Raw genomic sequence first — 57035 nt, forward strand, 5'->3', positions numbered from 1 at the left:
GAGCGCACCGGTAACGTCGACCTGGTCGCCCTGGGCATCAACATGTTCACCCAGGGCATCGACCCGCAGATCGACTTCTCCGACATCGACCGCGTCAAGCGCACGGCCGAGCACTGCAACCAGCTGCCGGTGCCCGAGCGCAGCCCGTGGGCCGGAGACCTGGTCTTCACCGCGTTCAGCGGCTCCCACCAGGACGCCATCAAGAAGGGCTTCGAGGCCATGGCCGCGGATGCCACGGCACAGGGCAAGGGCGTGGACGACATCGTCTGGGCCGTTCCCTACCTGCCGGTGGACCCCAAGGACCTGGGTCGCTCCTATGAGGCCGTGATCCGGGTCAACTCGCAGTCCGGTAAGGGCGGCGTGGCCTACCTGCTGAAGGCCGACCACAGCCTGGACCTGCCGCGTAAGCTGCAGATCGAGTTCTCCGGCGTGGTGCAGGGTGTGACCGACTCGGAGGGTGGCGAGCTCACCAGCGAGAACATCTGGAACATCTTCCAGGATGAGTACCTGCCCGCCGCCGACGCCGCCGCCAAGTGGGGCCGCTTCGAGCTGCGCGACACCCACACGTCCAGCCGCGACGGCGCCACCGAGCTGACCGCAACCCTGCGTGATGGCGACGTGGTCACCGACCAGACCGCGACCGGCAACGGCCCGATCGCCGCGTTTGTCAACGTCCTGGCCGCCCAGGGCATCGACGTCGAGGTGTATGACTACGTCGAGCACGCCCTGAGTGCCGGTGGTGACGCGGCCGCCGCGTCGTACCTGGAGCTGCGCGTGGGTGACCAGCGCCTGTGGGGCATCGGCATCGATTCCAACTCCTCGACCGCCTCGCTCAAGGCCATCGTCTCGGGCGTGAACCGCGCACTGCGCTCGCGCGTGGACGCCGAGCCGGAACTGGTCAACGCCTAACATCCTCCCTCACGCCACGGGCCCGCACACTTCGTGCGGGCCCGTGGCGTTTTGGCGTTTTGTCCGCCGTGTCCGTTCTCTTGTGCGCGGGCCGGGGACGGCGTAGATTCGGTCCTCTTTATTGGGCTCAAATCGAGGAGAAACAGTGGCCGAATTAGTGCGCCCCGTCGTCTTTGACGGGAGAAGCTTCCTGATCACAATGTGTGTGCGTGGTGATCGAGTCACCGTTCCTGCACGCGAGTTTTTTCGTGCGTTGCGTGAGCGAAGGCTCATGCCAAACACGGGTACCCCGCCACTGGCGGAGCAGCCGCGCTATCTTGTCAGACTGGTTGGCGTCATTCGCAATCTTTCGGAGGGACGCGCAATCTCGCACTCGAAGACCAACTATCTCGGTGGTGGCCTCTGGGAGTTTCGAGAGCGGGGGTTGCGGCTCAGTTTTTTCGACACTGATGGCTCGGGAGTTCAGCACCCACAATCACCCGCCGGGTGGGACCACTGGAGTGGAACGCACGTGCTTCCGGTCCGGTCGTTAAATGACGAGCTTCGATTGGGTTTTGGATTTTCCAAGCAGTCACAGCACACGGACCCAAAGCACCTCGCCGAAGCATGGACGGTCATGCAGGAGGACCTCTCTCATGACGCACGCTGAACACACGGGAGCGATCTCCTTGGCGGACCTGCTCGCCAACGTCGAGGCAAAAGAGTTAGAGGCGGCAAGCCTGATGGACAAAACGGTGGTGGCGCTCCAGCAGGCCATTCATGAACGGGGTGCATTACCGGAAGATCTCGCCCACAGGGTGGGAGTCTCCGTCCCTGACATTCTCGCGGTGGTCAACGGTGATGGGAATGTGAATATCGCGGCCTTTGCCCGTGTGCTGAGCGCCCTGGGTTACCGTGCCGAGTGGTCGCTGACCGATATGGAAACCGGGCGGCCGCTGGTGCCGGCCGAGCGGGAAAGCCGGCATTTGGAGGCCAACCGATCTGCAGAGTAGAAATCGTTGGCTGGGGGAGGATCGAAAAGGCTAGCGGCGGATGCGAGGGAGCCAGCGACGCCAGCCCGAGTCGCGCGGGCCGGTGCCCAGGGCCGAGCCGGCACCCGAGGCGTCCGAGTCGCGGCGACGCCAGGTGGCCCAGGAGCTGAGCGCGCGCTGTTCGGGCAGGCTCCAGCCGAAGCGGACCGAGAGCAGGCGCACCATCGTGGTGATCAGTACGCAGCCCACAGCGGCCCAGACGATCGGCATCTCGAGGTGCATGGCCGCGAGCATGAAGATCGTGCCCGCGCCGGCAGCCACCGCGTAGAGTGAGCCTACGTGCATCAGTGCTATCGGCAGGTTGAGCATCATGTCTCGGACCACCGATCCGCCCACCGCCGAGATGACCCCGACAAACACCGCGGGCACTTCGGGGAGCCCTGCGGCCACCGCCTTGGCGCACCCGATCGCCGCGAACATGCCGATGGTGAGCGCATCGAGGGTGATGATGATCGCGTTCATCCGGGTGAACACGCGCAGCAGCAGCATGCCCACAAACGCCGCACCCGTGGCGGTCAGCAGATACCAGTTGGTTGAGAGTGCGGCGGGAACCTGGTTGATCAGGATGTCGCGGGCAAGACCGCCGCCGAGGCCGATCACCAGACCGATGATCGCGACTCCGAGCAGATCCAGGCGATTCTCCCGGAAGCGTGCCGCGAACATCGCGCCCTGCACCGCGCCGATGGCGACGGCGGTCAGGTCCAGCCACAGGGGGATCACAAACAGAGGGGTCACATCCCCATCTAACACGCAGTTTCCCCCGGATTCCAGTGGACACGACGCGCATGACGCCGCCCGGATCATCCTGGGAGGATCAACCGAACACGGCCGCCCGGTTCGCCCGGTGTCACCGGCGTAGCGGATAATAGGGATGTGGCAATTTACCGTGATGAGGCAGTGGTTCTGCGCACCCATAAGCTGGGCGAGGCAGACCGCATCTGTACGCTGCTGACCCGCAATAACGGGAAGGTCCGCGCGGTCGCCAAGGGGGTGCGCAAGGTGGGCTCGAAGTTTGGCGCCCGGCTCGAACCGTTTATGGTGGCCGACATCCAGTTTTATGAGGGTCGCACCCTCGACACCATCAGCCAGGCCGAAACCCTCGGCTCCTATGGTGCCCCGATCGTGGCCGACTATGCGCTCTACACCACCGCGACCGCGATGGTGGAGGCGGCCGACCGGCTGACCGAAACCGATCCGGCTCAGCGCCAGTATCTGCTGCTGGTGGGTGCCCTCCGCTCCCTTTCTCGCGGCGAACACAGCCCCACGCTGACCCTGGATTCCTACCTGCTGCGCGCCCTCTCGATTGCCGGCTGGGCGCCGAGCTTCCAGGACTGTGCCCGCTGTGGTCGTCCCGGCCCGCACGCCCGTGTGATGGTGCAGGTGGGTGGTGCCGTGTGCTCCGACTGCGCCCCGCAGGGTGCCGCCATCCTTGATGATGCCACCCGGGAACTCCTGATCGCGCTGCTCGCCGGGGCCTGGGACCTCACCGAGGATGTCCCCGAGCAGGTGCAAAAGCGCGCGAGTGGCATCGTCGCGGCCTACGCCCAATGGCACCTGGATCGCAGCCTCCGCTCCCTCGACCACCTGGACGGATCCCAGGCTCACACCGTCGCGGCCGTGCCGCAGTCTTCGCCCCCGTCCGCCTCCGAACCAAAGGCCACCGCATGACCCCGAAGCCCTTCACCCACCGCGACGCGGTCGCGTATCGTCCGATCGACTGGACCGGCATCTATCCGCCCGAGTTCCCGCGGGCCGGGGTGCCCGAGCACGTGGCCATCGTGATGGACGGCAACGGTCGCTGGGCGAATGCCCGCGGTCTGCCGCGAGTCCAGGGCCACCAGGCGGGGGAGGCCGCGCTGCTCGATGTTGTGGCCGGCGCGATCCAGGCCGGCGTGAAGCACCTCTCGGTGTACGCCTTCTCGACCGAGAACTGGCGACGCTCCCCGGATGAGGTGCGCTTCCTGATGGGCTTCAACCGTGATGTGCTGCACCGTCGCCGCGACCAGCTCAACGAGTGGGGTGTGCGGGTGCGCTGGGCCGGACGCACCCCCAAGCTCTGGGGGTCGGTGATCAAGGAACTGAAGTACGCCGAGGAGCTGACCAAATCTAACTCCGTGCTGACCCTCACCATGTGTGTGAACTATGGGGGTCGCAACGAGATCGCCGACGCCGTGCGGGAGATCGCCGAGGGTGTGAAGGCGGGCAAGATTAAGCCCGGCTCCATCTCCGAGAAGACCATCGCCAAGCACCTCTACCTCCCGGATATGCCGGATGTGGACCTGTTTGTGCGCAGCTCGGGGGAGCAGCGCACCTCGAACTTCATGCTGTGGCAGTCGGCTTATGCGGAGATGGTGTTCCTGGACACCCTGTGGCCCGACTTCTCCCGCGAGCAGCTGTGGGAGGCGATCGGGATCTACATCGGCCGCGATCGTCGCTTCGGCGGCGCGATCGACGCCCCCAAGGCGTAGCGGGTAAGAAAAAGCCCCGCCCGGTTTACGCCGGGCGGGGCTTTGTGCTGCGAAAAGCTAGGGGATGATCGGGCCGATCGAGAGCATCAGGCACAGGGCCAGGATCATGATCAGTGAGAAGCGGAACATGCGGTGAGCCCAGGCGTCGTCATCTTTGGCGCGGAAGCCGAGGAATCCGATCCACAGCCAGTAGAGGCCCAGCACACCCATGACCACGGTGTAGATGATCCCCACGTGTCCAAACACCGGCAGCAGCAGGGTCGAGACCACAAAGGCCAGGGTGTACCAGAAGATCTGGGTCTTGGTGTTTTTGATGCCGTTGACCACCGAGATCACCGGGATGCCTGCCTCGGCATATTCGTCGCGGCGGTAGACGGCGATCGAGTAGAACTCGGGCATCTGCCAGAAGAACAGCATCGCAAAGACCAGGATCGCCGAGGCGTCGATCGATCCGGTCACGCCCACATAGCCGGCGAGGATCGGTGCGGCACCGGAGACGCTGCCCACCAGGGTGCCGTGGATCGAGAGGCGCTTGGAGAGCATGCCGTAAAAGACCACGTAGACCACAAAGCCGGCCAGGCCCACGGCGACCACGAGCCAGTTGGTCCAGGCGATCAGCATCGCATTGCCCACCACAAACAGGGCGATGGTGAAGATCACCGCATTACGGACCCCCACGCCGCCGCTCACGGTGGCGCGCTTGCGGGTGCGTTCCATCTTGGTGTCGATGTCGCGGTCCAGCACGTTGTTGAGCACGCAGGCCGAGGCGATCACCAGGGTCGTGCCGATGATCAGTGCGGCGAAGAGCCACAGATCCACCTGCCCGCGGGCGGCGAGCAGGAAACCGGCGGCGGCGGTGAGTACGTTGCCGTACAGCACTCCCGGCTTGGTCAGCGTGTAGTAGAGGGTGATCCGGTCACGGAACGATCCCCCCTGGGCACGAGATGCGAGTGCCGCGTCGGTTCCGTCGGAACCGGCGTGAAAAGCAGGGGTGGGGCCGTGCAGGGTCATACGAGAAAAAGCTCCGATCAGCGCGTATAGCAAACTCCAGTATATCCGCGCTGTGAACGGTAAATGTCCGCCTCCCGGGCCTCGAGTTCGCCGCGCGCGCGATCATCTGGGAGAATTGATGCGATGTCCACTTCAGTTGTTGCTCCCGCCCCCGCGCTGCGTATCGGCAGCCTGACCCTCGACGTGCCCGTGGTTCTCGCGCCGATGGCCGGAATTACCAACACCGCGTTCCGTCGGCTGTGTCGCGAATACGGTGCCGGCCTGTATGTCAGCGAGATGATTACCGCGCGCGCCCTGGTGGAGCGCACCCCCGAGACGATGCGGCTGATCGCCCACCATCCGTCCGAGAAGACCCGCAGCATTCAGCTGTACGGCGTGGATGCCCCGACCGTGTACAAGGCCGTGCGGATCCTCAACGATGAGGGCCTCGCCGACCACGTCGACCTCAACTTTGGCTGCCCCGTTCCCAAGGTCACCCGCAAGGGTGGCGGCTCGGCGCTGCCGTGGAAGCTCGATCTGTTCCAGGACATCGTCGAGTCGGCCGTGCGCGGTGCCGGAGACCTGCCGGTCACCGTAAAGATGCGTAAGGGCATCGACCCCGATCACCTCACCTATCTTGATGCCGGTCGGATCGCCGAGGCCGCCGGTGCCTCGGCCGTCGCGCTGCACGGCCGGACCGCGAGCGAGTTCTACTCCGGTCAGGCCGACTGGTCGGCGATCGCCCGACTCAAGGAGACCGTGACCAGCATCCCGGTGCTCGGCAACGGAGACATCTGGAGCGGCGAGGATGGTCCGAGGATGATGCGCGAGACCGGTGCCGACGGTGTCGTGGTGGGTCGCGGATGCCTCGGTCGTCCGTGGCTGTTTGGCGACCTGGCCGCCGCCTTCACCGGTTCCGAGGAGCGTCACCGCCCCAACCTGGCGCTGGTGGCACAGGCCTTCCGTCGTCACGCCGAACTGCTCTCCGAGTTCTTCGAGAGTGAGGAGCGTGGCTGCCGCGACATCCGAAAGCACGTGGCCTGGTACTTCAAGGGCTACCCGGTGGGCAGTGAGATTCGCAGCGCCCTGGCGCTGGTATCGAGCCTCGCCGAGGTGGATGAGCTGGTTGAGCGACTCGGCGACGCCCCCTATCCGACCGAGGGTGCCGAGGGTCAGCGAGGCCGTGCCGGAAGTCCCAAGCGTGTGGTGCTGCCGGAAAACTGGCTGAACTCGCGCGAGCTTGAGGGCGACCAGCGTGAGCGCCTGACCGAGGGTGCCGGAGACACCAGCGGTGGATAGCGGCTACTCGACCGCCGATACCGAGCGGTGGTTCCCCGAGACCCATAAGTCGCACCGATCCAACTTTGCCCGCGACCGCGCGCGCCTGCTGCACTCCAGCGCGTTGCGCCGCCTGGCCGCAAAGACCCAGGTGCTGAGCCCCACCGCGGGGCTGGACTTTGCCCGCAATCGGTTGACCCACTCACTCGAGGTTGCCCAGGTCGGTCGCGAGCTGGGGCTTGCCCTGGGCCTCGACCCGGACGTGGTGGACACCGCCTGCCTCGCCCACGACCTCGGTCACCCGCCCTTTGGGCACAACGGGGAGCGTGCGCTCAACGACTGGTCCGAGCAGATTGGCGGCTTCGAGGGCAATGCGCAGACCCTGCGCATCCTCACCCGGCTTGAGCCCAAGGTCTTCGGAGAGGACGGGCGTGCCTACGGTCTGAACCTCACCCGGGCCAGCCTCGACGCGAGCTGCAAGTATCCCTGGCCCGCCTCGCACGCGGTCGCCGATCCCGGTGGACGTGCCAAGTACGGGTTCTTCAACGAGGACTCGGCGGCGTTTGAGTGGCTGCGCGCCGGCGCGCCGGATCGCCGCCGCTGCATCGAGGCGCAGGTCATGGACCTCTCCGATGACATCGCCTACTCGGTGCACGACTTCGAGGACGCGGTGGTGGGCGAGTACATCGATCCGGCCATGCTGGCCTCGCGTGCCGGACACGAGGTCCTGCTGGTCAAGGTTCGCGAGTGGGCGGGCGACGAGTTCAGCATCGACGACCTCGGTGCCGCCTTCGAGCGCATCCGCGAGGTTCCCAGCTGGCTCACCGCGTGGGATGGCTCCCGGCCCGCCCAGGCGCGCCTGAAAACCTTCACCAGCGACATGATCGGTCGCTTCGCCGGCGCGGCGACCCTGGCCACCCGTGAGGCGTTCCCGGCCGCAAGTCTGATCCGGTTCAACGCCGACGTGGTGGTTCCGCACGAGATCGCCGCCGAGATTGCCGTGCTCAAGGGCATCGTGGCGGCATTTGTGATGAGCCGCGGAAGTCGCCAGCCGATCTACCGTCAGCAGCGTGACATTCTCACCACCCTCGCCGAGACCATCTACGAGCGCGGACCCGAGCTGCTGGACATCGGCTTCGCCGCCGACTGGGCCGCCGCCGAGGACGATGCGCAGCGTCGTCGGGTTGTGGTGGATCAGGTTGCAAGCCTGACCGATCAGGCCGCGATCAGCCGCTTCGAGCGCCTGGGCTAGCCCACGCCGCGTTTCCTGGTCCCACCCCTGATTACGGGGGTGGGACCGCGCGCGTCCGGGCCCCGGATGTCGGCCCGCGGGACTAGACTGGAGCAATGGCAGGACTGATCCGACAGAGCGATATCGACGAGGTAAAGTCGCGCACCAACATCGCAGACATTGTGGGAGATCACGTCACGCTGAAATCCGCCGGTGTGGGCTCGATGAAGGGCCTGTGCCCGTTCCACGATGAGCGCAGCCCGAGCTTCCACGTGCGTCCGCAGCTGGGCTACTACCACTGCTTCGGCTGTGGCGAGAGTGGCGATGCCATCTCGTTCCTGCAGAAGATCGATCACGTGTCCTTCACAGAGGCCGTCGAGCGTCTGGCCTCCCGTGCGGGCATCCAGCTGCAGTATGAGGAGGGCGGCAGTGGCCGCTCCGATCACGGACAGCGCGCCCGCCTGCTGGCAGCCAACGCCGCCGCCGGAGTGTTCTTCCGCGAGCAGCTCGGTGCCCCCGATGCCGAACCCGGACGGAGGTTCCTGGGGGAGCGCGGCTTTGACCCGGTAGCCGCCGAACACTTCGGAGTGGGTTTTGCCCCCAAGAGCTGGGACCGGATGACCAATGCGCTCAAGGCGCAGGGCTTCACGGTCGAGGAGCTGCTGGCCGCGGGCCTGGTGAGCCAGGGTGATCGCGGCGTCTACGACCGTTTCCGGGGCCGCCTGGTCTGGCCCATCCGCGACGTGACCGGGCAGACCATCGGTTTTGGTGCCCGCCGCCTACTGGAGGACGATAAGGGTCCCAAATACCTCAATACCCCGGAAACCGCGGTCTACCACAAGAACCAGGTGCTCTACGGGCTCGATCTGGCCAAGCGCGACATCTCCCGCGGCGGCCAGGTCGTGGTGGTCGAGGGCTACACCGACGTGATGGCCGCACACCTGGCCGGGATCACCACCGCGGTGGCCACCTGTGGCACCGCGTTTGGGGTCGAGCACATTCGCCTGATCCGCCGGATCATGGGGGACGACTCCGGTACCGGCGAGGTGGTCTTCACCTTCGACCCCGACGCCGCCGGCCAGAAGGCCGCGATGCGCGCCTTCGCCGAGGAGAAGCGCTTCTCCGCCCAGACCTATGTCGCCGTCGCCCCCGACGGCCTGGACCCGTGTGACCTGCGCCTGGCGCGTGGTGACGCGGCCGTGCGCGCGCTCCTGGACAACAAGGAGCCGATGTTTGAGTTTGTCATCCGGCAGTTACTCTCCGAATACGACCTGGAGAGTGTCGAGGGCCGGGTGGGCGCGCTGCGCGTGGCCGCCCCGGTGATCGCCGAGATCCGCGATCCGGCGATTCGCCCCGGCTACACCCGGGTGCTCGCGCGCCAGCTGGGGATGGACCTGCCCGAGGTGCAGTCGGCCGTGGCGCGCGCCAAGCCTGGCCGTGGTGAGCAATCGGCTCCCGTGCGCGGCCGCGAGCTGCCCGCCCCGGCGGCACCGTCCGCGGGAATGGAGCCTTCAGGGCAGGGTTCGGCCGAGGTGATCATCCTGGATGAGCCCCCGGTGTCGCTGCGCGACCTGCCCTCGGATCCGGTGACGCGCCTGGAGCGTGACGCGATCATGGCCGTGCTTCAACATCCCGAAACCGTGCCCGTGGAACTGGTGGCGCGGGCGATGCATACGGGGTTTGTAAACCCCGCGCTGGCCATCGTTCGTGACGGCATCGCCGCAACCCTCGACCGGTTTGGCCAGCCCGACTGGTTCCAGACCGTGGCCGCCACCGTGCCGGTGCCGATCCGTACCCTGGTAGAGCAGCTGGCCATCGCGCCGATTCCGCAGCGCGGCGCCGACGAGCTCGGCGGCTACGTTAATGGGATCACCGTGGCGCTGATCGATCGCGATCTGCTGCGACAGTCCCATGAACTGCGTGGACGCTTGCAGCGCACCGACCCCACCGACCGCGAGGCGTACCGCGCGGTCCAAACCGAACTGATGGCGCTCGAAGCCGAGCGTCGCACCCTGCGATCGGAGTAATTCATGACCGCCGTGCTGTCCCTCGATGACCTGTCCGTCGGCTATCCGATGCGCCCCGGCCACGCGGGACACGTGGCGCTCTCGGGCGTCTCGGCGAGCCTGGATGCGGGGGAGGGGCTGATTCTCTCCGGTGGTGCGGGCTCGGGCAAATCCACCCTCGCTCGCATCCTCAGCCTGCGTCCGGGTGCCCCCGCACGTGTGGTTGGCGGTACCGGGAGTGTGCTCGGCGCACCCCTGCGAGGCTTCGGGCACGGTGCCCGCAAGCGCGCCCGTGCTCGGATCGGATATCTGCCGCAGCGCGAACAGGGCGCGATCCTCGGCATGCAAACCGTTGCGGCGGGGCTTGCCCAGCGGGTACGTCAGCACAACCCGAGCCTGGATGATCCGGCGGTGGGACAGCGCGTGGCACACCTGCTCGATGATGCCCGGCTCCCGCTTTCGGTCCTGGACCGTTTTGCCAATGAACTCTCCAGCGGTCAGCGCCAGCGCGTGGGCCTGGCTCTGCAGCTGGCCGGAGACCCGAAGTTTCTGATTCTGGATGAGCCCACAGCGGGCCTGGACCCCAACGTGCGTCCGGCCATCGCCGAGGCGATCACCCGGGTTCAAACCTCTGGCGGCACCGTACTCCTGGTCAGTAATGAACCCGACCTGTGTGGCTCCCTGGCGCTGCCGATCCTCACCCTGGATCGCGGAACCCCGGTAGCCTACAGCGCGGGCGCTCCGCAGCCGGCCAAGCCCGTCTCGGCATAGCATTTTTGCGTACCTCGAGGCGCGCAGACGACACGAATCGCCCGGGGCGCACGCGATTTCGTTCCGGCCCAATCCCGCTGCTACAGTAGTAACACGCCAGCAGGCATCTTCCTCGATAGCTCAGCGGCAGAGCAGCCGGCTGTTAACCGGCAGGTCCTTGGTTCGAATCCAAGTCGGGGAGCTAAGCCCCGGGAAGCTCCACCTTCCCGGGGCTTTTTAGTACCCAAAAACAAGGGTGAAAGCTCGCCCGCGAAGGCCCCGTGCTGTCTGGCCCCCAAATTCTTCCTCGAAGTCTCCTTGGCGCGGGCATGTGTGAATGAACGCGGTCGAGCATGAGATGGAGCTGGTCACTCACCCTAGACTCTCCGAAAATAGGTGGTAGCTTCGAGTCAACGGCCGCTCTCCCAATAGGCAGAAATTGAGGGAGAGCTTTGCAAATACGCAGTGTGGGTCTGTCGCTGCTGGGTGCAGCAATTCTGGTTGTGGTCGGGACTTCGGGCGCGGCTAGCGCCTCATCTCCACCCTCCGACGCACCCTCGACCGTCGCCATTGAGTCGAGGTGCCCTCATGAGTGCTGACGAAAACATAGTTCGGTGGAGCGCGTTGCGCATCACCGTTGCCGATGGCCGCTCCTGGGTTACCAGTGTGTGCTGCGTTTCAGCTGCTGCGCAGACATTTCTATTTGAAGAGGTGTTTCGTGAAACCGCCCAGGGACTAGTCTTCGCTGGGCTTAGTTCGCCGGGCATTGAGCGTCCGCGAGGCCCCTATCCCTGGAATCCCGAGGATGTGGTGAAGTCGTACTCGCTGCGCGAGATTCCCGCGAGCTTGCCCGCCCCCATTTGGCCCAATGGCGTGGCGGAGCAACTACGATCCTCGGGGCGCACTTTCCTTGCTTCCGCCGGGACGCGGACCGGATGGCGGGGCATCCTGGCGCATCGCAAGCGCGCAAAGCGCGAGCAACTTTAACAGGCGACGCGAATTCCGGGTGGGTGCCTGGCATGGGCGAGTGATGCGTCGGCGGTCGGTTCGGTTCCCCGGAAACATGCGGGACACGCCCAGATTTCGACTCGAATTGAAGCGCGCCGCGCGCCTGTAGTAAAGTAACTCATGTAGCAACAAACGCCGTAATCCTCGATAGCTCAGCGGCAGAGCAGCCGGCTGTTAACCGGCAGGTCCTTGGTTCGAATCCAAGTCGGGGAGCCACAGATACGCGCCGGGTCACCCCGGCGCGTATTGTTTTATGCGGGAAGGAACGGGCATGAGCGATTACGAAAAAGAACGCACCCGCCGGGCCGCACGTGTCGCACGCGGTGCCGTGCGCTACACCCTGATCGGACTGATTGTCCTGGTTGGTGTGGTGTGGGTGATCGGCGCACTCGCGCGCTGACCCCGGAGACACAAAACGGGCTCGTCCACGAATGTGGGCGAGCCCATTTTTGTTGGGATGTCGGAAAACCTACGCGTCGATGTCGTCTACGCCGGGAGTCCAGCTCAGGCCGGGAACACCCCAGCGGTACTTGCGGGTCAGGCGGTCTTGGGTCTTCCAGTCACCGGAGCCCAGACGATCCAGATACAGGTAGCCATCCAGGTGGTCATACTCGTGCTGGAGAATACGCGCACGCCACCCGGTCACGTCCAGGGTGAAGGGTTTCTGGTCCAGGTCCACGGCGGTCAGTACCGCGCGCTCGGAGCGGCGCAGCGGGAAGCGCTCACCCGGGAAGGAGAGGCAGCCCTCGGACTCGATGTCCTCGTCCGGTTCTCCCGGCTCGGCCGGGCTGATCAGCAGCGTGGGGTTGATTGCCACGCCCCGCCAGGGCTCGCCCTCGGGGGTCTCGTAGCTGTAGACAAACAGACGCAAGCCGACGCCCACCTGGGGGGCCGCCAGGCCCACGCCGGGGGCCGCGTCCATGGTCTCGTACATGTTCTCGACGAGGGTACGCAGGTCCGCGTCAAATTCGGTCACCGGGGCGGCCGGCGTGTGCAGTACCGGTTCGCCCTTGATGCAAATGGGAAGAATAGCCATGCCACTACCCTATCTTTCGCGCGGCTCACGGTAGGCTCAATGGGTGAGCCCCGTACTAGATTTCCTGACCGAGGTCAGTCTGGAGACCTTCCAGAACCCCACCCAGATGATCGGTGTCCCCATCGCCATCGTGGGTGCCGTCTTCCTCTCGCTTGGAGCGCAGTTCCAGCACCGCGGAGTCAACAAGGTGGATAACGCCACCGAGGGTACCGGAAAAAACGGGCTGAACTTCGGCCAGCTGACCCTGCTGCTCAAGCGTCCGTCCTGGGTGATCGGCACGCTGATGCTTGGTCTGGCCATCGTGTTCCAGCTGGTGTCGCTGGCGTTCTCGCCGCTGATTCTGGTGCAGCCGCTGGGCGCGATCGCGCTCGTGGTGACCGCGATTGTCAACTCGCGAGTGTCCAAGGTCAAGATGACCCGCGCCGGAATTATCTCGATCGCCGCCTGTGTGCTGGGTATCGGATTGTTTGTGGGGATCGCGGCGACCGTCAGTGGTGAAAAGCCGGTAACTGACGAGAAGCTCATCACGATCCTGATCATCCTGGGTGTTGTGCTGCTGATCCTCGGCACCATGTTTGCCATCTTCCGCACCCGCGCTCGCGCCCTGTTCTACATCATCTCCGCGGGAATGGTCTACGGGTTCGTGGCGACCCTCGCCAAGGTTGTGATCAGCCGTGTGCAGGCCTCCGACTTCAACTGGCTCACCCTGATCTGCATCGTGGGTCTGCTCGCCGGCACCGGACTGGGCGCCTACTTTGTACAAAATGCCTATGCCTCCGGCCCGCCGGACCTGGTGATCGCCGGACTGACCGTCGTCGACCCGATGGTGGCCGTGGCCATCGCCGTGATCGTGCTGGGCGAGGCCGACGGCGCGCCGCTGTGGGCCATCATCGGTTTCGTCATCGCGGGGGCCATCGCCGTCTGGGGAGTGTTCCAACTCGCCCGGCATCACCCGCAGGTAGCAAACTAAAACTCATCCTCACGACTGATCTTCGCGCCACACACGCATGGATAACAAGCGTTGGGATGCACGCAGACGTTAGAATAGGGTGACCCCGAGGCCGTAGTTTGGCCTCAGCAGACCGGTCTGAAACCGGCAACCACGGAGGATCTCCACATCTTGACCGACTCAACCGAAAACCGTCCCGAGCTCACCGCCGAGACGACTCCGGCAAAGCGGCCGCTGCGCATCGTGATCGGAACCGACACGTTCGCCCCCGACGTGAACGGTGCCGCCCGGTTCACCGAGCGCCTCGCCGCCGGCCTGGTCGCCCGCGGACACGACGTCCACGTTGTTGCTCCCGCCGCGTCCTACCGTCACGGCACCTGGACCGAGCCGCACGAGGGCCAGCGGATGACCCTGCACCGCCTGTTCAGCGTGCGCTGGTACCCGCACGACTGGCTGCGTTTTGCCCTGCCGTGGACCATCAACCGCAACGCGGCCAAGGTTCTGGATGAGCTCAAGCCCGACGTGGTCCACTCGCAGTCGTTCTTCGTGATCGGCCGAGGGCTCTCGGTGCAGGCGCAGAAGCGCGGCATTCGTATCGTGGCAACCAACCACGTGATGCCCGAGAACATGCTCGAGTTTACGATGGTCCCGCAGGCCTTCCAGAAGCAGCTGATCGCCTGGGCATGGCGCCTGGCCGAGCGTGCGCTGGGCCGTGCCGAGTCGGTGACGACCCCGACCCGTCGCGCCGCCGACTTCCTCGAGCGCTACACCAACATTCGCGACGTCCACGCGATCTCCTGCGGCATCGACTCCTCGCGCTACACGCCGAGCTTCGAGCCGCGCACCGAGAACCGCATCCTGTTTGTGGGCCGGATCACCGGTGAGAAGCAGATCGACGTGCTGATCCGCGCCGTCGCGAGCCTCGATCCCGAACTCGATGCGAAGCTCACCATCATCGGTGGCGGCGATCAGAAAAAGGCCCTCCAGGAGCTCGTGAGCGAGCTGGGGCTGGGGGAGCGGGTGCACTTTGCCGGCTATGTGACCGATGAGGAACTGCGCCAGGCCTACACTGACGCCACCGTGTTCGCGATGCCCTCGATTGCCGAGCTGCAGTCGATCGCCACGATGGAGGCCATGTCCACCGCGCTGCCGGTGGTTGCCGCCGATGCGATGGCGCTGCCGCACCTGGTCCACGATGGCGAAAACGGTCACCTGTTCGAGCCCGGTAACGTGGCCGACCTGGCCGCGAAGCTGACCGATGTGCTCACGGCCGACACCGACAAGCTCAACGCGTTCAAGAACGCCTCGCTGCGCCTGATCGCGCCGCACGATATCGAGCGCACCCTCAACACCTTCGAGGCGCTGTACCGCGGCGAAGAGGTTGTGGATCCGGTCACCGAAATCGGCGCCGAGCAGTCGGCCGAATAGCCGGGTTCCTCGTCGTGTCGTCGGCTCCGCTGGCGATAAGATAGGACCGTTGTGTTCCCTCGGGGGCACAACCTGGGGCGGTAGCCAAGCTGGTTAAGGCATTCGGCTCATAACCGAACGATCGCGGGTTCAAGTCCCGCCCGCCCTACAAGAGTGTTATGCGGAGACGCCGCGCGTGGGTTTGCGTCCGCGGCGTGGGCGCAGCGGACGGGCTGCGCGTTCTACCGCGCGACCGGAAGCCAGTTCTGCACCCACCCGGTCGATCCAGGCGAGGGCCGCCTCGGCCTGCGCCGCGCGGGCCGCGGTCACGAAGGGCTGGGCTGCGTGGGGGGCTTCGGGGATCTCGGCTGATTCTGCCCAGGAGGACCAGGCCTCACGGTAGCCCACCAGGAGCGCTCGCACGTCATCGGCGCTGCCGGGCAGCGAGGCGGTGATCAGCAGCTGATCCTGCATGTCGATCCAGTCCGGAGCCTGCGCCTGCTCGGGGCCGGTGGTCCAGGACGCGGCGAATTCAACCCCGTCGGCGGAGAGCTCATACAGGGGGAGCGAGTCCTCGGTGAGGCCGGCCGAGCGGACGAGACCGGCGGTCAGCAGGCGATCCAGCGTTCCATAGATCTGACCGACGTTGATGCCCGCGCGATGGGGTGCGCGCACGGTGAGTTCATCGCGAATCTGCAGACCGTAGGCGGGGCCGAGGGTCAGGATCGCCAGCAGGGAGCCCTTGACGGACACGTGATGCCTTTCGCTCATGCGGTTATCTTCTACCGAGTATAGGGAACCCGGCGGCAAAACGCTTGCGTCCGTCCGAATGATCTGCACATAATGACAGAGACGGGCTGGACTGCCGGGAAACATCGTTTGGGTGCGTAGGGGAAGACGCATCACCACAAACGAAGGGAATCCCGTGTCCATCCAGAACAACGAAAGACAGAGTCGAGGGATGGTGTTCATCCATTCGGCCCCACGCGCATTCCGCGCCCATATCGAATGGGCGGTCGGAGGCGTTATCGGTCATGCGCTGGGACTCGACTGGAGTGAGCAGCCCGTGCAGCGCGGCGCTCTTCGGGCCGAGTTTTCCTGGACCGCGCCGCCGGGCACCGGTGCCCGACTGGCGACGGCCCTGCACGCCTGGGATCAGATGCGCTTCGAGGTAACCGAGGACGCCTCGGCGGGTCTGGACGGTCACCGCTGGATGTACACACCCGACCAGGGCATGCACTCGGCGCAGACCGATACCGGGGGCAACGTGGTGGTGAGCGAGAATCGCGTGCGGCTTGCCCTGGCCGAGGCGATCGATCAGCCGCATCAACTTCATGAGCGGATGGAGCAGCTGCTCGGTACCAGCTGGGACCTTGAGCTCGACGTGTTTCGCGGTGCGAGCGAGGCCGGCCCGGTCACCTGGCTGCACCGCGTCGGCTAGTCGAGTCGCCGCGGGCACGGATCCTCGGCCCCGGAACTGAGTGGCGCGCATACAAAACAGCGGCCCGCCTCCCGAGGGAGCCGAGCCGCTGTGTGATTTCGGAGCCGAAGACTAGGCCACGTAGGTGCGCAGGGCCACCACGGCGTTGTGTCCACCGAAACCGAACGAGTTGGAGATCGCCAGCACGGGCTCATCGCCCAGCGGACGCGGCTCGGTGACGACATCCAGCTCGATGGCCGGATCCTGGTTGTCCAGGTTGATGGTCGGCGGGATGACCTTCTCGGCCAGCGCCTTCGCGGTGAATGCGGCCTCGATCGCACCGGCACCACCGAGCAGGTGCCCGGTCGATGCCTTGGTTGCGGTCACGGCAATCTCGCCGAGGCGGTCGCCGAAGACCGCGCGCAGGGCGTTGTACTCGGCGATGTCGCCCACCGGGGTCGAGGTGGCGTGGGCGTTAATGTGGCCCACCTCATCCAGCGAGTATCCGGCGTTCTCCACGGCCGCGCGCATCGCGCGGGCGGCGGCGGTACCCTCGGGGTCCGGGGCGGTGATGTGGTACGCATCGGAGGTGACGGCCCCACCCAGCAGTTCGGCGTAGATCTTGGCACCACGCGCCAGGGCGTGTTCCAGGGTCTCCACCACGAGAGCGGCGGCACCCTCACCAAGAACGAAGCCGTCGCGGTCCACGTCGTAGGGACGCGAGGCCACGGTCGGGTCATCGTTGCGCTTGGAGAGCGCCTGCATCGCGGCAAACGAGGCCAGGGGCAGCGGGTGGATGGCGGCTTCCGAGCCGCCGGCGATCACGACGTCGGCGAGGCCCTGCTGCAGGTGGTCATAGGCGTTGGCCAGGGACTCGGTGCTCGACGCACACGCCGACACCACGGTCCGCTCGCCGCCGCGAGCACCGAGGTCCATGCCGATTGCGGCGGCGGGGCCGTTGGGCATGAGCATCGGAACGGTCATCGGGAGCACGCGTCGCGGGCCCTTTTCACGCAGGGTGTCCCAGGCATCCAGCAGGGTCCACACGCCACCGATTCCGGTAGCCCAGTCGACCAGCAGGCGCTCGGGGTCAACCTCGGGGATGCCGGCGTCGGCCCAGGCCTCGCGGGCGGCGGTCAGGGCAAACTGGCTCGACGGGTCGAGGCGCTTGACTTCCTGGCGGGCCAGCACATCCACGGACTTGGTGGCTGCCTGGGCGGCAAAGGTGACCGGCAGACCCAGCTCTTCAACCCAGGGCTGCTCGAGCGGGGAGGCACCGGACTTGCCGGCAAGAAGGTTGGTCCAGGTTTCGTCGGTGGTACCGCCCAGGGGGCTGGTGATGCCGATACCGGTGACGACGATTCGCTTGGTCATTCGATGAACTCTTTCGTCAGAATAAAACGGAGGGGAGTGGGGCAGATCAGGCCCGACCAGTGGCCGGGCCTGAGCAATTCCCGAGGGACTACGCCTGAGCGGAAACGATGAAGCTGACGGCGTCGCCGACGGTCTTCAGGTTCTTGACCTCGTCGTCCGGAATCTTCACGTCGAACTTCTCCTCGGCGTTGACCACGATGGTCATCATCGAGATCGAGTCGATGTCGAGGTCGTCGGTGAACGACTTCTCCAGGGCCACCTGATCGGCGGCGATACCGGTCTCGTCGTTAACCAGTTCAGCCAGGCCGGCGAGTACTTCTTCGGTGGACAGTGCCATTATTTTTTCTCCTTGAATATCGAGTGACCGTCGTACAGTGTATGCGAATCACGGGTGTTTGCGGCAATAACGTGCCGAGATCTACGGAAGTACAACCACCTGCGCGCCAAAGGCGAGGCCGGCGCCGAAGCCGATCTGCAGGGCGTAACCGCCGGAAAGCTGCGGGTTTTCCTGCAGCAGACGGTGGGCTGCGAGCGGAATCGAGGCGGCCGAGGTGTTGCCGGTGGTCGCGATATCGCGGGCGATGATCACCGATTCCGGAAGCTTGAGCTGCTTGGCGAACTCATCCACGATGCGCATGTTCGCCTGGTGCGGGATAAAGGCGGCGAGGTCGTCGGCGGTGATGCCGGCTACCTCGAGTGCCTCGCGGGCAACCTTGGCCATCTCCCAGACGGCCCAGCGGAAGACCGAGGGGCCCTCCTGACGCAGGGTCGGCCAGGGTGCCTTACCGTCACGGTACTCAATCAGGGTGGCGTTCATGCCCACCTTGTCCGCGTTGGCACCGTCGGAGCCCCAGACGGTCGCGGCGATGCCGGGGTAGTCCGAGGGGCCAATCACGGCCGCGCCGGCACCGTCGCCCAGCAGGAACGAGATGCTGCGGTCGGTGGGGTCGATGATGTCGGAGAGCTTCTCGGCACCGACCACCACGGCGTAGTGGGCGGCACCCGCACGGATCAGGGCGTCGGCCTGGGCCACCGCGTAGGCATAGCCCGCGCAGGCGGCGTTGAAGTCATAGGCGGCCGCAGGGTTGGCACCGATGCGGTCGGCAACCACGGTGGCCATCGACGGGGTCTGCTGCACGTTGCTGATGGTGGCGATGATCACCAGGTCAACCTGGCCGGGCTCGATCCCGGCGTTGGCGACGGCCTCCATGGCGGCCTCGGTGGCGAGGTCAATCGCCAGGACATCGGCGGAGGCGCGGTGACGGGTGATCACGCCGGTGCGCTGCTGAATCCACTCATCCGAGGAGTTGATCGGCTCGATGATCTCCGAGTTGGGGACCACCAGGTCACCGCGGGCGGCACCCATACCCAGAATGCGGGTGAAGGGGACACCGGTGGACTGGCGAAGCTGGGGACGGGTCATGATGCGTTTCCTTCCGCGTGTGCGGTGAGCAGCTCGACTGCTGCGGCAATATCGCTCGGGGACTTGATGGCGACGGTGGGGACACCCTTGAGCCCGCGGCGGGCGAGGCCCACCAGCGCGCCGGCGGGTGCCAGTTCGATCAGGCCGGTGATTCCGGCGGCGGCGAAGGACTCCATGCAGAGATCCCAGCGCACCGGGGAGGCAACCTGGGTGACCAGCAGATCCAGGAACTCCTGGCCGGAGGTGACCTGGCGGCCGTCGTTGTTGGTCCACAGCGGCAGGGCCGGGTCGGCCGGGGTTACGTTTGCGGCGACGTCCTTGAGGGCCTCGCGGGCGGATTCCATGTAGCGGGTGTGGAAGGCTCCGGCCACCTGCAGCGGGATCACGCGGGCACCGGCGGGCGGGGTTGCGGCGAGGGCTTCGAGGCCATCAAACTCGCCGGCCACGACGATCTGTCCGCCACCGTTGTAGTTGGCGGGGGAGAGCCCCACGGCCGCGGCGGCGGCCTCAACCACCTCGTCGCCGCCACCCAGGACGGCGCTCATGCCGGTGGGCACTGCGGCCGCGGCGGTGGCCATCGCGCGGGCACGGGCGGCCACGAAGCTCAGGGCGTCGGTCTCGCTCAGTACGCCGGTTGCGGCGGCTGCGGCGATCTCGCCCACCGAGTGTCCGGCGACTCCGCCAATGACGGCGTCGGGGGCGGCCTCGCGCAGGGCATTCAGTGCCAGCAGGCTCGCGGCGACGATCAGCGGCTGGGCGATCGCGGTGTCGCGGATCGTGTCGGCATCGGACTCGGTGCCGTGGGCGATCAGGTCGACCCCGGCGGCCTCGGAGTAGGACGCGAGCAGCTCGCGTGCGCCGGGCAGTTCAAGCCAGGGGGTCAGGAAACCGGGGGTCTGGGATCCCTGTCCGGGACATACAAGTACAATCACCCCTCTATCTTGCCAAGGGTTCGGGCGCTTTCGGTGTTGACTCTCTTATAAAAAATGGAAATTTGTTTGGTGGGGTCCTACAGACGCGCCGGGGGTTCGTCCTCGCGGGTGAGGCGATCGACGATTTCGCGGACGGTTTCCCGCGTGATTTCGGGCTGGAACGAGCGGTGAATGGTCAGTCCCTCCACCGCGGCGTCCAGTGCATAGGTGGTCATCGGGTCAAAGTGGCGACCGATTGCGACGCGACTCTGCGACATCCAGTGCCGGATCACCTCGCGTACCCGCTCGTTTTTGATGCTGAACGCGTAGAGCTCATAACTCAGGGTCAGCGTGCGCGGGGTTTCCCAGATGTCGCCGGTGATGACTTCAACCACGGCCTCGCGAGCCTCCTCGCGGGTGGTGGCCGCATCCATGATCTCCATGTATCGGCGCGAAACGGTGGTGGCCATCAGCATGAACGCCTCGGTGAGGAGTTCCTCCATGCCGGAGAAGTAGTAGGTCATCGAGCCCAGGGGCACCTCTGCGGCCGCGGCGATGCGACGGTGGGTGGTGCCGGCGATGCCGTGCTCGGCAATTACGTCGAGGGTTGCCGCGATGATCTTCTCGCGACGCTGCGGATCTTTCGGGCGGTGGGTGGTGGCCATCCAGGGTCCTTTGATCGGGGTGTTCCTTTTCACTTTACCGCACGTGTCCCGGAGGTGTACGCTTGTACACTTACCGGTGTCCGGTGTGCCCCCGCCGCCGTCACCCCGCCATCTCGCCCCACAAGGATTCCCCGATGACCTCCGCCATGACCACCCTCGCGCCCATTTCGCGCGAGCTGGCCCGCCGCCGCCTCGCGCTGCTCTCCTTCTTCTTTATCCCCGGCATCTCGTTGGCCTCCTGGGTGACCCGGACGCCCGCCGTCCGCGACCAGCTCGAAGCCTCGACCGCGCAGATGGGACTCATCCTGTTTGGGCTGTCGATCGGATCGATGGCGGGAATCCTCGGTTCGGCGCCCCTGGTGCGCCGCCTGGGCACCAAGCCGGTGACCCTGCTGGGTCTGCTGTGCATCGTGGGTGGTGTCGCGCTGATCGGTGGTGGCGTGCTGCTGAGTAGCGGCATCGGTGCGTTTATCGGGCTGGCCGTGTTCGGTGCGGGCCAGGGGCTCGCCGAGATCGCGATGAACGTCGAGGGGGCCGAGATCGAACGCCTCTCCGGACGATCCTTCCTGCCCTACCTGCACGGCGCGTTCTCGCTGGGGACCGTGGTGGGGGCGAGCCTGGGCATCCTGTTCACGGCGATGGATTTCCCGGTGGCACTGCACCTGGTGGTCATCGCGGCGGTCTGCCTGCTCCCCATCATCTGGGGCATTCGCTACGTGCCCAGCGGGTTTGGGCGTCAGCGTGACACGACCGACACCGGCAGCATTGCGACGATCTATCCGGTGCGTCGCCCGCTGTGGAAGGACCACCGTCTGCTGCTGATCGGCGCAATCGTGCTGGCGATGGCCCTGGCCGAGGGTGCCGCCAACGACTGGCTGCCGCTGCTCATGGTTGACGGCCACGGCTACGACCCCGCCTGGGGCTCGCTGGTGTTCACCGGTTTCGCCCTGGCGATGACCATCGGGCGCTTCACCGGTGGCGCGGTCATCAACCGCTTCGGCCGGGTCACCGTGGTGCGTGGGAGCGCCCTGGCCGGCGCGATCGGAATCGCCCTGGTGGTCTTCGTGGACAACCCGGTGCTCGCCGGAATCGCCGTGTTCTTCTGGGGTCTGGGCGCCTCGCTCGGGTTCCCGCTGACCATCTCCGCCGCCGGCGACACCGGCGAGCCGGGGGAGGACCCGGCCCGTCGCGTGAGCGCGGTCGCGACCACCGGATACATCGCCTTCCTGGTGGGACCGCCGCTGCTCGGCTTCCTCGGTGAGCACTTTGGCCTGCGCTCGGCGATGATCGTGGTGCTCGCGATGGTGGCCGTGGCAATCTTCCTGGCCCCGGCGGTGCGTCCGCGGGCCGATGCCGAGCCGGTATCCACGCACTAGCGTTTGAAGACGGGAGGTCCCGGATCCGGTTTCGGATCCGGGACCTCCCGCGTTTCACCCGCCGACCGGAGAAGGAACTACTCGCTCCACAGCGCCCGAACCCGTGGGGCCTGCGCGAGGCCGGTCGCGAAGCCCGCCCGGGCGGCGTCCGGACGGAGACTCGGGTTCATGGCGTGGGGGCCAAACAGGTGTTCGGTCTCGGCATCTGGGACGATCACCTCAACCCGGCTGCCGCCCGCACGGAGGGCGTGGACCTGCGCGGCGAGGTGGGTGCCCCATCCCTCGGGGTGCAGCGAGCGGCCGCCGAAGGGCGAGAGCACCAGCACCCGCTCGGCCCCGGCGGCGAGGTCGGCGTTCTCGGCGTTGGCTCGGAAGCCGCCGTCGAGATACGCGTGATCGCCGATCCGATAGGGCAGACCGCTCGCACAGCTCGCCGCGACCGCATCGATCAGGTCCACGCGATCGCCCCGGGAGAACTCTCGGGGGACGCCGGTGTGGGCGTCGAGGGCGGTGAGCAGGATCTCGCGGTCCCGGGGCCAGTGCGCCCGGGGGAGCCGGGCAGTCACGGTGTCGCGCCAGCCGCTCGACCAGCTGCCGTCTGAACCCGCCTCGCGTTCCAGGGCTTTGGCAGCGATGCGACGACGGAAGTCCGCCAGGTCGGCTGAGGCGGCAATGGTGCGGGTGAGTGCCTCCAGATGCGAGGTGACCGGACGTGAGCCGTGGGATTGTGAGGCGACCGGGCGCGAGGCGTCCGGTTGTGAGGTGACCGGATGTGAGTCGTGGGATTGTGAGTTGGCCGTCCGCGAAGCGTCCGATTGTGAGGTGCCCGAGCCCGGGCTCGGGCGCATTGGGGGAGCAGCGAGCGCCGCCTCGAAGAGGGCCGCGGGGGAGTCGCCGGTCAACTGGGCGGCGGCCGTGGCACCGGCCGAGGTCCCGATCGTGAGGTTGGCCGAGGCGACGTCCAGACCGGTGGACGCAAGCCCGGCGATGACGCCGATCAGCCAGGCATTACCGGTGGAACCGCCCCCGCCGAGGACGAGCGCGCGATCGATCCGGCGCGGTGAAGATAAGTGTGAGGTGTGCATGGTGAGCCTTTCCCGAAGGATTGCGGGTGCTCTCCCGGGCGACCTCAGTCGCCTAGAACCTCGCGCGTGACGGGCGGGAGGCACCCGGTGTGGATACTGCGGACACGGGTATCACCTCCTAGTCAATCGTCGCGATCTCAGAAAAATAACATGAAGACTTCTCGACGCGCCATCACGGCCGGAACTCTGATCGAGCGCCGCGCCGGTGGGTTGTCTCGCACCGCCGGTTAGCGCTTGCGCCGCTGCTCGGGCTCGCCGATCGAGCCGAGGATCAGTGCCGACTGGAGAATCAGCGCTTCGCGGGCGCCGGTGGCATCCCAGCCGATGACCTCGGAGACGCGCTTCAGGCGGTAGCGCACGGTGTTGGGGTGCACAAAGAGTTCGCGGGCGGTGGCCTCAAGCGAGCGTCCGTTATCCAGGTAGCACCAGAGGGTCAGGACCAGCTCGTTGGAGTGGGCCTGGAGCGGACGGTAGACCTTTTCGATCAGGGTCTGCCGGGCGATCGGATCGCCGGCTAGCGCGCGCTCGGGCAGCAGGTCATCGGCGGCCACGGGTCGCGGGGCGTTGCGCCACGAGCGGGCCACGGCGAAGCCGGCGAGGGCCGCGCGGGCGCTGCGGGACGCCTCCACCAGCGTGCCCACCTCGGGGCCGAGTACCAGGTGTCCGGCACCAAACATGGGGGCCAGCTGGCTGGCGATTTCAAAGAAGGTTTTGGCCGGAGAGGTGCCGATGGTTTCCTCTTCGGGAATCTGATCGCGCGGCGTGGATCGGCCGATCACCAGGACCAGGCGCCCGCCCTGCACACCGATCAGCACGTCGGCGGCCATGTGGCGGGCCGCGCGTCTCAGCTGGTCAACATCCAGCTGGGAGGGGGTGGTGCCCACGAGGACCGCAACCTCGCCGTGACCGTGCCAGCCGAGGGCTGCAATGCGGCTGGGGAGTTCATCGTCGGCCTCGCCCGCGAGGATCGAATCCACCACGAGCGCCTCCAGCCGGGCATCCCAGAGACCGCGGGCCTCGGCGGCGCGGGCGTACACATCGGCCGCGGCGAACGCGATTTCCCGCGAGTACAGCAGGATCGCCTCACGCAGACCCTGTCCACCACTCTTCACCCGATCCTCAACCACCTCGACGGTGATGCGGATCAGCTGAAGGGTTTGTTGCAGGCTGACCGATCGCAGCAGCTCACGCGGAGCCGCCCCGAACACGTCGGCCGCGATCCACGGAGTGGAGCGTGGATCGTCGTACCAGGAGATGAAGGAGGTGATGCCCGCCTGGGCGACGAGGCCAACGGCCGATCGTCGCCCAGGCGGCATCTCCGCATACCAGGGCAGGTCCTCTTCAAGCTTGCCCAGGGTGACCGTGGCCAGCTCGCCGGAAATCCGGCGCAGCCAGGCCAGGGTTTCTGCCTTGGTACGCTCCTTCATCTGTGTCCGAACCGCCTAGGCGTCGCCGCCGGCGTTACCGGTGGTACCGGCGTTGACATCCAGCAGACGGTAGCGCTCGATCGCCTGGCCGACAACGGCCCGGTCGATCTTGCCCTGCTTCGCCAGCTGCTCCAGGGTGCGCACAACCAGCGAGTGGCTGTCGATCTTGAAGTAGCGACGGGCAGCCGCACGGGTGTCCGAGAAGCCGAAGTCGTCGGCGCCCAGGGTGGCGTAGTCACCCGGGACAAACTGACGGATCTGGTCGGCGACGGCGTGCATGTAGTCGCTGGTGGCCACGAACGGACCCTCGGCTCCGGAGAGCTTGGTGGTCAGGTAGGGAACCTGAGGCTCCTCGTTCGGGTAGAGGAAGTTGTGCTCCTCGACCGCGAGACCCTCGCGACGCAGCTCCGACCACGAGGTGACCGACCAGACATCGGCGGACACACCCCAGTCGGTGGCGAGCAGTTCCTGAGCCTCGAGAGCCCAGGGGACCGCCACGCCGGAGGCGAGCAGCTGAGCCTTGACTCCGCCTTCGCCGCCATCGCGCAGCTTGTAGATACCCTTCAGCAGGCCATCCACGTCCAGGTTCTCCGGCTCGGCCGGCTGCACATAGGGCTCGTTGTACACGGTGACGTAGTACATGACGTTGGGGTCTTCGTGGTTTCCGCCGTACATACGGTCCAGGCCATCGCGAACGATGTGGCCGATCTCGTATCCGTAGGCGGGGTCGTAGGACACCACGGCCGGGTTGGTCGACGCGAGCAGCGGCGAGTGACCATCGGCGTGCTGCAGGCCCTCACCGGTCAGGGTGGTACGACCGGCGGTGGCACCCACGATGAATCCGCGAGCCATCGAGTCGCCGGCGGCCCAGATGGCGTCGGCGGTGCGCTGGAATCCGAACATCGAGTAGAACACGTAGAACGGGATCAGTGCCTCACCCTGAACCGAGTAGGTGGTACCCAGTCCGGTGAAGGCGGCCAGTGCTCCGGCCTCGTTGATACCCACGTGCACGATCTGACCCTGCGGGGACTCCTTGTAGGCGAGCAGCAGCTCGCGGTCCACGGAGGTGTAGTGCTGGCCGTTGGGGTTGTAGATCTTTGCCGACGGGAAGAAGGCATCCATACCGAAGGTACGGGCCTCGTCCGGGATGATCGGGACGATGCGGTTGCCGAAGTCCTTGGAGCGCAGCAGGTCCTTGAGCAGTCGAACAAATGCCATGGTGGTGGCGATCTCCTGCTTGCCCGAACCCTTCTTGGCAATGCGGTAGGCATCGTCCTGGGGCAGGTTCAGCTGGGTGTACTTGCTGCGACGCTCGGGCAGGTATCCGCCCAGCGCGCGACGACGCTCGTGCAGGTACTCGATCGCCTCGTTGTCGTTACCGGGGTGGTAGTACGGCGGCTGGTAGGGGTTTTCCTCGAGCACCGCGTCGGTGATCGGGATCTGCATGGCGTCACGGAAGAGCTTGAGGTCTTCCAGCGTCAGCTTCTTCATCTGGTGGGTCGCGTTGCGGCCCTCGAAGGTCGGGCCGAGGCCGTAACCCTTGACGGTCTTGGTGAGGATCACGGTGGGCTGGCCCTTGTGCTCGCTCGCCGCCTTGAATGCCGCGTAGACCTTGCGGTAGTCGTGGCCACCGCGCTTGAGGCCCCAGATCTGGTCGTCGGAGTAGTTCTCCACCAGTGCCGCGGTCCGCGGGTCGCGGCCGAAGAAGTGCTCACGCACAAACGCACCGGACTCGGCCTTATAGGTCTGGTAGTCACCGTCGGGAGTCTCGTTCATGAGGTTGACGAGTGCGCCCTCGGTGTCCCGGGCCAGCAGGTCATCCCACTCGCGTCCCCAGACCACCTTGATCACATTCCAGCCGGCGCCACGGAAGTAGCTCTCCAGCTCCTGCATGATCTTGCCGTTACCGCGTACCGGGCCATCCAGGCGCTGCAGGTTGCAGTTGATCACGAAGTTGAGGTTGTCGAGGCCCTCGTTTGCCGCAACCTGCAGCTGACCGCGGCTCTCGACCTCATCCATCTCACCGTCGCCGAGGAAGGCCCAGACCTGCTGGTCGGAGGCGTCCTTGATACCGCGGTTGGTCAGGTACTTGTTGGCCTGTGCCTGGTAGATCGCGTTGATCGGTCCCAGACCCATCGACACGGTCGGGAACTGCCAGAAGTCCGGCATCAGACGCGGGTGCGGGTAGGAGCTCAGGCCCCCACCGGCGTGCGACTTTTCCTGACGGAAGCCATCCAGCTGATCGGTGGTCAGGCGACCCTCGAGGAACGCACGTGCGTACGCGCCGGGGGAGGCGTGGCCCTGGTAGAAGATCTGGTCTCCGCCGCCGGCGTGGTCCTGGCCGCGGAAGAAGTGGTTGAAGCCCACCTCGTACAGGGTTGCGGCACCCGCGTAGGTGGAGATGTGTCCGCCGACACCGATGCCGGGGCGCTGGGCCCGGTGCACGGTCATCGCGGCGTTCCAGCGGTTCCACGCTCGGTAGCGGCGCTCGATGGCCTCATCACCCGGGTATTCGGGTTCGTTGGCCGGAGCAATCGTGTTGATGTAGTCCGTGGTCGGAACCATCGGGACACCCAGCTGGAGGTCGCGGGAGCGCTTCAACAAGCTCATCATCATGTCACGTCCGCGGGCGGGGCCCTGGGTGTGAACGAGCTGGTCGAGGGACTCCTGCCACTCGGCGGTTTCTTCCGGATCGACGTCAAAGTTGTTGACGGAGTACGGGTCCTGGTCGTTTACAGTCACCGTCGACCTTTCTTTTCATGGCAGATCGTGCCGAACATTTGGTGGGTTTTAGCGCGCGCAGCATTTGGGATACAAAGGTTGTGCACGTTTCCTCCAAGCCTACCGACCCGGAGGGCATTAACGTGATTCGCCCGGCAGGTTTTTTCTGCTCCGGTAGTGTGAACGTAGAGTTTCCGCGGCGAACAGAGGGAAAAAGATGCGCAAAATTGGGTCTCCGGCACCGGACTTTGATCTGCGGAACCAGTTTGGCGAAGAGATCAGATTGAGTGCATTCCGCGACACCCGTCCCGTGGTGCTGGTTTTTGTCCCGCTGGCCTTCTCCGGTGTGTGCACCGGGGAGCTGGATGCGCTGCGCGATAACGTCGCCGATTTTGCCGCCGTGAACGCCGAACTCCTGGTGATCACCGTGGATTCCAAGTGGGCGCTGCGCACCTGGGCAGACGGTGCCGGCTACACCTTCTCCCTGCTCTCGGATTTCTGGCCCCACGGCGAAATCGCCTCGGCCTACGGGGTGTTTGACCAGTCCCGCGGTGTGGCCGAACGCGCGACCTTTGTGATCGGCACGGACGGTGTTATCCGCGACGCGTTCATCACCGGACCGGGGGAGCCGCGGGCGATCGAGCGCTATCGCGAGGCGTTGGCCCAGCTGGGATAGGTTGTGGTGTGTATCCGCGGTCGCCTTGCGCCTTGGGTTCCGCTTGGAGTTTGCCCGGGGGATGCTCGGACGGCGCGCCCGGGGTGGGGGACGAATTGCCACCGGGCTCGGAGATCCTGCTATTGTAAATCTTGTTGCTACGGCAACGGAGGGCCTTTAGCTCAGCTGGTAGAGCGCCACGTTTACACCGTGGATGTCATCGGTTCGATCCCGGTAGGGCCCACAAACAAGACCGCCACCCAAGAATTTGGGTGGCGGTCTTTTTGTTGGAGTTGGGCAATCGTTTGGGTCGCCCCTCGTCACCTCGCGAGCCATTGCAGGGTCTCGGCGACGGTCAGGGATGAAGAGATGACGGCCGCCGCCGGGCCGAATTGGCGGCGGCCGTCTGTTCCCTCCCCAGGGGCCGCACGCGCCCGGGCCAATGATGGGGGACCCGGACGCGTGCGGGGTCTAGTGCGCCGGCCGGATGATCAGTCGGATGGTGCGGGCCTCGGCTCGGAGGGCGAACTCGGGCCAGATGTCCGGGCCGCAGATGCGCGAGCCGATGCCGGTGTGGGCGGCGTCGAGCGTGAGGAAGACCCGCTCGGACGGGGGCAGCTGGTGCCAGTGCGCCACCTGAGCCAGCTCCTCGGCACGCCAGCGCGAGAGCCCGAAGCCGGGGAGTCGCCCCGCAGCGTCCGGGAGGGCCGTCAGCGTGATCCACGGGGATCCGCCGCGGGAGAGGGTGAGTGTGCGCAGATCCGATCGGTGGCCACTCTCCTGGGGGCGGGCGTAGCGCACGATCATGTCATCCAGCGGGGCATCGAATCGGCCCACCCGAGCGGCCGTGCGGGTGTCCGGGTAGGACTCGCGGGGACCGGTTCCGAACCAGTGGGCGTGGTCCACGTCCCCCGGAAGGTCAAAGCGCACGCCGATGCGCGGCAGGGTCAGATCCCAGGTTGAGTCCGGGGTGATGTCCACCGTCAGGAGCACCGCATCGGGCTCGCCGGGGACGCCGGGGACGCTTTCCCAGCGGGTGTCCATGCGCATCGACTCGGGGGAGGCCGGTGCCGCATAACGCTCACTCAGGTGCGCGGCCCCCGGCGCGCTGGCTGAGGACAGGTGCCGGGCCCGCAGCAGGTACAGTCGGTGCGCAAACCAGGTGTTTGCATGTGGCGGCGCCTCCGTCCCCAGGCCGCGGTTGAGGGTGGGGTCCGCGATATCGAGGCTGCCCTGCGCTTCACCGCGGTCGTTATCCGTGGGGGCGCGGAAGATCGAGAGGCCCGGACCGTTCACCGGCGCTCCGGCGAGCGCGCTCAGGCGTCCCTCGGTCAGGCTCACCGGTCCCAACTCAACCGACGGGGCGCTTCCCTCCTGCCAGTTCGGGATGCGTGCGCTCGGGATCACGGCTGGCCGCGCGCTCACCCGCCGCTGGGTGTGCGAGATGATGTGGCCCGCATCGGCCCACGCGGTATCCGCGCTCAGCTCCGCGTACACGCTCAGCCAGTGCTCGGTATCGGGTTCGCCTGTGCTGAGCGCCGTGAGTGCGGTGAGCAGCTCGGACGGCGCGGTGGCCGACGCGGTCTCACCGGCGCGGACCGCGGAGATCGGCCAGGTGCCGCCGGCGTACTCGGTGCCATCCGAGCTGAGTTCCCAGCGCAGTCGGATATCCGCGGTGTCCAGGGTGTGGCGGAGATTGGTGAGGGTGAGCGTGGTGCCCTCCGGGGCGATGCTCACGCGCACCGGGGCAACCACCGCCGCGTACTCGTACAGTCCCGGGGAGGGGACGTCATCGGATGAGACCATCCCATCCATGACGAAGTTGCCGTCGTGGACCTCCTCGCCGAAGTCGCCGCCGTAGCCGAAGTACTCGGTTCCGTCGGGGGTGTGGGTGCGCAGGCCGTGATCCCGCCACTCCCAGACGAACCCACCGTGCAGGCGTGGGAACTCCCGAACCAGGTCCTCGTACTGATCAATCGCGCCGGGGCCATTGCCCATCGCGTGCACGTACTCACAGTGTAGGAACGGCTTGGCGCGCTGCCGCGCCGCCTCGATCGGGGTGCAGCTCAGAAGGGCACTCGTGCTGCCGTCACCGATCGATCGGGTCTCCGGGACCGATGCGTACATCCGGGAGTACACGTCGGTGTAGCGGCCGGTGTAGTCGCCCTCGTAGTGCACCGGACGAGAGGGGTCGCGATGGTGCAGCCAGGTGGACATTTCGGCCAGGTTGATGCCGGTACCCGACTCATTCCCCAGGGACCACATGATGATGCTGGCATGATTCTTGTCGCGTTCGAACATTCGTTCGATACGGTCGAGGTAGGCGTCGCGCCAGGTGGGATCATCGCTCGGGTTGCCGCGCCAATCGGAGACCTGGAACCCGTGGGTTTCCAAATCGTTTTCCAGCATCACCCAGAGGCCCAGCTCATCGGCGAGGTCCAATAGGCGCGGATGCGGGGGATAGTGGCTGGTGCGGATCGCGTTCACGTTGAACCGCTTCATTCGAATCAGGTCCTCCCGGGCGTGCGCCTCATCGAATACCCGTCCGCGGTCGGGGTGCGCCTCGTGTCGATTCATCCCGTGGAACACCAGGCGCGTTCCGTTTGCCAGTAGCTGATCGCCGTGGATTTCCACCGTGCGGAATCCGATGCGCTGGGTGATGGTCTCCCCGCGGGCCGACAGGATCGCCGTATACAGGGTCGGAGACTCGGCCGACCAGGCCTCCGCGGTCACCGTGAGCGGCGCGATCTCCGACGCCGAATTCCAGGTGAGCGCGATATCCAGCTCGGGAATGCTCAGGTTGATGGGGAACGCCGCCTCGGATGCCACCAGCTCGGGGTCGAGCATCCCGGTGCCTTGCACCCAGGAGGTACGCAGCCACAGGTCCTCGATCCCGCCGACGGGGCGGGCGATCAGGGTTACGTCCCGGAAGATTCCCGGGAGCCACCATTGGTCCTGGTCCTCGAGGTAGGTTGCGGCCGACCACTGGTGCACCCGCACGGCCAGGATGTTCTCGCCCGCGGTGATCAGTTCGGTCACATCGAGCTCATGGGCGAGCCGCGATCCCGAGAAGTGTCCCACCTCCACACCGTTCCACCACACCCGGGCCAGGGACTCCACCCCGTCAAAGCGCAGGACAACGGCCTCGGTTTCGGTTCGGTCCAGGAAGGACTCCGGCACGTCGATGCTCAACCGGTAGTCGCCGGTGGGGTTGTGGTCCGGGACAAACGGAGCATCCAGTGGGAACGGGTACTGCGCGTTTGTGTAGATCGGTGCCCCGTGCGGGCGCTCGCCGAGGACCCAGTGCGAGGGGACGGCGATGCTGTCCCAGGCGGAGACATCGGTTGAGCGCTGGGCAAAGGCGTCCACCGCCTCGCCGCGCGGATCCGCCTCGCTCAGCAGCCGGAAGGACCACAGCCCGTTGAGGTTGATATGTGGCGCGTCACCGTGCAGCCAGGCGCGGGCCGGGCGTACGCGGCCGCCGAAGGGTGAGGTATCGGACACGAGGGTGCGTCCCGAGATTGTGGGTGTCATGGGTGCTCCTTTATTGGGGGGCGGATGGAGGTGTGTGGGGCCGGGCGCGGCGGCTACTTGATGGAGCCTTCGGTCAGGCCCCCGCGCCAGAATCGCTGCAGCACGATCATGGCGATAGCCAGCGGAATGATCGAGAGCAAAACCCCGGCGGTTGTCAGTTCATAGAATTCGGGCAGTCGGGTGATCTGGGTGTTCCAGTTCTGCAGCCCCAGCGTGACCGGGTAGAGCTTCTCGTCGGAGAGCATCACGAGCGGAAGAAAGTAGTTGTTCCAGATGCCCACCAGCTGAAACAGGAACACAGTGACCAGGGCCGGGGTGAGGATGCGCAGGCCCACCGTGTGGAAGATTCGCAGCTCGCCGGCACCGTCAAGACGTGCGGCTTCGATCAGGCCATCGTCAATCGTGGTGCGTGCATACACCTGGCAGAGGAAGAGCCCAAAGGGTGACACCAGTGAGGGCAGGAGAACCGCCCAGTAGGTGTTGGCGAGCCCGATCGAGCTGAACAGCAAAAACAGCGGCAGCGCGGTCGCCGTGCCCGGAACCAGGACGCCGCCGAGGATCGACGCGTAGATGGTGTCCCGACCTCGGAAGGAGTACTTGGCCAGCGCGTATCCACCGGCCGCGGCAAAGTAGGTCGCGAGAATCGCGCCGACCCCGGCGTACAGGACCGAGTTCAGAAGCCACCGCCCGAAGATGCCCTCACCGTAGGCAAAGACCTGGGTGATGTTCTCCCAGAGAACCACGTGTCCCGAAAACAGCAGTCCCGGGGTCGCAAACAGGTCGCTACTGGTTTTGCTTGCGGCCACGATCACCCAGTACACCGGCACCAGGAAGTAGAGCGCGACCACCACCAGGAATCCGGTGACCAGGATCGTGCGGCCCGGATGCGTGCCGGGGGTGCGGGGACGGGTGCGTCGAGGCGTTGCGCTGCGTGCGCTGCGCGCGGCGGCACGGCGGGTGAGCGGCGTTGCGGTCATTTGGAACCCCGATTCGAGAGGCGCAGGAACGTGAAGGACAACCCAAATGCGATCAGCGCGATGAGCACCGCCTGGGCCGCGGCGACGTTGTAGTTGTTATAGGCGAACGCGTTTGTGTAGGCGGCCAGGTTGGGGGTGTAGCCGCTGTCGATGGCGGTGGATGAGGCGGCGAGAACCTGGGGCTCGGCAAAGAGCTGGAGTGTCCCGATGATCGAAAACACCGTGGTGAGCATGAGGGCCGGACGAATCAGCGGAATCTGGATGCTTCGGGCGATGCGCACGGGTCCGGCGCCATCGAGGCGGGCAGCCTCGTAGATGTCGCCGGGAATCGACTTCAGCTGGGCGATGACAATCAGCATGTTGTAGCCGGTGTAGGTCCAGGTGACGATGTTTGCGATCGACCACAGGACCATGCCCGATCCCAGCGGATCCACGTCGAGACCCACGATCTTCGCGGCGTCAATCAGCGGGCTGAGTCCCGGGGTATAGAGGAAGGACCAGAGGATCGTGGCGATCACGCCGGGAATTCCGTAGGGCAGGAAAAAGGCCGCCCGGAAAAACCCGGGCCAGCGTGCCGAGGCGGACTCCAGCAGCAGGGCGAGCAGGGTACACAGGGCGATCATCACCGGAACCTGCACCACACCAAAAAGCAGCATTCGCCCGATCGAGGTGATGAAGTTTGAATCGCCGAGGGCCTGGGCGTAGTTACTGAATCCGGCAAACACGTTGCTCACGCCCTCCTCACCGAAGAGCCCGCGGCGCTCCACCTGCTGGAAGCTGGAGACCACGGCCATCAGGATCGGCAGGGCAAAGGTCAGGATGAACAGGGCCAGGAATGGGGCGATCAGGAGCCAGGGTGCCCGCTGCGCTCGCCGCCTTGCGGTCCCGGACGTGGCGGTCTTTTCGGCGTGGGTCGCGAGCGATCCGGTGCTGCCCCCGGGCATCAGCGGGCCGCCTGTCGGATGGTCAGGCCCTTGTTTTTCATGGCCGTGATGATCTGATTTTCGGCGTTGCGCAGGCCATCAACCAGGCTCTGCCCGCCGGCCTTCTTCCGGAACTCATCGGCCAGGATGTTGTACGACTGGAAGGTGAGGGGCCACCAGGCCCAGTCGGGATTCTGGTCGGCGGCGGCCGGGCGCATGATCTCCTCGTTGTAGTTCTGTCCACCAAAAAATGCCGAGGGCTTGGTGCGCGCAGCACCGATGTAGTCGGGGGTGGGGGACCAGCCGATGCCCGAGGCGATTTCGCCGTCGATGCCCTCGGCCGTGGAGGTGAGCCAGGCGGCAAACTTCAGGGCCTCATGCGGGTGCTTCGAGTGGGCAAGGATCGCAACCGTGGAGCCGCCGAGGGCGCTGGATCCAAACCCGCGCGATCCCCAGCGCTGCATCGGTGCCACCCGCCACTTGCCCGAGCCTCCGTTGACGTCGGCGAGGATCGAATCGGCCCAGCTGGCGCTGGTGAGACTGGCGATCTGATCCTTTGCCGCCGCCGCCGACCAGGGCGGGGAAAAGGACCCGTAGCCGGTGATCAGCAGGTCTCGGTCGAGGGCGGAGTCAAAGAATCTTGCGACCTCCAGCGTGGCCTCATCCAGCAGATTGATCTCCCAGCCGCCCTCGCCCTGGGTGAACCAGCGGGCGCCGGCCTGGGTGGCGAACGCGGCAAAGGGTCCGGCGTCGGAAAGGGAGAAGCAGTCGATCCAGGTCTTGTTTTTCCGCAGCTCGACCGCAATGTCCGCCCACTGGTCCCAGGTCGTGGGTGCGCTGGCGCCCACGCTGTCAAAGAGTGGCTGGTGATAGTAGAGGGCCATCGGACCCGAGTCCTGGGGGAGGCCGTAGACACCATCGAGATAGCTGACCTGCCCCCAGAGGGTGGGGTCATAGCGCTCCCGATACGTGTGGGCACCGTAGTCGGCGAGGTTTGTCAGGCCGCCCGCAAGGAGAAACTCGGGAATGGCGCGGAGTTCTACGTGGGCGAGATCCGGGCCGCCACCGGCCGCCAGGGCCGCATACATCTTCTGATATCCGCCACCGTTGCCCTGGGGAACCGGGACAACGTTGACGTGGATGTCCGGGTTTTGATCGTTCCAGATGTTCGCGACCCGCTGCATGTCCTTGAGCCAGGTCCAGTAGGTCAGGGTGACTCGCTCGCCGGCGCGGGCCGCGGGTCTCAGGCCGGCGGTGCCGGGCTGCGTGAGTGCCGGGGATGCACATCCCGCCAGCAGCGCGGCGCTCAGTCCGGCCACGCCGTAGCCGAGAAGCTGCCTCCGGGTAAGTCCTTCCATGGTGCCTCCACATCGTCGTGGGTGGGGATCGAATGGGGAATCGATCCGTGGTGTGCTGCGAGACTAACACTAAAAATCGAGTGTGCAAACGGTTTTGGCGGAAAAGTTTTTTGTGGCTGTACCATGGGGGTCATGACTGTCCCGAAGAAGCGTGGTCCGCGCGGCCCGTACGCCAAGAGTGCCGAGCGAAGAAATCAGATTTTGGCGGCGGCGACCTGGGTGTTTACGGCACGGGGCTACCGTTCGGGGAGCCTGCAGGAAATTGCCGACCGCGCGGAAATGGGGCAGTCGAGCCTGCTGCATCACTTTCCCACCAAGGAGGCGCTGTTGCGCGCGGTGTTGCAGGAGCGCGATGATCGCGGCGACGAGCTGGTGGGTGCCACCGACATCGTGGACATGGTGGTGAATCTCGCGATTGCCAATGAGAGCAATCCGGAACCCGTCGCGCTCTACGCGGTGCTATTGGGGGAGGCAACCACGCGCGATCATCCCGCCCGTGAGTACTTCCGTGATCGTTTTGTGCGCGTGCGTGACCTCTACACGCTGGCGCTTCGCTGCCACGCGGCCGCCGGCGAGCTGCGCCCCGGTGTGGATCCCGAGCTTGCCGCGACCGCCCTGGTGGCGCTTTGGGACGGTATTCAGCAGGAGTGGTTGATCGAGGTGCCCGGAGCGAGTGTGCCCGAAACACTGCGCGCGTACCTGGCGCTGCTCTTCACTGACGAGGCGCTGCCCGAGTCGCTGCGCCGCTAGCGCTTAATGCACAAACGCACCCCGGAAAACCGGGGTGCGTTTGTGTATGTGTGCCTAGTAGGCGACGGTGAAGCGGGTGCGGGAGTGCGCGGGGGTGACAATCTCGTCCACGATCGCCTGAGCGAAGTCGGCACCGGAGATCTCCGACTTGCCCTCGGCGTCGGCCAGCAGGATGTCCCCGCCGACGCGGAACGTGCCGGTCTTCTCACCCTCGGCCCAGGCGCCGAAGCCTCCGGCGGGGCTGACATAGAACCAGTCCAGGCTCTCGGGGGTCGTGCGCAGCTGCTCGAGCGCCTCACCCATTTCGAACGCCTCGGGCTTGACGGCTTCGGGGAAATCGGGGGTGTCCACTACCCGGGGCCCGCCGGGGGTAACCAGGAGCGAGCCGGCACCACCCACGACACCCACGCGGACGCTTGCGGCCTCGGCCTCGGCGGCCAGGCGCGCGATCAGCGGCGCAACCTTGCCCTCCTGGCCACCACGCGGGGAGAGGGCAACCACAACCACATCGGTGCCGGTGACCGCGGCGGTCAGGGTGTCGGCATCCTGAACATCGCCGGTGACGTAGTCCACGCCCTCGATGGGGGCCTCGGGCACGCTGCGGGAGAAGGCGCGCACGCTCAGGCCGCGAGAGACGGCCTCGCGAGCAATGTGGGATCCGGCGTATCCGGTACCGCCGAGGATGGTGATCTGAGTCATTGGGTGTCCTTTCGCTGTGCACGCCTTGTCTTCGGCGTCGCATTAGTTACGATAAGAGAGTAAAGCGCGCTTGTGAAGTAGGCACTTTGCGGTAACCATGCATTTTGGGCGAAATGAGAAGAAAAATGACGCAGTTTGCGCTGGACCCCTACAACCGAAACTGCCCCACCCGGCGTCTGCTGGATCGCATCGGCGACCGCTGGACGGTACTCATCGTGGGTGCGCTGGGCGATGGACCGCGCCGCTTTGGGGAGATCTCCCGCCGCGTGGACGGCGTCTCGCAAAAAATGCTGACCCAGACCCTGCGCGGTCTGGAACGCGACGGCCTGGTCCAGCGCACCGTGTATGCCGAGATGCCCCCGCGGGTCGAGTACGCGCTGACCCCGGTGGGCGAGACCCTGCAGGAGCCGCTGCGCGCGCTCGAAGACTGGGCTCGCGAGCACATGGGCGGCGTGCAGGATGCGCGGGAGGCCTACGATGAGCTGGCGGGCAGCGCGGCCTGAGCCTTCGCGTCGCGGCGTCGCGGTTTGCGTCACGTTGAAGCCTCGCCGCTCGGCCTGCGCTGCCTCGAGTCCGAGTTTCCCGGTACCCCCGCTCTCGGCATCCCGTGCCGCACCGGTGGAATACCCCGGCGCGAATGTGGTTGTATTCACGCGTGCACACCTTTGTGCATCCTGAATGTGAGGGGAATCTGATGACCGTCCTGGTAATTGGCGCCACCGGCGAGATTGGGCGCGCGGCCGTGGCCGCCCTGAGTGAGCACTACGACGTCCTGGGAGTGGGACGTTCGACAACCCCCGCGGTGGATTTCACCCGCCCCGAGACCCTCGACGCACTGTTCGCCGATCACGCGCCGTTTGAGGCCGTGGTTGTGCTTGGCGGCGAAATCCCCTTCGCCCCGCTGAGTGAGCTCACCCGGGAGAACTTCGAATCGGGACTGGCGAGCAAGTTCCTCGGCCAGGTGGAAACCGTGCAGCGCGGAACCGCCCACGTCGCCGACGGTGGCTCGTTCACCCTGGTGAGCGGCATCCTGACCGACCACCCGGTGGCCGGTTCGGCGGCCGCATCGGCGATCAACTCTGCCGTGAACGGGTTTGTGGTGGGGGCCGCGCCCGAGCTGCCGCGTGGGATTCGCATCAACGCGGTGAGCCCCACCGTGGTCACCGAATCCGTGCAGTATCACGGCGCATTCCGTGGCTTCGCTCAGGTGCCCGCCGCCGAGGTGGCCCAGTGGGTCCTGCGCTCGGTCGCCGGAGAGCAGACCGGACAGGTCTTCCGCGCCGGCTGGTAAACCCGCGCACACACTAACGGACGGCAACCCGAGTGGGGTGCCGTCCGTTTTGTGTTGTCCTGCGTCTTGTTCGTGCTCTAGGACAGGGTCAGCGTGAATGCGGTTTCGATGGTGTCACCCGGTTCGATGACCAGCGGGCCCAGACGCTCATCCTCGGGATCGTAGGGACGCACCGAGGGCTCGACCGCTAGAACGTCGGCGATCCCATGCCAGGGGGAGCCCTGCGATGCCCGGTGCTCCTGCCAGATGAACGCATAGGGGAACAGTTCGGCATCCCACTCCAGCGTGGCACACAGACCGGATGCCGGATTATCCAGGACCGCACGCCCGATGGAGCCGCACGGATACGCGGCATACGCCCCGTGGGTCTCCGGCGGCGCGGGGATGTGCAGCGGCAGCACGCTCTCGCCGAGCGTGATGCCGAGCCCCGGTCCCACCAGTGGTGGGGCAAACGCCGGGTGTTCGGCCCAGCTGATCGGTTGCGGGCGCTCGCCGAGGTTGGTTGCCCGCTGGGTGATGCGCAGCGTGGTTTCGAACAGTTCGAACACACGTTCGAGTCGAATCGGGACGGTGTCCAGCGTGACACTCGCGTGCACCCGCGCTGCCACGCCCGGGGCCGTGGATGCCGCGGAAACCCGCCAGGTTTTCCAGGCTGCCTCCCCGTGGAAGGGCTGGGCGACCCCGTCCACCCTGCGCTCATCTCCGGAGTGCGGGACCAGGGTGTGCCAGCCGCCGGCATAGCGTCGGTGCCACTGCCCGTTGGACCCCGGTGCATCCGTGGGTAGGTCCGGCTCGGGCTCGCGTCGGTAGAGCAGCTCGACCGGATCGCCGCCGTCACGGGAATAGATCAGCGAGTCCAGGCGCGCCCCGATCGGATCGATTCGTGCGCCGAGCGAGTCCCGGGCGAGGGAAACCGCGGTGTTCGATACCCCTGTGGAGTCGAGGGCCGGCGCGCTAGGCACCGGCACGCCAGCCGTGATACTCGGTGAGGCCCAGCAGATCGGCGGCGCGGGTGGTGTCGTAGAGTCCGCCGTATTCGCCGACCCGGTCGGGGACCGGGAGGCCCGGGAAGGCCGCCGCGACGATCTCCCGCGTGGGCCAGGGCGACATGGTGTCCGGGGCGCTGATGTTCAGTACCTCGGACCCCTCGAAGGGAACCTCCGCCGAACGCAGAATCGCCGTCACCGCATCCCGGGTGTCCAGCCACGCCCAGAGGTCGCGACTGCCCGTTGCCGGGGACTGTGCCATCTCGTCCAGGCGGTACCGCAGGCGCTCGCCGGTGCCCACAAACGGGAAGCGCAGCGTGATGGTCGGCACATGCCAGCGGCGGTGGGTAAACGCGGCAATCTGCTCCATGAACACCTTGGAGAGGCCGTAGGTATCCACGGCAACGATCGGATGTTCCTCATCCACCGGCAGGTAGTCCGGGGTTAGATCACGGTCGGCCCAGGCGAAGCCCACGGCCGAGGCGCTGGAGACCGCGACGATCCGGCGGACGCCGCGCTCGCCGGCTTTGCCGATCACCCGGTAGGCCGAGGACACGTTGCGCACCAGGGTGTCATGGTCATCAAACTGACCGGGTGAGGGGATCGCGGCCAGGTGCAGCACCGCATAGACATCGGGCCCGGCGGCGTCAAACACCGCATCCACGACCGCCTGGTCGCGCAGGTCGCCCACCAGGGTGGCGGCCGCGCCGGGTAGTTCGAAGGGGGCCTGATCGGCGGCGATCACCCGGTAGCCGGCGTCGAGGGCGGCCCGGGCGACCGGACCGCCGATCCCGCCGGCCGCACCGGTGATCACGAGGGTGGGGGAGATGGTATTCACGAAGGTTCCTAACCTTTCACGGCCCCAACGAGGCCGTTCACGAAGTAGCGCTGCAGACTGAAGAACAGGATGATGATCGGAATCACCACGATCAGGGCCGCGGCCATGAGCGTGTTGTACTGAACCGTGTCGCCCTGTTGCAGGCTTTGTAGGGCAATGGGCAGGGTGTAGCGGGTGGGATCGTTCAGCGAGACGCGGGTCAGCTGATACTCATTCCAGGTGGGGATCGCGGTGAGCAGCGCGATGGTGATCAGCGCGGGCCGCGCCAGCGGCAGGTAGATCCGCGAGAAGATGCGCAGCTCCCCGGCGCCGTCCACGCGGGCAGCTTCGCGTAGGTCTCCGGGGACCGCATTGAACGCGTTTGTCAGCAGCAGGATCGCCAGCGGGGCCGATCCGTTGATGAAGGGCAGGATCAGGCCCAGGTGGGTACCCAGGATGCCCATCTCGTTTTCCAGCATCACCACCGGCAGCAGGGTGACCACGCCCGGCACAAACAGCAGCACCAGGAACAGTCGGAACAGCAGTGTCTTGCCGCGGAAGCGCAGCACCGAGAATGCGTAGGCGGCGCAGGAGTAGATGACGATCACGCCGAGGGTCGTGGCGCCGGTGACCCAGAGGCTGTTCAGGAAGTAGTCGAAGAAGTGCAGCCGATTCCAGGTGTCGATCAGGGTGTCGAGGGTGGGATTGGCCGGGATCAGGTTGTTGCCCGCGTTGACCTCCTCGGTGGTCTTGAAGGCCGCCGAGACCATATAGGCAAACGGATACAGGCTGACCACGGCGTAGAGTCCAAGCACCAGACCCACCACGGTTTTCCCGCTGAGGTTGAACAGCCGGGTATACCAGGGCTTGGGAGCGTAGGGCGTGGATGCGGGGGCTTTTCGCGCGCTGGGCGCGGGGGCGAGGTCTACCACTACTGGGCCCTCTTCTCGAGTCGTTGGTTGATCAGGGCGATCGCGAGCGCGGCGAGGAACAGCATCCAGCCGAGGGCGCTCGCCAGGCCCAGGGTGGGGGAGAGTTCGGACAGGAACGCCAGGCGGTAGGTTTCCAGGCCCAGCACGTTGGTGTGGTTGCCCGGTCCGCCGTTGGTCATGATCAGGAAGATTTGGAAGCCCTGCAGTGCATCGCGCAGGTTCAGCAGGAACACGATGCCGGTGGTGGCACGTAGCAGCGGCCAGACGATCGACGTATTGGTGCGCCACCATCCCGCGCCATCGAGTGTGGCGGCCTCAAACACCGAGGTGTCCAGGGACTGCAGGCCGGTGAGATAGAGCAGCATGGCCACCGGGACCGCCGACCAGACCAGCACGATGATCAGCGTGGGCAGGGCGGTGTCGGGGTTACCGAGGAAGCCCTGCGGCTGGGTGAGGGATCCCAGCCCCAGCACCCGGAGCAGACCGTTGATCGCCCCGTTGGGCTCCAGGATGTACTGCCACGCCAGGTATACGGCGATGCCGGTGGTGACGTAGGGCACAAAGTAGACCGAGCGCAGGATGCCCTGGAATCGCTTGGCCGAGTTCAGGATGATGGCCAGCGGGAAGCTCACCGCGATGGTCAGCACCGGCACCGCGATACACACCCACAGGGTGTTCAGGGCAGCCGCCTGTACGCGGGGTGCATACGTCTTGCTGCCGAAGAGCAGGTCGGTGAAGTTCTGGAAGCCGACCCATTCCCAGTTGGGACTAAAGCCGTTCCAGCGGGCGAAGCTCAGCGCCAGGCCGTATCCGATCGTATAGACACCCATGATCGCAAACAGGATCAGGGCGGGGGCCACAAAGGCGTAGCCCCAGCGGGATTCGGTGCGGTTGTAGCGGATGCGCCGCTTCTTCGGGGACGCCGGCGAGCTCGGCGCGGCGGCGGGAGGCGTGGGGGCCGCCGCGGTGTGGGGGGAGTGGCGGGGACCGTCCTGGTCCCCGTCACCCCCGACCCCGCGCAGGGCGGAGTCGGGAGTAACGTGGCTGGTCATTGCTTAGCCCTTCTGGGTGACCCAGTAGGAGTCGATGAGCTCGGCCATCTTGGACCCGGTCTGCGCCGGATCGGTCTGGGCGAGCGGGGTCATGTTCATCAGCAGCGCACCCACGTCACCCGGGTCGTACTGGTTGGGGCGGTAGGAGGTGTCGCCCGGGTTGTAGGTGTTGGGTCCGGCCTCGCCGAACGCCGCCATCATCGCACCGAGAACCGGGCCGACCTCCTTGGAGGGGTCCGCGCCGAGGTCAACCGGGGCGAGGTCGAGGGCGTTGGTGGAGAACTTCTTGGCGTTGTCGGGCTCGGAGACAAACTCCATGAACTTGAGCGCCGCATCCTTGTTCTTGGACGAGGAGGACAGCGAGAGACCGGTCAGCGAGAACGGAGCCAGCGCCAGATCCTTGACCGCGCCGTCGGCGGGCGGGGGAACCGGGAAGGTCATCAGGTTCTCGGTGTCAAAACCGTTCTGGTTGAGGAAGGAGAGCGTGAAGGTGCCACCCACCAGGAACGAGGACTTGCCCTGGGCGAAGCTCAGGTCGGCCTGGTCGATGTCGAGGGTCTGCGATCCCGGCATCCAGTACGGGTTGATCTTGTTGTACTCGCTGAGCACCTTGGTGCCGTTCTCCGAGCTCCAGTTCTTGGACTTGTCGTCCTTGAACAGGGCCTCGAACGGGCCCTTGCCCAGCTGGCCGAAGCCCATCGGCTGCATCAGCCATTCCAGGCCGGTCGAGGGGGACTTGAGTCCGATCGTCACGCCGCCGTTGTCGGGGTTGGTTTTCTTGAGCGCATCCAGGGCGGCGATGAATTCCTCCCAGGTCTTGGGGGCCTCGGTGATGCCCGCGGCGGCCAGACGCTCCTTATTGGCATAGACGATGCCGAAGGTGCCGATGGTCAGCGGCACACTCAGGCGCTGCCCCTCCTCGACACCGGCGATCTTCGACCCGGTTTCCTGCGAGGACTTGAAGTCCGCCGCGGTCACGGTGCCCTCGTTGCGCACGGATTCGAGGTAGTTCTTGTCCCACTCGGGGGTGATCTTGTCGGCCAGGTTTTCCAGCAGCCCGGCCGCGCCGAAGGTGAAGTCCTCGCCGCGCGAGTGTACCTCGAGCAGGTCCGGGAAATCGCCGGTCTTGGCGGCGGCCTGGGTCTTGGTGACAAACGCGTCATCCGGGGTGATCGCCTGCACCTTGACCGTGATGCCGGTCTTGGCCTTGAAATCCTCGGCGGTCTTTTCCAGGGCGGTGGCGTGGGTCTGCTTGAAGGTCCAGAGGGTCAGCGACTTGCCGTCGCCGCCTCCCGCGTTATCGCCGCCGGAGGCACAGGCGGTGAGGGCGAGTCCGAGGGTCAGGGTTGTGGCTAAAGCCGCTGTTCGTGTGAGACTCCGATGTCTTTTCACTGTGTGGTGCCTTTCGCTGGGGGTTGGTGTTTGCCGTCGTTGGTGAACACATGACGAATCTAAATCAATTTGATAGACTGTGTCAACGCGGATTCGAAAATCCGTGTGAGACACGTTTCCAAGACCCCTGGCAAAGCAGCCACCACCCCGAAACGGAACGCTAGACAATGACGACTTCGCCCGACCTCCCCTTCGCCCTCACCGCCGCCGAGCCCACCGATGGTGTGGTGCTGGCCCGCGCACCCTGGGACACCGACCCCGCCGACCTCGACCGCGACGACACCGTGCGGATCACCGGCGTCACCACCTTCCTGACCGCCCCACAGGGCTGCCCCTACGTGATCGTTCGGGTCGAAACCAACGTGCCCGGCCTCTACGGACTGGGGTGTTCGAGTGACCCGCAGCGCACGCTGGCCATCGCCTCGGTGGTCAACGACTACCTCGCTCCGATGATCATCGGCCGCCCCGCCGCCGACATCGAGGACATCCATCGCCTACTGCTGAATAGCGGTTACTGGCGCGGCGGATCGATCGCTAATAACGCCCTGGCCGGGATCGATGTGGCCCTGTGGGACATCGCCGGCAAGCGCGCGGGCCTGCCGCTGCACGAGCTCTTCGGCGGACGCGCCCGCAACGGTGCCGCGGCCTACACCCATGTGGATGGCTTCACCGCCGGCGAGATTGCCGACAAGGTTTTGGCCGCCACCGAGAAGGGCTACCGTCACGTGCGTGTGCAGGTGGCCGTGCCCGGAACCGACACCTACGGAACCGCGGCCGCCGATGCCGCCGAGGAGCGTCGCCGGCACCTGCGCGAGGACCGCTGGGATTCGCTGTCCTACCTCCACCACGTCCCGCCGGTGCTGGCCGAGATCCGCTCGCTGGTGGGCGACGGCGTTGAGCTGCTGCACGACTCGCATGAGCGACTGACCCCCGCCCAGGCGCGACGCTTCATGGCCGAGATTGAGCCCGCCCGCCTGTTCTTCGTGGAGGACCTGCTGGCCCCCGAGGACGCCGACCACTTTGCCGAGATGCGCCTGGCCGGATCCACCCCGCTCGCGGTGGGTGAGCTGTACACCGAGGCGTCCCAGTACACGCGCCTGTTCACCACCCGATCGATTGACTTTGCCCGGCTGCGGATCCCCACCCTGGGTGGACTCACCACGACCCGCAAGATCCTGGCGGCCGCCGAGCTGTTCGGCGTACGCTCGGCCCCGCACGGCCCGGGCGACGTCAGCCCGCTCGGCCAGGCGGCGAACGTTGCGATGAACGTGTCTTCCCACGCCTTCGGCGTGCAGGAGGCCGCCGGATTCCGCGAGGCCACCCTCGAGGTGTTCCCCGGTGCCCCGGTCGCGCGGGGCGGCGTGCTCTACCCGAGCACCAAGCCCGGCCTCGGCGTGGACTTCGACGAGGCGGCCGCCCGGAAATACCCGGTCACCGCCCCCGGCCAGCACGACCGTTGGGCCCTGCTGCGCGCGTCCGACGGCGCGGCCCAGCGCCCGTAGCCCCGGCACCCAGATTCGCAGGAACCCCGTTGTGAAACATCACAACGGGGTTCCTGCGTGAGAGGCGGCAGTTGGGCGGTTCCCTACTGGAGCACCAGCGACTGCGGCTGCACGGACAGCAGGGTATCGAGCACGAGGGAGGCGGCACCGATGGCGCCGACGGCGTCGCCCAGGGCGCTGGTGGTGACCACGGTTTCGCGGGTCTTCTCCACAAACGGGGAGGCGTCCACGATCTCGCGCACGATCGGCAGGAAGCGCTCGGCGAGCAGGGTCCAGGCGGGGCCGCCGAAGATGATCAGCGAGGCATCCACCAGGGTTGCGGCGGCGGCAACCCCGCGGCCGACCCGGCGTGCCCAGCCGTCGATGATGTCGCGGGCTTCGGCATCGCCATCGTGGGCGATGCGGACCAGATCGGCCAGCGCGTCCTCGGCCTCGGTGGGGGAGACGGGCAGGCTCAGCCCGGACAGCACGCCGCGGCGCACCCCCTCCTCGGCCAGGTCTCGGGTCGTGCAGGAGGCGTCCAGGCCGCCAACCTCGCCCGCGTTGCCGGACACACCGCGCAGCACGGTGTCGTTCACAACCAGCCCCATGCCGGAGCCGGTGCCGATGTAGAAAAAGACGAAGGTGTCGACTTCGGCAGCGGCGGGCCCGGCGGCCCAGCGCTCGGCGATCACCGCGGCGGTCACATCCTTGTCCAGGATGACCGGGAGCCCGGTCAGTTCGGCCAGGCGCTCCCGCACGGGGACCCGTCCCCAGCCACGCAGCTGCGGGGGATCGATGATGACTCCGGAATCCAGATCAATGGGGCCGGGCGCCGCGACCCCGAGCCCCAGAATACGATCGCGGGGAAGCTTCGCGCTGTCGATCAGCTCGGACACCAGGCGGGCAATGTCGGCGAGCACCCGGTCGGGCTCGGTCACATCGTGCATCGGGTGGCGGCGTTCGGCCAGCACCGCGCCGGTCACGTTGAGGACCGCGACGGTGGCAACCGCCGGGTCCAGGTGCACACCGATCGCATAGTAGGCGTCGGGGTTCAGGTGCAGCAGCGTGCGCCGCTTGCCCCCGACCCCCGCGGCCGAGGGAACCACGGTGCCCTCATCCAGGATCACACCCTGATCGATCAGCCGGCGGCAGATGTTCGAAACCGTCTGTGCCGAGAGTCCACTCGCGCTGGCCAGCTCGACCCGGCTCAGCCCGTCGGGGGCGCGACGCAGCGAATCCAGGACCACCGACTCGTTGAAGTTCTTGAGGCGGGGCAGGTTGGTGCCGCGACGCGCGGAGACCGGCGTCTGCTCGGTGAGGTGCGAGGGTCTGGCCATGGGTGGCGAATTTCCTTCCGGGACTGAACGGGGGTGTGGGCAACGGCTGCGCTGCCGTCGCCCACACCGTGATGCGTGGGCCTAGGGTAGTTGTCGCAACGCAACAATCGCCCAGGGGGAAACCTCTAATTCCCTCGCGAGAATACCACTCTCATCGGCTGAAACCGTGAAAAGGGCGGTGGCACGCGCGCCGCGGTTGATCAGCGCCAATTCCTCGCGGGTCGGGGCCTCGGGCTCGCCGAGTTTCCGCCACTCGGCGATCGCGTTCCCGTGCTCCAGATCCAGGGTTTCCACCTCGAAACGGGTACCCGCGGACAGGCCCTCCAGGCGGATACTCAGGGTCCGCGGCGAGCCGATCCGGCCGTTGGCGTCGGCGACCTCGCGGGAGTCAAAGGACGCGGGGATCGACTTGGGCTTCTCACTCGGATAGTGATAGACCAGCGCGCTCAGGCGCCCCGATTCCGCATCCCGGCTGAGGATCGTTCCGTCGGTGCGCGCGATCAGTTCATCACCCAGGCCGTTGAGCATGCGATAGGCGTGCAGGGTGGGCTTGGGAATACCCGGCAGGGTGAACATGCCGAATCCGCCGTGGAAGAGTTCGTCCCCGGCGCCACCCTCCTCAAACACGTCGGTGAAGGCCCAGTAGGCCAGCGAGTCGACGGTGCCGAGCGAGTGCAGGATGGTGCGCACCACAAACGTCGCCGCGGGCACGGTGTCGTGGGTGTGGTCCCGCGGCGAGGAGGACGAGCTCCACTCGGTCAGGTGGATCTCGGCGTTCGGGTAGACGCTCGCGTCAACGATGCGGCGGATGGTGGCCAGATCGGTTGGGGTCGCGTCCACACCGCGGGTCAGTTTCTCGCCCTGGCCGTGCTCGTCCAGCGCCCAGTCGGTGGGGTAGGGGTGGGTGGAGACAAAATCCACCGGGAGGTTGTGTGCGGCGCAGTATTCCAGGAAGGCGTCGAGCCAGACCGGACGCCAGTCCAGGGTGTCCAGGTCGTCGCGGCCGGCCACGATCTGCGCCCCGAAGTCCTCCTTTTCCCCGTCGAAGCGGGTGTCGGGCACGAAGTTTGAGGTTGCCGGGCCGCCCACGCGCAGGCCCGGGTCGATGGCCTTGATCGTCTCGGCGCTCACCCTGTACAGCTCGAAGTACTCCGAGCGGGTGCCGTGGAAAAAGCCCCAGAGGTTCGGCTCGTTCCAGACCTCGAAGTACCAGGTGCGCACCTCGGCGAGGCCGTAGCGGCGGATCCAGTGTCGCACCAGGCGGTCAATTAGTTCGGCCCAGCGTGCGGAGTCGGTGGGCGGAGCGCCGTGGGCGCCCCACCAGAATACGGTTTCGGTTTCCCGGGCCAGCGCGCGCGGGCTAAAGCCGAGCTCCACGAAGGGGCGGATGCCGATATCGAGCAGCGCGTCCACCAGGGCATCCACGTACTGGAAGTTGAAGACCGGGGTGCCGTCCTCCTTTTCCGTGTAGACGAACATGTCGTCGTGGAAGAGTCCGTGGAAGCGGATATAGCGGAAGTCGGCAACCGCGCGGGCCTCGGTGAGCTGGCGCTGCCAGTCGGCGCGCAGGCCCTCGTTCGCGCGGCCGGCACCGACCACGGTGCTCCAGTAGTGCGTAAGCGGGGTTCCGGGGGCGGCGGCGTTGCCGGAGAGGATCAGGGGGGAGGTCACGCGGGGGTCCTTTCGACGGTGATGCGGACGGTGCGGGCGAGCGTCGGAGACCGAGCTCGGGCTCTGATGTCACTTTATAGTAAATCAAAAGGATTTACTATCTGCCGATGGGGAAAACAGGCGTCGCCCCCGGATGCTGGTTCCGGGGGCGACGATGGTGCGCGGTGTGTCGGTTAGACGGTCACGATATCCGCGGGGCTGATGCCGTGTGGCAGGCGGTCGCGATTCAGGGTGATCGTGTCATAGCCGTGGGGGACCGGGGTGCCCGATTCGTCCAGGTTCACAAACACGATCTTCTCGATGGTCAGGATCGACTGGCGGGTAAACATGTTGCGCACCTCGGCACGCATGGTCAGCGAGGTGCGGCCAAAGTGGGTGGCACGCAGTCCCATCTCGATGATGTCGCCCTGTCTGGCGGAGCTGACAAAGTTGATCTCCGAGATCAGCTTGGTGACGACGCGGTGGTTGCCCAGTTGGAGGATCGCGTAGATCGCGGCCTCCTCATCGATCCAGCGCAGCAGGCTGCCACCAAACAGGGTGCCGTTGGCGTTGAGATCTTCGGGACGCACCCACTTGCGGGTGCGGAAATTGATTTCGTGGTCGGAGCTCATCGCTCCTCCTTCCGGTTCGGGGGACGGGAAGCAGGGAACGGCGCTGGTCGCTACGTCAACCCATCCTAAACCCGGGGTCTGAATGTGGCCTCGGTGTGTCGAAGGGTCGCGCGCGCCGCTTCTCCACGAGGGCTTCTCGGCATGCCCGGAGCGCGCGGGGCCCGGGAGGCCGTATCCTGGAGTCGTGACCTACACACTGCAGCAGATCCTCGACGTGACCGAACGCCTCTGGCCGGCGCGTGGCGCATCCGATTGGGATGCGTCCGGGCTGATCGCCGGTGACCCGCGCGAGCAGGTCACCGCGGTGCACCTCGCGGTGGATCCGGTGGCCGAAACCGCCGCCGAAACCCTGGCGGTGGGTGCCCAGCTGCTGATCACCCACCACCCGCTCCTCCTGCGCGGGGTGACCTCGGTTGCCGCCGACCGCTATAAGGGGTCGGTCATCCATACGCTGATTCGTGGTGGGGCCGCCCTGCTGGCCGCCCACACCAATGCCGACGTGGTCGAGGCGGGTACCTCGCAGGTTCTTGCCGATCGCCTGGGGCTGGTCGAGACCACACCCATCCTGCCCGGCGAATCCCCGACCCGAGGGATCGGCCGTGTGGGCACCCTGCCCGAGCCCAAGACCCTGGGGCAGATCGCGCGCGAGCTCGCGGAGATCCTCCCCGCGACCGCGACCGGGATCCGCGCGGCCGGAGAATACGATCAGGAGATCCGCACCATCGCACTGTGCGCCGGTGCCGGGGACTCCCTGCTGGGTGAGGCCGCCGTACGCGGTGCTGACCTGTACATCACCAGCGATCTGCGTCACCATCCCGCATCCGAGGCGCGCGAACAGGCGCTGCTGGGATCGGGACCCGCACTCATCGATACCTCGCACTGGGCAAGCGAATGGCTGTGGCTGGATGCCGCCGCCGCGCAGCTCCGTGCCTCCCTGCCCGAGCTCACCGTCACGGTGAGTGACATCCGCACCGACCCGTGGGACTTTGTTGTCACCCAGTGACACCAGGCCATCCCACTCCCCAGCGAAAGAGAACCCGTGAAAGCCACCGCCGCCGCGCAAGCCAAACTCCTCGACCTGCAGGCCATTGACGCCGAGATCACCAAGCTCGCCCACCGTCGAGTCAGCCTGCCCGAGCTCGCCGCCCTGGCCTCGCTGGAGGCCGACCGTGACGCCGCCCGGGGAACCCTGGCCCGCGACCTCGGCAGCTTCGAGGATGTCAAGGTGGAGCTGGACCGCCTCGAGGCAGACTCGGTTGTGGTGGATGCGCGCATCGCCCGCGACAACCAGCTGATCGAATCCGGCAGCGCCACCCCGCAGGCTCTCAGCGGCATTCAGGCCGAGCTGGAGTCGCTGCGTGTGCGTCGCAGCGTGCTGGATGAGGCGCAGCTGATCAGCATGGAGGCCGTCGAGGCCGCCCAGGCCGTCCTGGACGGCAGCCGCAGCGCCGAGGCCGAGATCACCGGGCAGATCCAGACCGTCGAGGCCAGCCGGGACGAGTCCCTTGAGGTCATCGCCGAGGAGCTCTCGGCCCAGGAAAACCTGCGTGGCAACCTCACCATCGGCATGGACGAGCCCCTGCTCGCCCTGTACGAGCGGGTCCGCTCGCGCGGTGGTGTGGGTGCGGCCCTGTTCCAGCGTGGTGCCTGTGGTGCCTGCAAGATTGCCTCCACCGGCAACGAGCTGGAGGCCGTGCGCAACGCCGGTCTCGACGAGGTACTGCAGTGCCCCGAGTGCTCGGCCATCATGGTCCGCACCGAGGAGTCCGGCCTCTGGGGTCAGACCCAGGCCTAGCCGAGGCAGCGTGCGCCGCGCCGGTCCCGAATGGGATGCGGGCGCCGCGCGCGCTACAGTAGTGGTGAATGGGTCGGCAAGGCGATCGCGGCATCGGCAACGATGACGAGGAACGTCCGGGCTCCTTAGAGCAGGGCGGTGGATAACATCCACCCGGGGTAACCCGCGAGACAGTGCAACAGAGAATAGACCGCCACCGGTTTTCCGGGGGTAAGGGTGAAACGGTGGGGTAAGAGCCCACCAGCGACCGGGGTGACCCGGCCGGCTTGGTAAACCTCGCTCGGAGCAAGATCAGACAGGAAACCATGGGGCTGCTCGTCCCGTTTCCGGGTAGATTGCTTGAGCCCGTCGGCAACGGCGGGCCTAGATAGATGGTCGCCCATGAGGGATTTCCCTCGGGACAGAACCCGGCGTAAGAGTCGGCCCATTCCCACCACGTAAAACGCCGCGGCCCCTCCGAATATTCGGAGGGGCCGCGGCGTTTCTGCGACTACTGGGCGCGGGCCGCGAAGGCCGCCGCCCCCAGGATGCCCGCCTTATTGCGGTGTACCGCGGGCATAATCGGGGCGTCGAGTGTGAGCAGCGGCAGGAAGTGCTCGTGGTGCTTGGAGACACCGCCGCCGACGATGATGCGGTCGGGGGAGAACAGGAACTCCAGCGTTTCGAAGTAGCGCTGCAGGCGTGCCGCCCACTCGGCCCAGTCCAGGTCGTCGCGCTCCTTGGCGCGGTACGAGGCGCGGGTCTCGGCGTCGTGTCCGTCGATCTCCAGGTGGCCGAGCTCGAAGTTGGGAATCAGCGTGCCGTTGTAGACGGCGCCGGCGCCGATTCCGGTCCCCAGGGTGATCACCAGGCTCAGCCCATCCTGTCCGCGGGCAGCCCCAAACTCAGATTCGGCGAAACCGGCGGCGTCGGCATCGTTCACAAACGTCAGCGGTCGGCCCAGCGCCTCACCGAAGCGCGCGTGAGCATCCAGGCCGATCCATTCCTTGGATACATTGGCCGCGGACATGGTTTTCCCTCCGCGCACAATTGCGGGGAATGCGACACCCAGCGGGACGGATTCGGCGTCCGGTCCCAGGCGGTCGATGATTTCGGCGACCGTCTTGATGATGTCATCCGGACGTCCGCCCTCGGGGGTGAGGATCTTGATCCGGTCACTGATCAGCTCACCGGAGGCGAGATCCACGATGCCACCCTTGATTCCGGTTCCGCCGATATCGATGCCGACGGCGTGTGCGGCGCTCATTTTGCGCTCGGCAGGGTCAGCACGTCGGCACCGGTTTCGGTGACCACGAGGGTGTGTTCAAACTGCGCGGTGAGGCTCTTGTCCCGGGTGGTGACCGTCCAGTCATCCGCCCAGAGATCCCATTCAATCCCGCCCAGGGTCAGCATCGGCTCGATGGTAAAGACCATGCCGGGAACCATCACGTCGTTGTAGCGCGGCGCCGAGTCGTAGTGGGGGATGATCAGGCCCGAGTGGAACGCGGCACCCACACCGTGTCCGGTGTAGTCGCGGACCACACCGTAGCCGAAACGCTTGGCGTAGGCCTCGATGGTGCGCCCGATCACGTTGACCTCGCGGCCCGGGGCCACCGCGCGAATGCCGCGGCGCAGGGCCTCCTCGGTGCGCTCGACCAGCAGGCGGGTTTCCTCGGCTACGTTGCCGATCAGCAGGGTGCGGTTGGTGTCACCGTGGAAACCATCCAGGTAGGCGGTGATGTCGATGTTGAGGATGTCGCCGTCGCGTAGCACGGTGTCATCGGGGATGCCGTGGCACACCACCTCGTTGAGCGAGCTGCACAGCGACTTGGGGTACCCGCGGTAGCCCAGCGTGGACGGGTAGGCGTCGTGGGAGATCAGGAAGTCGTGGGCGATCTGGTCCAGCCGGTCGGTGGTCACGCCGGGAACCGCGTGCTCTTCCACCAGGGCGATCGCGTCGGCGGCCAGGCGGCCCGAGCGGCGAATGCGCTCGACATCTTCGGCCGAATAGACATCCGAACCGGTGAACGGGGCGGGCGCTGCCTTCCCCACGTATTCGGGGCGCGGAATGTGGGCGGGCACGACACGCTGCGGCGAGACGATACCGGGGATGAGGTTTCCAAGGGAGTCCTGAGGCATAGGATCAGTCTAGGCCCTGATCAAGGAGGAACTATGGCAACCGATCCGACAACGCAGTATTGGTACAACTCCCGCACCGGCGAGGTGGAGCAGGGACTCGTGTCGCCCGCCGCCGACCGCGTGGGACCCTTTGAAACCCGTGAGGAGGCCGCCCACGCCATGGACAAACTGCGCGAAAACGCCGAGCGCTGGGCACGCGAGGACGCCGAGAACGACTAGTCCAATGTAAACAGGGTGTTTCGACTGCGCGAAACACCCGTCACCCCATTCCGGCGGGGGTGCTCGAACCACTAATCTAGACACAGCGAGCACGTGCGGTCGCGGGAAAGAGGAGCCCATGGATAAGCAGCGAGATTTCGTCCTGCGGACGATTGAAGAGCGCGGCGTGAAGTTTGTACGCCTGTGGTTCACCGATGTTGTGGGTACCCTGAAATCCGTCGCGATCGCCCCCGCCGAGGTGGAGGGTGCCTTCACCGAGGGCCTGGGCTTTGACGGTTCGGCCATCGAGGGCATGTCCCGTCGATTCGAATCGGATCTGCTGGCCCACCCGGACCCCTCAACCTTCCAGATCCTGCCGTGGCGCAGCGGTCAGGACCCGACAGCTCGGATGTTCTGCGACATCACGACCCCGGATGGTCAGCCCGCAAACACCGACCCGCGTAACGTCCTGAAGCGCGCGCTGGCGCATGCCGCCGACCGCGGTTTCACCTTCTATACCCACCCGGAGATCGAGTTTTACCTGCTGAAGTCCGCGCAGATCGGTCCCGAGGGCCCGATTCCGGTGGACTCCGCGGGCTACTTCGACAACGTCCCCGGGGGCACCGCCCACGATTTCCGTCGTCGCAGCGTGCGGATGCTGGAAGACCTGGGCATCTCGGTGGAGTTCAGCCACCATGAGGCCGGTCCCGGTCAGAATGAGATCGACCTGCGCTACGCCGATGCGCTGGCCACCGCCGACAACATCATGACCTTCCGCACGGTGATCAAGGAGGTCGCGATCGAGCAGGGTGTGTACGCCACGTTCATGCCCAAGCCGATGTCCGACCAGCCCGGTTCGGGCATGCACACGCACCTCTCGCTGTTCGAGGGCGACACCAACGCGTTCTTCGAGGCCGGTGCGCAGTACCAGCTGAGCAAGGTGGGTCGCCAGTTCATCGCCGGGCTGCTGCACCACGCACCGGAGATCACCGCGGTGACCAACCAGTTTGTGAACTCCTATAAGCGCCTGTGGGGCAGCGTCGGCAGCAATAACCTTGCCGAGGCTCCCAGCTACGCCTGCTGGGGTCACAACAATCGCTCGGCACTGGTGCGTGTCCCGCTGTATAAGCCCAATAAGGGGCAGAGCGCCCGGGTGGAGTACCGCGCGATCGACTCGGCCGCCAACCCCTACCTCGCCTACTCGCTGCTGCTGGCCGCGGGGCTCAAGGGCATCGAGGAGGGCTACGAGCTGCCGCCGGAGGCCGAGGACGATGTCTGGTCACTCTCGGACGCCGAGCGTCGCGCGCTGGGCTACGCCCCGCTACCCTCAAGCCTGGACAGCGCGATCTCGCTGATGGAGCGCTCCGAGCTGGTCGCCGAAACCCTGGGCGAGCAGGTGTTCAACTACGTGCTGGCCAATAAGCGTCAGGAGTGGGACGAGTACCGCGCGCAGGTCACGCCGTACGAGCTCGCCAAAAACATCGAAATTCTCTAGCGGTGCCGCGTCCGGCCACGGGCCTCAGCGTCCTTGCGCGGATCGGGTTTGCCGAGCTCACCGCCGCCCGCACCCTCATCGAGCAGCTGGGTGAGGTGGGTTGGCCGGTGGAGCCGGACACCCTGGAGGAGTTTGCGGCGGCCGCCGATCCCGATGAGGCGCTGCGCACGCTGCTGCGCCTGGGGGAGACCCGGCCCGATCTGCTGAGCGAGATTGCCGCGGATCCGTTGTGGCGTCGTGCGCTGATTCGGGTTATCGGAGTGTCCGAGGGGCTGGCCGACTTCCTGCTGCGCCATCCCGAGGAAAGCCGGGTGCTGGCCGAACCGACCCTGGTGTTGCCCACCGCCACCGAGATGCGGGAGCGTCTGGCCCTCGCCGTGGGTGAGGAGGATGGGTTTGCGACCCTGCCCGAGCGTGAGGCGATCGTGGCGCTCAGGATCGCCTATCGTCGCGAGGTGCTGCGTATCGTCCGGGTGGACACCGAGGCCGAGGACCCCCGCGATGTGCTCGACGGTGTGGCCCGGGCGCTCTCGGATGCCGCCGCCGCGGCGCTCTCGGCCGCGCTGCTGATAGCCCGCGCGGTCGCCGCGGATCCCGCGGGGGAGCTACCCCGCTTCCCCCGCGACGAGGTAGCCGCGACCCGGCTGGCGATCATCGGCATGGGCAAGGCCGGCGCCGGCGAACTCAACTACGTGAGCGATGTGGACGTCATTTTTGTGGCCGAGGCGGCCGCGGATGCCGAGATCGACAACCAGCGGGCGATCGTGATCGCGACCCGACTGGCCACGATCCTGATGCGCAGCATCTCCGAGTCGGCCATCGAGCCCGCGCTCTGGGAGGTGGACCCCAACCTGCGTCCCGAGGGAAAGCAGGGCGCGCTGGTGCGCACCCTCGAATCCCACCTCGCGTACTACGACCGCTGGGCCAAGAGCTGGGAGTTCCAGGCCCTGCTTAAGCACCGCCATCTGGCCGGCGATGCCGAGCTGGGGGAGCGCTACCATCGGGCGATCGATCCGCTGGTCTGGGCGAGCTCGGGCCGGGAAAACTTTGTTGAATCGGTGCAGCGGATGCGCGAGCGGGTGACCGCCAATATCCCGGCCGAGGACGTGAGCTTCCAGCTCAAGCTGGGCCCCGGGGGCCTGCGCGACATCGAGTTCACCGTGCAGCTGCTGCAGCTCGTGCACGGCTTCGCCGACGAGAGCGTGCGGGTGGGCGGCACCGTGGCCGCGCTGCGCGCCCTGGCGGATGCCGGATATATCGGGCGCGAGGAATCCGGCGAGTTCATGGCGGACTACCGCCTGCTCCGGGTTCTCGAGCACCGGCTGCAGCTTCAGCAGATGCGTCGCACACACCTGATGCCGCGCGAGGATGACGCCCTGCGCATCCTTGCCCGTGGCTCCCACCTCGCCGCCTCCGGGGGCGATCTGGTGCGGCGCTGGGAGGCCACCAAACAGCGGGTGCGCCAGCTGCATGAGCGCCTGTTCTATCGTCCGCTGCTGAGCGCGGTGGCCGAGCTGGGCATGGACGAGACCCGTCTGACCACCGCGGCCGCCGGTGCCCGCCTGGCCGCGATTGGTTTCCGCGATCCAGCCGGGGCCCTCGCCCACATTGCCGCGCTGACCAACGGCATTTCCCGCAGCGCGGCGATCCAGCGCAACCTTCTGCCGGTACTGCTGCGCTGGCTGGCCGACGGCGCCGACCCCGACTACGGGCTGCTCGCCTTCCGCCGGCTGAGCGACGCCCTGGGCAGCACCCACTGGTTCCTGCGCATGGTGCGGGACTCCTCGGGGGTAGCCGAGCGCCTGACCAAGGTGCTGAGTGGCTCGCGCTTCATCGGCGAGCTGCTGGATAAGTTCCCCGAGGCCGCGGCCTGGCTGGAATCCGACACCCTGATGCATCCGCGGGATGAGGCGGCGCTGGCGGCCGAGGTGCGGGCAATTCGCAGCCGTTACAGCGAGCCCGACCGTGCGGCCCGCGCGGTGCTGCGGGTGCGTCGCCGGGAGATCCTGCGCCTCGCGCTGGCCTCGGTGCTCGGGGTGTGCGACGTGCGCACCATTGCCACCGGGCTCACGGTCATCACCGAGGTGACCATCGGCGGCCTGCTGGATCTGATCCGCGAGGATGCCACGCTGGACGACACCCAGCTGGAGTTTGCGATCATCGGCATGGGGCGCCTCGGCGGTGGCGAGCTGGGCTTCGGCTCGGACGCCGACATCATCTACGTGTATCGCCCCGTCGCCCTCGACCCCGAGCGTGCCGCCCGCGCGGCCGGGAAGATCGCCACCGAGCTCAGCAGGCTGAGCCAGGATGCCCGCCTCCCACTGGATCTGGACCTCGACCTCCGCCCCGAGGGGCGCAATGGTGCCCTGGTGCGCACGCTCGACTCCTACCGCGCATACTATGCTCGCTGGTCACTCACCTGGGAGGCACAGGCCCTGCTGCGTGCCCGCCCGATCGCCGGCGACCCCGCCCTGTGTGCGGATTTCACCGCGCTGGCCGACACCGTACGCTACCCGGCCTCGATCGACGCCGCCGAGCTGCGCGAGGTGCGCCGGATCAAGGCTCGAGTGGAGGGGGAGCGCCTCCCCAAGGGCGCCGATCCGACCCGGCACGTCAAACTCGGGCGAGGATCGCTGAGCGATGTGGAGTGGTTCACCCAGCTGGTCCAGCTGGAGCACGCAGCCGGGATCCCCGAGCTGCGCACCACGAGCACCCTGGACGCCCTGCACGCCGCCCAGCGTCACCAGTTTGTGGGTCAAGAAGACGCCGATCAGCTCGAAAAAGCATGGTTGTTTGCGTCGCGCGTGCGCTCGGCTATGACCCTGTGGTTGAATCGCACTACGGATGTTTTGCCACGCGATCGAGACCAACTGGAGGGCATCGCCCGCATTCTGGAATATCCGGCGGGATCCGCCGGTGATCTGGAACAGGACTACCTTCGAATTACCCGTCGTTCCCGCGCCGTCTTTGAACACCTGTTTTATGACTCCGTGAGCGACACCCCCTAGCGTCACCCGGCATCACAGCATCACCCGTTTCGCCCCGAGATTCATCGGGCCCCCACCCCGGGGTCCACCCCGATCTGCCCCAACGGATCACCCGCACTACTGCCCCGAATGCAGCTTTACCCAGAGAAAGTGCCCGTCTCTCGTGCCCCGCAAGCACCCCCGTTATCCCGACCGCAGCGCGCGTGTGAAATCCCACACGGCGGTGCTTGCTGCGGGATGGCGTTGGCTAACCGGACGCGGCGCTCCGCGGGCGGTGCGTGCGATTGGTCGCTCGTTTCTGAGCATGGCGGTGCTGTGTGGCGCCCTGGCGCTGCCCGCGGTGATCGCGCCGATGCCCGCTCAGGCGATCGCGCTCCCGCGCTACAGCATGCAGGAGTCCGCGACGTGCACCCCGGTGGCGATTCTTGCCTTCCGGGGGAGCGGCGAGGCCAACCTGGCACCGGGCGTGAGTGCCCTGGACGGTGCCCCCACGCTGTATCCCCGCTCC

52 protein-coding genes, 4 tRNA genes and 1 other RNA gene (2 of these 57 cut by a window edge) are annotated in these 57035 nt (G+C 66.5%); 30 read left to right on the forward strand and 27 right to left on the reverse strand.

Translation table 11 applies throughout. The annotated features are described in order from the left end of the window. A protein-coding gene (leuA, locus tag M2390_RS06120) for a 2-isopropylmalate synthase (RefSeq protein WP_259177630.1) crosses the window boundary here: on the forward strand, positions 1–909 show its 3' portion. Its footprint begins 852 nt before the window's first position; the window shows 909 of its 1761 coding nt (coding positions 853–1761); its start codon lies off the left edge, out of view; its stop codon occupies positions 907–909. Positions 910–1544: 635 nt separating this feature from the next. Continuing rightward, positions 1545–1901, forward strand: coding sequence for a hypothetical protein (locus M2390_RS06125; protein WP_259177631.1), 357 nt, complete (start codon positions 1545–1547; stop codon positions 1899–1901). 30 nt (positions 1902–1931) lie between these two features. Here the strand turns inward: M2390_RS06125 and M2390_RS06130 are convergent, their stop codons facing one another. Next, positions 1932–2675, reverse strand: coding sequence for a trimeric intracellular cation channel family protein (locus M2390_RS06130; protein WP_259177632.1), 744 nt, complete (start codon positions 2673–2675; stop codon positions 1932–1934). Positions 2676–2813: 138 nt separating this feature from the next. On the opposite strand from M2390_RS06130, the gene recO reads away from it, so the two are divergent. Together recO and M2390_RS06140 are read left to right on the forward strand one after the other, a co-directional pair. Further along, entirely contained in the window at positions 2814–3608 is a 795-nt protein-coding gene (gene recO, locus M2390_RS06135) for a DNA repair protein RecO (protein ID WP_259177633.1), read from the forward strand. Continuing rightward, positions 3605–4408 carry an isoprenyl transferase gene (locus M2390_RS06140; protein ID WP_259177634.1) on the forward strand — a complete coding sequence of 268 codons (804 nt, stop codon included), beginning with the start codon at positions 3605–3607 and terminating at the stop codon, positions 4406–4408. The genes recO and M2390_RS06140 overlap by 4 nt, the downstream gene beginning before the upstream one ends. A gap of 57 nt (positions 4409–4465) precedes the next feature. On the opposite strand, the gene cyoE is transcribed toward M2390_RS06140, so the two are convergent. After that, on the reverse strand, positions 4466–5419 hold the full coding sequence (gene cyoE / locus M2390_RS06145) for a heme o synthase (RefSeq protein WP_259177635.1): 954 nt from the start codon (positions 5417–5419) through the stop codon (positions 4466–4468). A gap of 123 nt (positions 5420–5542) precedes the next feature. Here cyoE and dusB point away from each other — a divergent pair, with 123 nt between their 5' ends. The 8 genes from dusB (at position 5543) to M2390_RS06185 (ending at position 12071) form a co-directional block, all read left to right on the forward strand. Continuing rightward, positions 5543–6697: a tRNA dihydrouridine synthase DusB gene (dusB, locus tag M2390_RS06150; protein ID WP_259177636.1), complete on the forward strand. Its 1155-nt coding sequence runs from the start codon at positions 5543–5545 to the stop codon at positions 6695–6697. Further along, positions 6672–7928, forward strand: coding sequence for a deoxyguanosinetriphosphate triphosphohydrolase (locus tag M2390_RS06155; protein ID WP_396822640.1), 1257 nt, complete (start codon positions 6672–6674; stop codon positions 7926–7928). Before dusB ends, M2390_RS06155 begins: the two co-directional genes overlap by 26 nt. 95 nt (positions 7929–8023) lie before the next feature. Then, positions 8024–9934 carry a DNA primase gene (gene dnaG / locus M2390_RS06160; protein WP_259177637.1) on the forward strand — a complete coding sequence of 637 codons (1911 nt, stop codon included), beginning with the start codon at positions 8024–8026 and terminating at the stop codon, positions 9932–9934. A gap of 3 nt (positions 9935–9937) precedes the next feature. Further along, positions 9938–10684, forward strand: a complete 747-nt coding sequence (locus M2390_RS06165) for an ATP-binding cassette domain-containing protein (protein ID WP_259177638.1) — start codon at positions 9938–9940, stop codon at positions 10682–10684. Between the two features lie 109 nt (positions 10685–10793). Further along, positions 10794–10865: transfer RNA gene (locus M2390_RS06170), tRNA-Asn, on the forward strand. Between the two features lie 386 nt (positions 10866–11251). Continuing rightward, entirely contained in the window at positions 11252–11650 is a 399-nt protein-coding gene (locus M2390_RS06175; protein WP_259177639.1) for a hypothetical protein, read from the forward strand. A gap of 162 nt (positions 11651–11812) precedes the next feature. After that, positions 11813–11887, forward strand: a tRNA-Asn gene (locus M2390_RS06180). Positions 11888–11942: 55 nt separating this feature from the next. Continuing rightward, a complete protein-coding gene (locus tag M2390_RS06185; RefSeq protein ID WP_259177640.1) occupies positions 11943–12071 on the forward strand; it encodes a hypothetical protein in 129 nt (42 codons plus the stop codon). Positions 12072–12140: 69 nt separating this feature from the next. Here the strand turns inward: M2390_RS06185 and def are convergent, their stop codons facing one another. Next, positions 12141–12707 carry a peptide deformylase gene (gene def, locus M2390_RS06190; protein ID WP_259177641.1) on the reverse strand — a complete coding sequence of 189 codons (567 nt, stop codon included), beginning with the start codon at positions 12705–12707 and terminating at the stop codon, positions 12141–12143. A gap of 43 nt (positions 12708–12750) precedes the next feature. Between def and M2390_RS06195 the strand changes: the two genes are divergently transcribed. From M2390_RS06195 to M2390_RS06205, 3 genes are all read left to right on the forward strand, one after another. Then, positions 12751–13677, forward strand: coding sequence for a DMT family transporter (locus M2390_RS06195; protein ID WP_259177642.1), 927 nt, complete (start codon positions 12751–12753; stop codon positions 13675–13677). Positions 13678–13827: 150 nt separating this feature from the next. Then, complete coding sequence (locus M2390_RS06200) at positions 13828–15084, forward strand: glycosyltransferase (RefSeq protein WP_259177643.1); 1257 nt, start codon at positions 13828–13830, stop codon at positions 15082–15084. Between the two features lie 74 nt (positions 15085–15158). Further along, positions 15159–15232: transfer RNA gene (locus tag M2390_RS06205), tRNA-Ile, on the forward strand. An 8-nt stretch (positions 15233–15240) separates the two neighbouring features. Here the strand turns inward: M2390_RS06205 and M2390_RS06210 are convergent. Then, a complete protein-coding gene (locus tag M2390_RS06210; RefSeq protein WP_259177644.1) occupies positions 15241–15834 on the reverse strand; it encodes a PadR family transcriptional regulator in 594 nt (197 codons plus the stop codon). Positions 15835–16024: 190 nt separating this feature from the next. Between M2390_RS06210 and M2390_RS06215 the strand changes: the two genes are divergently transcribed. Continuing rightward, positions 16025–16504, forward strand: coding sequence for a DUF3145 domain-containing protein (locus M2390_RS06215; protein WP_259177645.1), 480 nt, complete (start codon positions 16025–16027; stop codon positions 16502–16504). 111 nt (positions 16505–16615) lie between these two features. Here the strand turns inward: M2390_RS06215 and M2390_RS06220 are convergent, their stop codons facing one another. The 5 genes from M2390_RS06220 to M2390_RS06240 all read right to left on the reverse strand — a co-directional run bounded on the left by M2390_RS06220 (position 16616) and on the right by M2390_RS06240 (position 20856). After that, positions 16616–17857, reverse strand: coding sequence for a beta-ketoacyl synthase (locus M2390_RS06220; protein WP_259177646.1), 1242 nt, complete (start codon positions 17855–17857; stop codon positions 16616–16618). Between the two features lie 88 nt (positions 17858–17945). After that, positions 17946–18194, reverse strand: a complete 249-nt coding sequence (locus M2390_RS06225) for an acyl carrier protein (protein ID WP_030143644.1) — start codon at positions 18192–18194, stop codon at positions 17946–17948. A gap of 81 nt (positions 18195–18275) precedes the next feature. Then, the gene (locus tag M2390_RS06230; protein WP_259177647.1) at positions 18276–19280 is read right to left on the reverse strand and encodes a beta-ketoacyl-ACP synthase III; all 1005 of its coding nucleotides are present in this window, start codon (positions 19278–19280) and stop codon (positions 18276–18278) included. After that, positions 19277–20212 carry an ACP S-malonyltransferase gene (locus M2390_RS06235; RefSeq protein WP_259177648.1) on the reverse strand — a complete coding sequence of 312 codons (936 nt, stop codon included), beginning with the start codon at positions 20210–20212 and terminating at the stop codon, positions 19277–19279. Before M2390_RS06235 ends, M2390_RS06230 begins: the two co-directional genes overlap by 4 nt. Positions 20213–20289: 77 nt before the next feature. Continuing rightward, positions 20290–20856 carry a TetR/AcrR family transcriptional regulator gene (locus M2390_RS06240; protein ID WP_121688719.1) on the reverse strand — a complete coding sequence of 189 codons (567 nt, stop codon included), beginning with the start codon at positions 20854–20856 and terminating at the stop codon, positions 20290–20292. Between the two features lie 134 nt (positions 20857–20990). Here M2390_RS06240 and M2390_RS06245 point away from each other — a divergent pair, with 134 nt between their 5' ends. Next, positions 20991–22232 (forward strand): MFS transporter, encoded by a 1242-nt coding sequence (locus tag M2390_RS06245; protein ID WP_259177649.1) that lies wholly within the window; start codon positions 20991–20993, stop codon positions 22230–22232. 77 nt (positions 22233–22309) lie between these two features. Here the strand turns inward: M2390_RS06245 and M2390_RS06250 are convergent, their stop codons facing one another. From M2390_RS06250 to aceE, 3 genes are all read right to left on the reverse strand, one after another. Then, a complete protein-coding gene (locus M2390_RS06250) occupies positions 22310–23317 on the reverse strand; it encodes a patatin-like phospholipase family protein (protein ID WP_259177650.1) in 1008 nt (335 codons plus the stop codon). Between the two features lie 227 nt (positions 23318–23544). After that, complete coding sequence (locus M2390_RS06255; RefSeq protein ID WP_030143638.1) at positions 23545–24744, reverse strand: CdaR family transcriptional regulator; 1200 nt, start codon at positions 24742–24744, stop codon at positions 23545–23547. 15 nt (positions 24745–24759) lie between these two features. Continuing rightward, positions 24760–27486 (reverse strand): pyruvate dehydrogenase (acetyl-transferring), homodimeric type, encoded by a 2727-nt coding sequence (aceE, locus tag M2390_RS06260; RefSeq protein ID WP_259177651.1) that lies wholly within the window; start codon positions 27484–27486, stop codon positions 24760–24762. Between the two features lie 196 nt (positions 27487–27682). Here aceE and M2390_RS06265 point away from each other — a divergent pair, with 196 nt between their 5' ends. Then, the gene (locus tag M2390_RS06265) at positions 27683–28141 is read left to right on the forward strand and encodes a peroxiredoxin (protein WP_259177652.1); all 459 of its coding nucleotides are present in this window, start codon (positions 27683–27685) and stop codon (positions 28139–28141) included. Positions 28142–28291: 150 nt separating this feature from the next. After that, a tRNA-Val gene (locus M2390_RS06270) sits at positions 28292–28364 on the forward strand. 227 nt (positions 28365–28591) lie between these two features. Here the strand turns inward: M2390_RS06270 and M2390_RS06275 are convergent. From M2390_RS06275 to M2390_RS06290, 4 genes are read right to left on the reverse strand one after another with little or no spacing between them, the layout of a single operon-like run. Next, the gene (locus tag M2390_RS06275; protein ID WP_259177653.1) at positions 28592–31654 is read right to left on the reverse strand and encodes a glycoside hydrolase family 2 TIM barrel-domain containing protein; all 3063 of its coding nucleotides are present in this window, start codon (positions 31652–31654) and stop codon (positions 28592–28594) included. A 53-nt stretch (positions 31655–31707) separates the two neighbouring features. After that, positions 31708–32631 carry a carbohydrate ABC transporter permease gene (locus M2390_RS06280; RefSeq protein ID WP_259177654.1) on the reverse strand — a complete coding sequence of 308 codons (924 nt, stop codon included), beginning with the start codon at positions 32629–32631 and terminating at the stop codon, positions 31708–31710. Beyond that, positions 32628–33575, reverse strand: coding sequence for a carbohydrate ABC transporter permease (locus M2390_RS06285; RefSeq protein WP_259177655.1), 948 nt, complete (start codon positions 33573–33575; stop codon positions 32628–32630). Before M2390_RS06285 ends, M2390_RS06280 begins: the two co-directional genes overlap by 4 nt. After that, positions 33575–34912 (reverse strand): extracellular solute-binding protein, encoded by a 1338-nt coding sequence (locus tag M2390_RS06290; protein WP_259177656.1) that lies wholly within the window; start codon positions 34910–34912, stop codon positions 33575–33577. The genes M2390_RS06285 and M2390_RS06290 overlap by 1 nt, the downstream gene beginning before the upstream one ends. A 132-nt stretch (positions 34913–35044) precedes the next feature. Between M2390_RS06290 and M2390_RS06295 the strand changes: the two genes are divergently transcribed. Continuing rightward, on the forward strand, positions 35045–35662 hold the full coding sequence (locus M2390_RS06295; protein ID WP_259177657.1) for a TetR/AcrR family transcriptional regulator: 618 nt from the start codon (positions 35045–35047) through the stop codon (positions 35660–35662). A gap of 54 nt (positions 35663–35716) precedes the next feature. Here M2390_RS06295 and M2390_RS06300 read toward each other — a convergent pair whose 3' ends face one another. Further along, positions 35717–36361, reverse strand: a complete 645-nt coding sequence (locus M2390_RS06300) for an NAD(P)-dependent oxidoreductase (RefSeq protein ID WP_259177658.1) — start codon at positions 36359–36361, stop codon at positions 35717–35719. Between the two features lie 125 nt (positions 36362–36486). Here M2390_RS06300 and M2390_RS06305 point away from each other — a divergent pair, with 125 nt between their 5' ends. Next, complete coding sequence (locus M2390_RS06305; RefSeq protein ID WP_259177659.1) at positions 36487–36864, forward strand: helix-turn-helix domain-containing protein; 378 nt, start codon at positions 36487–36489, stop codon at positions 36862–36864. Between the two features lie 191 nt (positions 36865–37055). Continuing rightward, positions 37056–37652 carry a short chain dehydrogenase gene (locus tag M2390_RS06310; protein WP_259177660.1) on the forward strand — a complete coding sequence of 199 codons (597 nt, stop codon included), beginning with the start codon at positions 37056–37058 and terminating at the stop codon, positions 37650–37652. A 77-nt stretch (positions 37653–37729) separates the two neighbouring features. Here M2390_RS06310 and M2390_RS06315 read toward each other — a convergent pair whose 3' ends face one another. Genes M2390_RS06315 through M2390_RS06335 form a run of 5 tightly spaced genes read right to left on the reverse strand, consistent with a single transcriptional unit; the run spans position 37730 to position 42831 of the window. Next, positions 37730–38614 carry a hypothetical protein gene (locus M2390_RS06315; protein WP_259177661.1) on the reverse strand — a complete coding sequence of 295 codons (885 nt, stop codon included), beginning with the start codon at positions 38612–38614 and terminating at the stop codon, positions 37730–37732. Then, a complete protein-coding gene (locus tag M2390_RS06320) occupies positions 38607–39476 on the reverse strand; it encodes an NAD(P)-dependent oxidoreductase (RefSeq protein ID WP_259177662.1) in 870 nt (289 codons plus the stop codon). Before M2390_RS06320 ends, M2390_RS06315 begins: the two co-directional genes overlap by 8 nt. An 8-nt stretch (positions 39477–39484) precedes the next feature. Further along, the gene (locus tag M2390_RS06325) at positions 39485–40387 is read right to left on the reverse strand and encodes a carbohydrate ABC transporter permease (protein ID WP_220700578.1); all 903 of its coding nucleotides are present in this window, start codon (positions 40385–40387) and stop codon (positions 39485–39487) included. Beyond that, positions 40387–41439 carry a carbohydrate ABC transporter permease gene (locus M2390_RS06330; protein ID WP_259177663.1) on the reverse strand — a complete coding sequence of 351 codons (1053 nt, stop codon included), beginning with the start codon at positions 41437–41439 and terminating at the stop codon, positions 40387–40389. Before M2390_RS06330 ends, M2390_RS06325 begins: the two co-directional genes overlap by 1 nt. 3 nt (positions 41440–41442) lie before the next feature. Then, on the reverse strand, positions 41443–42831 hold the full coding sequence (locus M2390_RS06335) for an ABC transporter substrate-binding protein (RefSeq protein WP_259177664.1): 1389 nt from the start codon (positions 42829–42831) through the stop codon (positions 41443–41445). A gap of 167 nt (positions 42832–42998) precedes the next feature. On the opposite strand from M2390_RS06335, the gene M2390_RS06340 reads away from it, so the two are divergent. Beyond that, positions 42999–44333: an enolase C-terminal domain-like protein gene (locus tag M2390_RS06340; RefSeq protein ID WP_259177665.1), complete on the forward strand. Its 1335-nt coding sequence runs from the start codon at positions 42999–43001 to the stop codon at positions 44331–44333. 83 nt (positions 44334–44416) lie between these two features. Here the strand turns inward: M2390_RS06340 and M2390_RS06345 are convergent, their stop codons facing one another. From M2390_RS06345 to M2390_RS06355, 3 genes are all read right to left on the reverse strand, one after another. Next, entirely contained in the window at positions 44417–45652 is a 1236-nt protein-coding gene (locus tag M2390_RS06345; protein ID WP_259177666.1) for an ROK family transcriptional regulator, read from the reverse strand. 81 nt (positions 45653–45733) lie between these two features. Next, positions 45734–47323 (reverse strand): GH39 family glycosyl hydrolase, encoded by a 1590-nt coding sequence (locus tag M2390_RS06350; RefSeq protein WP_259177667.1) that lies wholly within the window; start codon positions 47321–47323, stop codon positions 45734–45736. 173 nt (positions 47324–47496) lie between these two features. Beyond that, positions 47497–47934: an acyl-CoA thioesterase gene (locus M2390_RS06355; RefSeq protein WP_081864069.1), complete on the reverse strand. Its 438-nt coding sequence runs from the start codon at positions 47932–47934 to the stop codon at positions 47497–47499. 184 nt (positions 47935–48118) lie between these two features. On the opposite strand from M2390_RS06355, the gene M2390_RS06360 reads away from it, so the two are divergent. The 3 genes from M2390_RS06360 (at position 48119) to rnpB (ending at position 50160) form a co-directional block, all read left to right on the forward strand. After that, on the forward strand, positions 48119–48937 hold the full coding sequence (locus tag M2390_RS06360; RefSeq protein WP_259177668.1) for a Nif3-like dinuclear metal center hexameric protein: 819 nt from the start codon (positions 48119–48121) through the stop codon (positions 48935–48937). Between the two features lie 36 nt (positions 48938–48973). After that, positions 48974–49729, forward strand: coding sequence for a zinc ribbon domain-containing protein (locus M2390_RS06365; protein ID WP_259177669.1), 756 nt, complete (start codon positions 48974–48976; stop codon positions 49727–49729). A gap of 69 nt (positions 49730–49798) precedes the next feature. After that, positions 49799–50160, forward strand: an RNA gene (gene rnpB, locus M2390_RS06370) — RNase P RNA component class A. Positions 50161–50219: 59 nt separating this feature from the next. Here rnpB and ppgK read toward each other — a convergent pair. Both ppgK and map read right to left on the reverse strand, forming a co-directional pair. Further along, complete coding sequence (ppgK, locus tag M2390_RS06375; RefSeq protein ID WP_259177670.1) at positions 50220–50975, reverse strand: polyphosphate--glucose phosphotransferase; 756 nt, start codon at positions 50973–50975, stop codon at positions 50220–50222. Further along, positions 50972–51847: a type I methionyl aminopeptidase gene (map, locus tag M2390_RS06380; protein WP_259177671.1), complete on the reverse strand. Its 876-nt coding sequence runs from the start codon at positions 51845–51847 to the stop codon at positions 50972–50974. Before map ends, ppgK begins: the two co-directional genes overlap by 4 nt. A 33-nt stretch (positions 51848–51880) precedes the next feature. On the opposite strand from map, the gene M2390_RS06385 reads away from it, so the two are divergent. The 4 genes from M2390_RS06385 to M2390_RS06400 all read left to right on the forward strand — a co-directional run. Continuing rightward, entirely contained in the window at positions 51881–52066 is a 186-nt protein-coding gene (locus tag M2390_RS06385; protein WP_121688692.1) for an SPOR domain-containing protein, read from the forward strand. A gap of 118 nt (positions 52067–52184) precedes the next feature. Continuing rightward, the gene (locus M2390_RS06390) at positions 52185–53540 is read left to right on the forward strand and encodes a glutamine synthetase family protein (protein WP_121688691.1); all 1356 of its coding nucleotides are present in this window, start codon (positions 52185–52187) and stop codon (positions 53538–53540) included. Between the two features lie 2 nt (positions 53541–53542). Further along, positions 53543–56548, forward strand: coding sequence for a bifunctional [glutamine synthetase] adenylyltransferase/[glutamine synthetase]-adenylyl-L-tyrosine phosphorylase (locus tag M2390_RS06395; protein WP_259177672.1), 3006 nt, complete (start codon positions 53543–53545; stop codon positions 56546–56548). Positions 56549–56831: 283 nt separating this feature from the next. Beyond that, positions 56832–57035, forward strand: the 5' end (the start) of a protein-coding gene (locus M2390_RS06400) for a cutinase family protein (RefSeq protein ID WP_259177673.1). Its footprint extends 1086 nt past the window's final position; the window shows 204 of its 1290 coding nt (coding positions 1–204); its start codon is at positions 56832–56834; its stop codon lies beyond the right edge, outside the window.

It is taken from the genome of Mycetocola sp. BIGb0189, from assembly GCF_024810155.1.
Classification (GTDB): domain Bacteria; phylum Actinomycetota; class Actinomycetes; order Actinomycetales; family Microbacteriaceae; genus Mycetocola; species Mycetocola lacteus.

Coding starts and splice junctions, on each gene's coding strand:
- M2390_RS06125 (WP_259177631.1), top strand. CDS start 1,545: ATGACGCACGCTGAACACACGGGAGCGATCTCCTTGGCGGACCTGCTC.
- M2390_RS06140 (WP_259177634.1), top strand. CDS start 3,605: ATGACCCCGAAGCCCTTCACCCACCGCGACGCGGTCGCGTATCGTCCG.
- cyoE (WP_259177635.1), bottom strand. CDS start 5,419: ATGACCCTGCACGGCCCCACCCCTGCTTTTCACGCCGGTTCCGACGGA.
- dusB (WP_259177636.1), top strand. CDS start 5,543: ATGTCCACTTCAGTTGTTGCTCCCGCCCCCGCGCTGCGTATCGGCAGC.
- dnaG (WP_259177637.1), top strand. CDS start 8,024: ATGGCAGGACTGATCCGACAGAGCGATATCGACGAGGTAAAGTCGCGC.
- M2390_RS06165 (WP_259177638.1), top strand. CDS start 9,938: ATGACCGCCGTGCTGTCCCTCGATGACCTGTCCGTCGGCTATCCGATG.
- M2390_RS06175 (WP_259177639.1), top strand. CDS start 11,252: ATGAGTGCTGACGAAAACATAGTTCGGTGGAGCGCGTTGCGCATCACC.
- M2390_RS06185 (WP_259177640.1), top strand. CDS start 11,943: ATGAGCGATTACGAAAAAGAACGCACCCGCCGGGCCGCACGTGTCGCA.
- def (WP_259177641.1), bottom strand. CDS start 12,707: ATGGCTATTCTTCCCATTTGCATCAAGGGCGAACCGGTACTGCACACG.
- M2390_RS06210 (WP_259177644.1), bottom strand. CDS start 15,834: ATGAGCGAAAGGCATCACGTGTCCGTCAAGGGCTCCCTGCTGGCGATC.
- M2390_RS06215 (WP_259177645.1), top strand. CDS start 16,025: ATGGTGTTCATCCATTCGGCCCCACGCGCATTCCGCGCCCATATCGAA.
- M2390_RS06220 (WP_259177646.1), bottom strand. CDS start 17,857: ATGACCAAGCGAATCGTCGTCACCGGTATCGGCATCACCAGCCCCCTG.
- M2390_RS06225 (WP_030143644.1), bottom strand. CDS start 18,194: ATGGCACTGTCCACCGAAGAAGTACTCGCCGGCCTGGCTGAACTGGTT.
- M2390_RS06230 (WP_259177647.1), bottom strand. CDS start 19,280: ATGACCCGTCCCCAGCTTCGCCAGTCCACCGGTGTCCCCTTCACCCGC.
- M2390_RS06240 (WP_121688719.1), bottom strand. CDS start 20,856: ATGGCCACCACCCACCGCCCGAAAGATCCGCAGCGTCGCGAGAAGATC.
- M2390_RS06245 (WP_259177649.1), top strand. CDS start 20,991: ATGACCTCCGCCATGACCACCCTCGCGCCCATTTCGCGCGAGCTGGCC.
- M2390_RS06250 (WP_259177650.1), bottom strand. CDS start 23,317: ATGCACACCTCACACTTATCTTCACCGCGCCGGATCGATCGCGCGCTC.
- M2390_RS06255 (WP_030143638.1), bottom strand. CDS start 24,744: ATGAAGGAGCGTACCAAGGCAGAAACCCTGGCCTGGCTGCGCCGGATT.
- M2390_RS06265 (WP_259177652.1), top strand. CDS start 27,683: ATGCGCAAAATTGGGTCTCCGGCACCGGACTTTGATCTGCGGAACCAG.
- M2390_RS06275 (WP_259177653.1), bottom strand. CDS start 31,654: ATGACACCCACAATCTCGGGACGCACCCTCGTGTCCGATACCTCACCC.
- M2390_RS06280 (WP_259177654.1), bottom strand. CDS start 32,631: ATGACCGCAACGCCGCTCACCCGCCGTGCCGCCGCGCGCAGCGCACGC.
- M2390_RS06285 (WP_259177655.1), bottom strand. CDS start 33,575: ATGCCCGGGGGCAGCACCGGATCGCTCGCGACCCACGCCGAAAAGACC.
- M2390_RS06290 (WP_259177656.1), bottom strand. CDS start 34,912: ATGGAAGGACTTACCCGGAGGCAGCTTCTCGGCTACGGCGTGGCCGGA.
- M2390_RS06295 (WP_259177657.1), top strand. CDS start 35,045: ATGACTGTCCCGAAGAAGCGTGGTCCGCGCGGCCCGTACGCCAAGAGT.
- M2390_RS06300 (WP_259177658.1), bottom strand. CDS start 36,361: ATGACTCAGATCACCATCCTCGGCGGTACCGGATACGCCGGATCCCAC.
- M2390_RS06305 (WP_259177659.1), top strand. CDS start 36,487: ATGACGCAGTTTGCGCTGGACCCCTACAACCGAAACTGCCCCACCCGG.
- M2390_RS06310 (WP_259177660.1), top strand. CDS start 37,056: ATGACCGTCCTGGTAATTGGCGCCACCGGCGAGATTGGGCGCGCGGCC.
- M2390_RS06330 (WP_259177663.1), bottom strand. CDS start 41,439: ATGACCAGCCACGTTACTCCCGACTCCGCCCTGCGCGGGGTCGGGGGT.
- M2390_RS06340 (WP_259177665.1), top strand. CDS start 42,999: ATGACGACTTCGCCCGACCTCCCCTTCGCCCTCACCGCCGCCGAGCCC.
- M2390_RS06345 (WP_259177666.1), bottom strand. CDS start 45,652: ATGGCCAGACCCTCGCACCTCACCGAGCAGACGCCGGTCTCCGCGCGT.
- M2390_RS06355 (WP_081864069.1), bottom strand. CDS start 47,934: ATGAGCTCCGACCACGAAATCAATTTCCGCACCCGCAAGTGGGTGCGT.
- ppgK (WP_259177670.1), bottom strand. CDS start 50,975: ATGAGCGCCGCACACGCCGTCGGCATCGATATCGGCGGAACCGGAATC.
- map (WP_259177671.1), bottom strand. CDS start 51,847: ATGCCTCAGGACTCCCTTGGAAACCTCATCCCCGGTATCGTCTCGCCG.
- M2390_RS06385 (WP_121688692.1), top strand. CDS start 51,881: ATGGCAACCGATCCGACAACGCAGTATTGGTACAACTCCCGCACCGGC.
- M2390_RS06390 (WP_121688691.1), top strand. CDS start 52,185: ATGGATAAGCAGCGAGATTTCGTCCTGCGGACGATTGAAGAGCGCGGC.